This window comes from Vibrio sp. Vb1337, assembly GCF_033338715.1.
Taxonomy (GTDB): Bacteria; Pseudomonadota; Gammaproteobacteria; order Enterobacterales; family Vibrionaceae; genus Vibrio; species Vibrio alginolyticus.
This window is the reverse complement of the sequence record NZ_JAWOTD010000012.1, coordinates 115,344-168,972: the sequence shown is the minus strand read 5'-3', so window position 1 is coordinate 168,972 and position 53,629 is coordinate 115,344. Positions and strand designations below refer to the sequence as shown.

The following is a 53,629-nucleotide window of genomic DNA, read 5'->3' as shown; positions in this document are numbered from 1 at the left end:
TCTATCGCAAGCGTCAAGCTCAATCCTTGCGCAAGCGAAACAAGCGCCTAACTCAGCGCTAAGTCTGCTAGGTTAATCAATTTAACAAAGCAAGAAACCAAAGCCAGGCTCATCCCTGGCTTTTTGCTTATTGGCTATAACGATTCAGATGTGTCCTGACATTATGTTCGATAAGGCATTTATATCGATTAGATGATCTCTTTAAATTCCAATGTTTCTGCGATGGTGGCGCAGAGACACCTGAGTCAAGCAGCTGCGCAAAATGTTGAGTCACAACGCAACCTAACTTCGGGGTTTCGAATCAACTCGGCGAGCGATGATGCGGCAGGTTTACAGATATCGAATACTCTCCATGTACAAACGAGAGGGCTTGATGTCGCCTTAAGAAATGCGCACGACGCTTTTTCTGTTGCTCAAACAGCGGAGGGAGCATTGCACGAAAGCAGTGACATATTGCAACGCTTACGCTCTCTGGGGCTTCAAGCAGCAAACGGCAGTTATGACTTAAGTGATCGGCAAAGTATTCAATATGAGGTCGTAGCGCTGCAAGATGAGCTTGATCGTGTCGCGCTCACGACAACATTTGCGGATAAAAACCTGTTTGATGGATCTTACGGTTCACAAAGTTTCCATATTGGCGCGAACGCTAATTCAATCTCTTTGACGTTACGTAACATGCGTAGCCATATCCCAGAGATGGGAGGGCAGCATTATGTTGGTGATGCGGTCGATAAAGATTGGCGAGTCACTAAAGATAACCAAACCCTAAAAGTCGAATACCAAGACAGTAAAGGGCAAACCCAAACGGAATCCATTGGACTCAAATTGGGTGACCGTATAGAACAGGTCGCCACTTACATCAATGCTCAACAATCGATAGTGAATGCTTCAGTAACGGAAAACAACGAACTGCAATTCTTCGCTTCTACGATGAAGGCGCCAGAGGGTGTGGTTCTCGATGGGAGTTTAGCGGATGAGCTTGATGTGAGCGCTGGTCAATTAGTCACAATGGATGACATCGATATGTCGACGGCAGGTAAGGCGCAGCTTTCAATTGGGGTGATTGATGCAGCGATTAAGTATGTTGATTCTCACCGGAGTGAAATTGGCAGCTTTCAGAACCGTGTAAACGGCTCGATGGATAACTTAAATACTGTGAATCGGAGTGTTACAGAATCCAAGAGTCGAATAAGAGATACAGACTTCGCAAGAGAATCTACGGAAATGGTGCGTTCTCAAGTGCTCCAAGATGCGACAACTGCGTTATTGGCTCAGGCAAAGCAAAGGCCGAGTTCGGCACTTGGATTACTTAGCTGAGCGGGTTTCAGCGATGCCCATCGCTCAGAAAAAAGTCAGATAATAAAAAACGCTGCCATTGGCAGCGTTTTTTTCGTGTTCGATTAAGTAAAAATTACTTAGTTACACGTAGAACTGGAGTTTCACCAACAGTTACAGAACCAGAAAGCTTGTTTAGCTCTTTGATTTCGTCCATGTTAGAGATAACAACTGGAGTTAGCGTTGACTTCGCTTTCTCTTCTAGAAGAGCTAGATCGAATTCAATTACAGTGTCGCCAGCTTTAACAGTTTGACCTTCTTCAGCGATACGCGTGAAGCCTTCGCCTTTTAGTTCAACTGTGTCGATACCGAAGTGAACGAAAAGCTCAACACCGTCGTCAGACTCGATAGAGAACGCATGGTTAGTTTCGAAGATCTTACCGATAGTACCGTTTACAGGAGCTACCATTTTGTTGCCTGCTGGCTTGATAGCAATACCGTCACCAACGATTTTCTCAGCGAAAACAACATCTGGCACGTCTTCGATGTTTACAATCTCACCAGAAAGTGGCGCGATGATTTCGATAGCACCAGCGTCAGCGCTGTCATCAGATACAAGCTTCTTAAGTTTGTCAAACAGACCCATTGTGTCATGCTCCTAAGGTTTGGTTTTATTCTGTCGAATTATAGTATACCAATATAGCTCATTAGACGACTTTTTTCGCCGTCTAATGGCCATTAAGTATTGAATTACTTGGTACTACCGATTACTGAGCTTTCTCAGCAATAAACTTTTCTACCACGGCTTCGATTTCTTCTGCTGTCGGTAGAGAAAGGGCTTCTTCAGCCATTGCTTTCACTTCTGCGAAGTTAGAGTTACGAACTACTTTCTTCACTTTAGGGATTGAAATGCCGCTCATTGAGAACTCGTCCAGACCCATACCTAGAAGTAGAAGTGTTGCACGCTCGTCACCTGCAAGTTCACCACACATACCAGTCCATTTACCTTCTGCGTGAGAAGCGTCGATAACTTGCTTGATCACAGTAAGTACAGCTGGTGATAGTGGGTTGTATAGGTGAGAAATCATCTCGTTACCACGGTCAACCGCTAGCGTGTACTGAGTTAGGTCGTTTGTACCGATAGAGAAGAAAGACACTTCCTTCGCTAAGTGGTGTGCGATCGCAGCAGCAGCAGGAGTTTCAACCATAACACCGATTTCGATGTTTTCGTCGAACACGTGGCCTTCAGCGCGTAGCTCTTCTTTGTACTCTTCGATGGCTTTCTTAAGCTCACGGATTTCTTCGACAGAGATGATCATTGGGAACATGATACGCAGTTTGCCGTGTGCAGAAGCACGTAGAATGCCACGTAGCTGATCACGAAGGATTTCACGACGATCTAGACTGATACGTACAGCGCGCCAGCCTAGGAATGGGTTCATCTCTTTTGGAAGATCCATGTATGGGAGATCTTTATCGCCGCCGATATCCATAGTACGGATGATCACAGCTTGACCGTTCATTGCTTCCGCAACTTCTTTGTACGCTTGGTACTGTTCTTCTTCAGTTGGTAGCGCAGTACGGTCCATAAATAGGAATTCAGTACGGTACAGACCAACACCTTCACCGCCGTTACGAAGGATACCGTCACAGTCTTTCACTGTACCGATGTTACCGCAAACTTCTACACGATGACCGTCAGTCGTTTCTGCGTGTAGGTCTTTCAGTTTCGCTAGCTCTTCTTTTTCAGCTAGGAATGCTGCTTTAACCGCTTTCGCTTCTTCTAGCTCAGCTTCTGATGGGTTGACAACAATCTTGTTGTTCATTGCGTCAAGAATCAGCATGTCGCCATTCTTAACTTTCTTCGTGATGTCGTTAGTACCAACGATAGCTGGAAGCTCAAGTGAGCGAGCCATGATTGAAGTGTGAGATGTACGACCGCCGATATCACAAGCAAAACCAAGCACGTAGTCTAGGTTAATTTGCGCAGTTTCAGATGGCGTTAGGTCGTAAGCAACAAGAATTACTTCTTCGTTGATATCACTAAGCGAAACAATGTTGATGCCTAGTGCGTTCTTAACAAAACGAGAACCGATATCGCGGATGTCAGTTGCACGCTCTTTTAAGTATTCGTCGTCTAGAGACTCAAGAGCACATGCTTGCTCTTCGATCACTGAGTGGATAGCGTGATCAGCAGTCATCTTGTCGTTTTTGATAAGTGCTAGGATTTCCTCTTCTAGCTCTTCGTCTTCAAGAAGCATGATGTGACCTTCAAAGATCGCTTCTTTTTCTTCGCCAAACGTTTCAAGCGCTTTTTGCTTGATAGTTTCTAGCTGAGCTGCAGATTTGTTACGAGCGTCAAAGAAACGCTGAACTTCAGCTTCTACTTGATCGTCAGAAATAGTGTTTGTGTTTAGGACAATTTCATCTTCTTGAAGTAGTAGTGCTTTACCGATTGCAATACCAGGAGATGCTAGGATGCCTGAAATCATAGCCTTACCTTAAGTTTGGTCAACTTTATAAAACGGGAGAATAATGGGTGCGCTAACGAATAGTTTTAGCTTAGTTTTGAGCCTATTTCCAACGAAGCCATTTTGCTTTCACAAAATGGCTTCTGGAGTAGGAGACCGGATTAGTGTAGTTGGTCCATTAGAGCAACTAGGTGGTCAACTGCTTGCTGAGCTTGTGGGCCTTCAGCAGAAATAGTAACTTGAGTACCTTTTACTAGGCCTAGTGTTTGTAGTTTGAACAGGCTCTTAGCGCTAGCGCTTTTACCGTTAGAAGTCACAGTGATGTCTGCGTCGAATGCTTTTGCTTCTTTAACAAACTGTGCAGCTGGACGAGTGTGAAGGCCGTTTTCTGCTGTGATTTCTACTTGCTTCTCGTACATGTGATATACCCCAATAAATGTATTTTTTTGTTAGTTTGTGACCAGATTTTAGCTTAACTGCTTTACATCTTGTGCGCTAGCACGGGAAGAGTTCAAAGCGCGTCAGTTCTGATACTAGTCAAAAGTTTGGTAACTACGCAACTGTTTGCGTGCGTAATCACTTTGAAACCTTTTTGTGTTCTGCTTCTTTATTTTGAAGCTAGAAATAAAACACCCTGATATTACCAAAGGTAGGGCAGGGATCAACAAAAAAGCCCCTAAACGGGGCTTTTTTAAACTAAAAATTGATTTGAACACATATTATTGTTGGTTCTCTTTTTCGGTAAAGATACCTGCAAAGAGTGCTGTACTTAGGTAACGCTCACCGGAACTTGGCAAGACGGTTACAATTGTTTTTCCTTCAAATTCAGGTAGTTCCGCAAGTCGGTTCGCTGCAACAACCGCTGCGCCAGATGAGATACCAGCTAGGATACCTTCCTCTTCCATTAGGCGACGAGCCATCTCAATCGCTTCTTCTGAGGTAACTTGCTCAACACGGTCAATAATGTCTAAATCGAGGTTACCAGGGATGAAACCAGCACCGATACCTTGAATTTTGTGTGGGGCAGGCTGGATTTCTTCGCCAGCAAGTGCTTGTGCAATAACCGGAGACTCTGCTGGCTCAACTGCAACAGAAGTGATGGCTTTGCCTTTTTCACCTTTGATGTAACGGCTAGTACCTGTAATAGTACCGCCCGTACCAACACCAGCAACGAATACGTCGATTTCACCGTCTGTCGCTTCCCAAATCTCAGGGCCCGTAGTCTTTTCGTGGATTTCTGGGTTCGCTGGGTTGTCAAATTGTTGAAGAAGTAGGTACTTCTCAGGGTTGCTTGCTACGATTTCTTCTGCTTTAGCAATCGCCCCTTTCATGCCTTTCGCCGCTTCAGTCAGCTCAAGGTTCGCGCCTAGTGCTTTTAGTAGCTTACGGCGTTCTAGGCTCATTGATTCAGGCATGGTCAATGTTAGCTTGTAACCGCGAGCAGCCGCTACGAATGCTAGAGCAACACCAGTGTTACCACTGGTAGGTTCTACAAGCTCTACACCTGGCTTAAGAAGGCCCGCTTTCTCTGCTTCCCAAATCATGTTTGCACCGATACGGCACTTAACACTGAAGCTAGGGTTACGCGCTTCAATTTTTGCGAGAACTTTGCCTTTACTTACTTTGTTTAGACGAACGAGAGGTGTATTACCAATAGTAAGAGAGTTATCTTCGTAGATTTTGCTCATAGTGATGTTCCTTCATTACACGTTGTGTGAATATGGATAGAAGAATATGCGGTATGAAAAAAAGGGAAAAGGATTAAAAAGTTATATCTTATTAGGTTGGCCCAGAACTTGATAAAAGAAAAGGGAAAAGCTGGCGCTGATCCCTTTCCTTAATCTCTAATCGACTATCGTTGGTGCTTAAACTCCGCGACCCACATAGCGGTTGCACCACATATTGCTACAGGCATGACAATGAGGTTCAAAATTGGGATCGTCGTAAACACAGACACCAATACCCCAAAGCCATAGGCCTTACCTTGCTTTTGTTTCAATTTGTAACGCATGTCGTTAAATGGGATTTTATGGTTATCAAACGGGTAGTCACAATATTGAATCGCGAGCATCCAGGCGGTAAAGATAAACCATAAAAATGGGCCTACTGTTTGTCCAAGGGCAGGGATGAGCAATAATAGGAATAGGCCTATTGCTTTAGGTAAAATGTAAAGGAGCTTTCTCCACTCACGAGCTAAAACGCGAGGAACATCTTTCAGGACGGCAGTGAAACCATCATCATTTACTTTTTGTCCCGTTAAGTACTCTTCCACTTTTTCAGCCAAGAGGCCATTGAATGGCGCGGCGATAAAGTTCGCGAGCGTGCTGAAAAAATAGGAGAAGGTAGCGAGTATCGTCAGAGCGAGTAAAGGCCAAAGAATGTAAGTTAACCAGGATAAAAACTCAGGCAGCTGCCCAATCCAGCCTTCTATCCATATATTAAGGTTTGAAAATAGATAGAAGATGGCACCACCTACAAGCAAGATATTTGCAAGTAGAGGTAAGATGACAAAGCGCCTGATTTTAGGGGCAAGTGCCAATTGTATCCCGTATAGAAAATAACCGAACCCGGTTCTCTGCTGATTGTTTTGCTTCATGTCTATTTTGGCTTCGTGTAAATGAAAACTCATTGTACCTGTGAGGACTTTTCTTTCAATGCCCTGACAAATGACGTCTTGTTAAGTGGAATCGTGGCAAGAATCACAACAAAAAACGGAACTTCTTGCATTAAGTTGTTCTAAATCTACATATAGTTTTGGTAAAGTAAACGTATCATTCAGATTTATTGCACTTGGGTTGCTGCTCAAGGAACTGCGAGTAGTAAAAACAAGTATATTGAGAGTAAATAATGCAGGAATTGCGATTCGTACTCATTGTTGTTGGCGCATTAGCCATCGCGGCATTACTGTTTCATGGTTTATGGAGCAGTAAAAAAGAAGGCAAAGCAAAGTTTGGTAACAAGCCACTTGGTAAGCTGGATGTTGACCAAGAAGACAAAAATGATCTTGTTGAGAAAGAACGAGACTTCGTTCCCGCTCCTGAAGATGACTTTGAGATCATTCGCAAAGATCGCAAAGAACCAGATTTTGGGATGGCGAATTCTTTCGACAACAAGTTTGAATCTGACCCGTTATTCGGTGGTCCATCTGAAGTCAAACAGACGCAGCAGGAGCCGGATGACATCCCTTCATTTGTTGCAGAAAAAGATAAAGAAGAGGACGTTGAGCCTGTTGTTCAAGCAACAGTAGCTGAAGAGCCATTCCAGCCCGCTGTGGAAGAAGACGCTATTCCCGCCGCGTTTGATATTACGGAGAAAGAACAGCAAGTCGAAACGGTTAGTGAGCCTGTCGTTGCAGAGCCTAAGGAAGAGCCAAAGCCAGAACCTGAAATGCAAGTGATTGTATTGAATGTGCACTGTGCTGGTGAAGAGCCATTTGTTGGTACTGCTTTATTTGAAAGTATGCAACAAAACGGTCTAATTTATGGCGAGATGGATATTTTCCACCGTCATGTCGACTTGTCCGGTAACGGCAAAGTGCTGTTTAGCGTCGCTAATATGATGCACCCTGGTACGTTTGAGCATGCTGATCCTGCTGAGTTTACAACGAAGGGTATTTCATTCTTCATGACATTGCCTTGTTATGGCGAGGCTGAACAGAACTTCAACTTAATGCTCCGAACTGCGCAGCAAATTGCTGATGATTTAGGTGGTAACGTACTTGATGACCAGCGCAACTTAATGACGCCAGATCGTTTAGCATCTTATCGACGTCAAATAGTTGAGTTTAATGCCGCTAACGCATAATCTTAACAGCAAATAATAATAGGGCTCCGGATGGAGCCCTTTTTCTTGAATTTCCCAACCTCACCGATTGAAAATACACGGGGCTTTACTATGTCTGAATCAGTACTTCAGCGACTAGAAGAACTAAAAGAGTCGTTGCATTACCACGCTGTGCGTTACTACGTGGAAGATAACCCAGAGATCCCTGATGCCGAGTACGACCGTTTAATGCGAGAGTTACTGGATATTGAAGCTGAGAACCCTGACTTAATAACCGTAGACTCGCCAAGCCAACGTGTCGGTGGACAACCTCTCTCTGCGTTTAGCCAAGTGACACATGAAGTACCGATGCTTTCGCTTGATAACGCGTTTGATGATAGTGAACTTGATAGTTTCCACAAGCGCGCGCAAGAGCGCGTGGGAAGCCAGAGTGTGAAAGAATACTGTTGTGAGCCTAAATTGGATGGACTCGCCGTAAGTTTGTTATATGAGAATGGCGTGTTAGTTCAGGCGGCCACTCGAGGCGATGGTACTACGGGTGAAAACATCACAGAGAATGTGCGTACGATTAAAGCCATTCCTTTAAAACTCAGGGGTAATGACTGGCCAAATCGTCTTGAAGTTCGTGGTGAAGTCTTTATGCCGAAAGCTGGGTTTGAAAAGCTCAATGAATTAGCAAGGAAGAAAGGCGAGAAAATCTTTGTTAATCCACGTAACGCCGCGGCAGGTAGCTTACGACAATTGGATTCACGTATTACGGCTTCTCGTCCGCTTAGCTTCTATGCATACAGTGTAGGCGTGGTGCAAGGCGCAGAATTGGCAGCAAGTCATTACGAACGCTTTTTGCAAATCAAATCTTGGGGGCTGCCAATGTGTCCGGAAACTAAGCGAGTTGAAAGCTTGGCGGATGTAAAAGCTTACTACCAAGATATATTGCAGCGTCGTGATGCCCTCCCTTATGAGATCGATGGTGTCGTTATTAAAATTGACGATATTGCCGTGCAAGAGCGTCTGGGGTTTGTTGCTCGCGCTCCACGTTGGGCGATTGCCTACAAATTCCCAGCTCAGGAAGAAATGACGACACTGAATGAAGTGGAGTTCCAAGTCGGTCGCACTGGTGCGATTACACCTGTTGCTAAACTAGAGCCTGTATTTGTTGGTGGTGTAACGGTAAGTAATGCGACGCTTCATAACGCAGATGAGATAGAACGTCTGCAGGTCAAGATTGGTGATCACGTTGTGATCCGCCGTGCTGGCGATGTTATTCCCCAAGTCGTATCTGTCATCAAAGAGCGTCGACCAGAAACAGCACGAGATATTGTTTTCCCAACTCAGTGTCCTGTTTGTGGTTCGCATGTTGAGCGGATCGAAGGAGAAGCGGTAACACGTTGTATGGGGGGCTTAGTTTGCCAAGCCCAACGCAAACAAGCGCTAAAACACTTTGTTTCTCGTAAAGCGTTAGACGTTGACGGTTTAGGCGATAAAGTGATCGAGCAGCTTGTTGATCGTGAGATGGTGAAAACTCCTGCTGACTTATTTAAGTTATCAGCGGGGATTTTAACCGTACTAGATCGCATGGGGCCAAAGTCTGCGCAGAATATTGTGAATGCGTTAGAAAAATCCAAAGAAACAACTTTACCTCGGTTTTTGTATTCACTGGGGATCCGTGAAGTTGGCGAGGCAACCGCAGCAAACTTAGCAATGCACTTTAAAACGTTGGGAGCGATCCAAAATGCTACCGAAGAGCAGTTGATTGAAGTGCAAGACATCGGTGCTGTGGTTGCTCAACATATTACGACTTTCTTTAGTGAAGAACAGAACCAAGCGGTGGTTAAAGATTTGCTTGAACAAGGAATTCATTGGCCAGAGATTAATACTACTGAGCAGGTGGGGGAATTACCATTAGAAGGTAAAACAGTAGTATTAACGGGAACACTTTCTCAACTGGGGCGTACAGAAGCCAAAGAAGCCCTCCAAGCACTGGGGGCTAAAGTGACGGGTAGTGTTTCTAAGAAAACCGATATTTTGTTTGCTGGTGAAAATGCAGGTTCGAAGCTCGCAAAGGCACAAGAACTGGGTATCGAAATTAAAACAGAACAAGACTTACTCGAACTGATGAATTAAGTCTTCTCAAAAAAGCTAAAAAATAACTAAAAGCCCCGTATGCTAAGCATGCGGGGCTTTTTCTTGTTCATAATTAAGTGTTTTTTTATTGAGTAATTGATGCCTTTGTTCTTTTCAGTGATCAAGATCGAACCTTGGGTTATTGGTTTTTTTGGCTTTTTTAGTCTGCGAGTGACTTCAAGTTGATACTTTTAAGTTCAATTTAAATGTTTGATTTTAAATAATAATTTGTTGTGTTATGTTGATGTTGTTAAAAATAAGATCTGGATCAATAAGTTATATGGAACTTTGGAGTGGCTCATATTTTTTTAGAAAAAAAATAAGTTCCATTTGGATGTTTTTAGCTGCGAAGTTAGTCTTAATCACGTGGATACACGGTGTGTATGCAGGAACTAAAAAAAGCCAAATTAGAAATAATGAGGTTTGATCAGGAATTTACTTCTCTCCTTCGGCGGCCAACTAAAGGTGAGATAGAAAAATACAGCTATATCCATTTTTAGGAGTTTTTCCATGGACAAATTTTTTAAGGTTTCAGCGTTAACCGCAGCAATGTTTGGTGTTGTTGCTGTCGCTCCAGCTACAGCGTCTACTGAAAGTGCAGCAGGTGGCGAGTACGTAGAGAAAGTGAACGAATTTATGCAAGACTCAAGTCTAAATGCATTATTCATAGTTGATACTCGTTCACGAACTCGTACAACAGGTAAGCCCGGCGGTGAAAATGGTGACCGTTGGAGTCGTCTAAACTACTCTTCTTACAACGCAATTTTAGACTTCACTTCTGGCTACCACGATGGTTGGGTGGGCGCAGATGTTGCGGCTTACTACTCTGGCGATCTTTACAACGATAGTCTTTACAATTCAAACGAAGGCTACCTATGTAACGAAATCTCAACTTGTAACAACCTAGACTGGGGTGCAGGTGATGGTCAGCAGCTTAAAGTTTACAAAGCAGCGCTGAAATTCAAAGCAAACGAAAACTTTAATGCTCGTTTCGGTATGTTACAGTCTGGTGGTAACGGTACAATCGGTAACGTTTGGAGCTTTGTACCTGGTACTTACCGTGGTTTCGAACTGAACGCTAAACTTGGTGATTTCAACCTAAGCTACTTTGGCGCAGACCAATTTACAGCACCTTGGCTGCTTCACGAAGATGATTACGCACCAGCGCTTTGGTCTGACACGTCATGGAGCTACCTACACTCTCTAGGCCTAAACGGTAACCTAACTGACAGCTTGTTTATGCAACTTGGTTTGGGTCAAGCTACTGGCGTTAAATATGCAAATGGTGTTGACTGGGGGGCAGGTCAAGTAACTAGCTACCACAACGAAACTGACAACACTTCTTACAAGGCTTACTTGAAGTACACTGTTAGTGACCGTACAACTCTAGCATTTGATTTCTACGGTGTTGACGATGATGTGAAATACGATGGTCTAGGTTTCCACACTGGTCTATCTTTGAATCAATCTTTCGGTAAGCTAGCTTGGATGTCTGAGTTGCGCTACACAGACACAGATAACCGTGCGGACTTCGTTCCTCGTACTATTCATACATATGGTATGAACAATGGTACTTGGTCTCAGTGGTGGGATGCGCTATCTGACTGGAACAAAGCGGGTGAGCTAGCATGGTACAACCGTCTATCTTACAATCAAGGTAACGGCTGGAACTACTACCTAGGCTTTGGTTACGGTACTGGCGCTGACTCTGCAGCAAGCGGAGCATCAGGTGACTGGGATTACGAAAGCGAATACGCAGTTAACGCAACAGTATCTTACTCACTACAAAGTGGCGCGCTTAAAGGTTCTACCATTCGTTTACACGGTACAATCCTAGAACGTGATGAGTACGCAGGTGCTGGCGATGCGGATGAAACAGACTTACGTCTACAAGTTCTTATCCCTTACAGCTTCCACTAATACTTAATGAGATAATAAAAGGAGCCGCTAGGCTCCTTTTCTATTTCACTTCTCGGCCGTCGTATATTTTGCAATATAACGGTGGCAACATATGTACATTACCGTTTGGCAACTCACACTTTATCTCTGGGCCTAACGTACGACCACCGGATGCACCATTAGCATGAGTGGTTAACGGAATTATGGCAAAAGATATTACTAATAGACCAGATAAAAATCTCATAATAATCACCTTAATATAAACTTTAAATATCTACGTACTGATATAAACCGTGACTACGCAGAAAGGCAAGGTTGAATAGGGCTCTTATATCAAACTAAGCTCTTACTTCTTTACTATTCCCATTCTCCACCTCTAAATCGACACATTTCACTTGGAATATTCGTAACGTCGCCACTTGGCATCTTACATTCGACTATAGGTCCCAAATTAGTTGTACCGCCGTTTCCGTTGTTGTGGGCAAAGGAAGAAAAAGAAAAAATACCGCACAACATCAAAAAGAGAAGCTTATTCATAGTACATCCTCTTACTTACCAAATAAAAAGCACTCAACTTAAATGCTTATGCGTTAAGTATGTATCCGGGGATAAAAAGATCAAAAAATAATTCAATAAAGCTTTATTTTTTAAAATAAATTTAGATCGATAATTTACCTAGATATATTTCTATCTTATTGATTGTCGTGTGTTGAATAATTAAATAATAGGAAATGGGAGGTAGGGTATTAATAATATTACTAATACTTATTTTTTTCTCGATTTTAATTAAGGTAATGAAATGAAAGCAGTTGTTTAGATTAAAGTAATGGAGCATGATTTACCCCATTACTTTGGCATAAATTAATTAGAATCAGGCTCAATGATTAAAATAATACCTTCCACATCGGTGATTCTTACGCGGGTACCGGCTGGAAGTGCTTGATCCGATTGTGCGGACCATGTGGTATCGGCTACCTTGATGCGATTGAGTCCGACGGAAAAGTCTTCTTCAAGGATAAGAGTACGCCCAATTAACTGCTTGTACTTTTGGTTCAGATCTCTTTCTTGGTCTTCTTGCTTGTCTTTAGACCATTGTCGTCGCCACCAAAGCCAGGTGGTGATTAAGCTGAAGCTTGCAAAGCAAAGCCATTGCAATTGCCAGCTCATTGGCAAAACGGTCATGATTGCTCCAACGATAAGTGCAGACATCCCGAGCCAGAGAAAATACCCTGCGGTACCAAGTAGCTCAACTGCTAAAAGAGCAAAGCCAAACGCTAGCCAATGCCAGAAAGAGATACCTTCCAACAAACTAAAAAAGTCCATAAATTATTCTTTATCTTGCTGTTTAAACATTTCTGCTATCCCTGCAACCGAGCCCATTAGTCCGGTTGCTTCTAATGGAAGCATAATGATTTTACCATTTTCGGCTTGACCAATGCTCTTGATCGCTTCGGTATAACCCTGTGCAATGAAGTAATTGACGGCTTGCATGTCACCTTTTGCAATGGCTTCGGAAACCATGTAAGTCGCTTTTGCTTCTGCTTGTGCGGCACGCTCACGTGCTTCTGCATGGAGAATAGCAGACTGCTTTTCGCCTTCAGCTTTTAATATCTCTGATTGTTTATGACCTTCGGCCTTTAATATCTCAGCTTGGCGAACCCCTTCTGCTTCAAGAATTTCCGCACGCTTATTACGCTCGGCTTTCATTTGCGCATTCATTGCAGCGGTCAGATCGGCTGGTGGCTGGACATCTTTAATCTCAATTCGTGTGACTTTTACGCCCCAAGGGTTTGTTGCTTGGTCAACAATCGCCAACAGCTTAGAGTTGATCATGTCGCGTTGGCTCAGCATTTCGTCCAGTTCCATTGAACCTAAAACGGTACGAATGTTGGTAAGGGTCAAGTTTCTAATAGCGTGTTCTAAGTCGTTGACTTCATAAGCCGCTTTGGCAGCATCGATCACTTGAACAAATCCGACAGCGTCAATAACCACGTTAGCGTTATCTTTTGAAATGACCTCTTGCGCAGGAATATCGAGAACGCGCTCCATCATATTTACTTTTTGACCAACTTTATCAACGAATGGAATGATCAAGTTTAAACCCGGCTTTAATGTGTGGGTGTAGCGTCCGAAGCGTTCAACTGTCCAGTTGTTTCCTTGCGGAACCGTTTTAATGGCTGAAGATAAGATAACGACAGCAAGAACGACGAAAATACCGATGGTGATCAGTGAATCAATTGGCATGAGTTATTCCCTTAAGTGCATAATGTTCGATCCATTTTTACCTATTTATAGACAATAGACAATTGAAGTTCTGAGACCTTTGAGAGGTTATTGGTTTTTTATATGACAAAGGCCGGAAACACCGGCCTTTGTCATTGCATGGTTTTACTCTCGCTATTTCGCGGGGTATTCAATCCAACTTGAACCATCAAGAGAAACATAATACTTCCCTTGTACTTCAATCACAGTAGAGCCTGAGTTCTGCGCGACAATTCGTGTTTCTGGTAGGTTCTCTGTCAATATTGAAGGGCTAAACGTCTTACTTTGATAAATGTTTTTATCCAGGATATTCGAAACGAGCTGCGACAATGCCAGATAGCTAGATGGCTCGCTTACGTGTTCGGTGTCGCCCTGACGCTGAATTCCTTCTCCGAAGATTTTAATTCCTACCGGTGTATGAATGATTGTCGGTGCAGGAATTTCTCGCATACCTGAAATTTGCATGCGGTCTCCTCGCATACCACCACCATGTTCTGGTACCAAAGCGACAACGATGTTGCGTTTTGAGGACTCTAAGGTTTTAAAGAACGCGTGGAGGTCATCAAGCAAATTCTTAAGGCGCATTTTGTAGCTAGCAATAGATGTGCTTGAGTTCGTATTGATGATCCTGTTGCCATCATGTAGTGAAATTGAGTTGTAGAGTGCCACGACTTTGTCGTCACTACTGTTAAGTCTTTGCTGCCACCAGTTATCCAATACTTGCTTATCGCGGAAGATCGAAGAGCCATCAAAAGATTTTTGGTAAGGAGTTAAGCCTTCTTGAGACATAAGAGCCCCTTGTAAGTCGCCGTCTTTTTTGATCAATTCAAGGAAGCTATCAAAGACACCATTGTGGTTCATCAGTAAATTTTCTGTGAAGCCTAGTTCTTTCAAACTTTCGAACAAGTAGCACTGCTTTGATGGTGCTGGCTGGAACAGTTGACTGTGTTCTTGTTGACCACAATTGGCTCGTAGCAGACGAATGACAGCAGGCCCACTGTATGACGTAGCGGAGCTAAAATTGTCGAACATGATGTCAAACTCTTTGAACAGAGGATGATCAGCCAGTCCTGCAATTTCGATGTCATCCCACGCGACCGAACAAATACTCAAGAACAGCAAATCAAAAGGAGCATCCATTGCGCTGTTGGTATCGAATGTCACATGTCGGGAAGCTTCTTTAGAAAAGAAATCTGCAGTTAACGTGTTGAGACTGGCATCATTAATTTCCGTTATTTGAGGTTGTTTGCTAGCAGTAACCTCGGTTGTTGGCTGTTGTTGGGCTACTTCTGCAGCCACTGTTGTCTGAGGTTCAGTCGTCATAGGAATACTTATATAGACCATCGCAATAACCACAAAGACTGAAACCCTAACAAACTTGCTCAAAATAAAGTACGCACCACACAAAGCGAGCAATCCGAGTATTGCTTGGAATGATAAAAATCGTCCCAAAAGCTCGACCAGATAACTCGATTCAAACTGCATTAACTGTCCCGCTTGAGCCCAAAGACGGTTTAGAGGAGGTAGGTAAGAATCGTAATGCAAGAGCCACGCTGCGGCGACAAATGAAACGATATGGCGCACCGCATTTAGGCTTTTCATCGAGATAGGAAGCAGGATGAAGATCAACAGCGCAAAGTTTTCCATTGGATGGAAATCGATGATTCCTTGAAAATAGAGCGCTGTTTTTGCGATAAAGTAAATGTTCCACCAGCCCAATCCTATAGTGAGGGGGGTAGAGTCATGAGAATGCGATGTCATTACTTAAGCTTCTTGGTGTTAGTGGCTGATGTATCTAGCTCAAAATAGCGCGAGCGTTTTAAGTGTTTGTGGTAAAAGCGTCGGGTAGCGTTTACTAGGTCACGTAGAAAGTATCCTAGGAGTAGGCCAATACCTGAACTGATACACACGGTCAGTAAAAAATCGTTAATATTCATGAACGTTCCTTGAGCTCAATGGTTTTTTTCACAGCAAACAAAGGAGGAACATCAACCATAGAATTAATGGTGTTATGGAATATTTTCCTCTCTGTCGCCAGAGCTGAAACGTCGTCGGATATGACGGCTTCATCTTGAACGATGAATTTTAACTCTGTTTCGATATCTAATTGAGTATCAAACGTGTGAGTTGAGTGAAATAAGTCTCTCACTGGGAACTCAAATATATTGTTGAGTGCAATGTCAATATCGCTATGTCGAATAGCACTGAACAAGACATACAGAGCTTTGTTGCAGGCTGTCACAACGTCGCCATCTCTTCGAATATGGCAAAGACGTAAACATTCCTCTGCCGTCATGCCTGGTAATAAGTTCAGCTTGATAAGCGCAAAGTTCACATTTGAGTGTGTTGAGTGGGAAATGACGTCAATACAGTATTGGCTAAAGTCCTGGTTTTGTAAGTAGCCTTTGCTACCAAACTTAAGGTCATACTTTAAGAGCGCCTCTAAACTGTCAGGAATTGGACGCGTAAGCATCTGGCCTTGAATTGCTTCAACCTGAGTCATAAAGCGCATTGGGGGGATTTGCGCGTGAGAAATGAAGTTTGCCCCCGAGCGAAGTAAGAACTTTTCATCTGCATATCTCAGACATTGTTGGGTCTCCCTGACAATAATCTTTAGCTGACGGCCATACGCGGACCTTAAACGGTAGCAATCTAACGCGATCTGTTGAACTTCGCTTTGGTTATCACAGCTGAAAACAATAGTTGAAGAGCGAGGGTTGTTTAACATCGCTATGAGCTCTTGATTACTCTCAGCCATACTCATCCCTTTTGGGGCTTTCTCGCTTTCTCTGAAGGCTCCTCTGCTGATATATATTCTATCACTATCCGATTTGTCTTCCTGTATGGCACGAGGCTGATGCGTTTCGTAAGACGTTGCTTTTAGCTTCTTATCTTTAGTGTTAGAGAGAAGGTATTCGTCTTGGGAAATTACACCGTGTTTATTGGACCAAAAATCCACAAGATAGCAGTAGCGAGCATCATCTAATGATGTCATGGTCGCCAAACCGGCGATGTATCTATTATGAGAAATAAGAATGGGTTTTAATATTGAAGTCGTCAGATGCCCATATATACAAACACTAATAGTGAGTTTTTTATTATTTGCTAGTTCATTTAAGTTTCGTAGGAAAATACTTACAAAATAATCATCACTTGATGATAGTAGTGAATCTGGAACTACTAATATATATGTGGAGAGTTTCTTTATATTTGTTTGGCGAATGTCTTTCACAAGATTTATAGCGTTCGGCGCTTTATTTGTGAATTTGTTGCTAAGAAAGAAACACTGTTCAATATGGAGTGTGGATAACTCATTGAATTTGCATAAGGCTTCATCATTCAATGCAGACAAAAAAGTTTCCTTGTCTGTAAAGCTTGTAAGTGAAGTGTTGTTATTTTCTGGTAGCGTACTGAACAAATAATCAATGACCATTTGCTTATGTGTAAACAAGTTTACATAAACAGAACTTATCTCTTTTTCAGAAGTAATAGCGGATAACCCGGAGATTGCTGACATCAAAAGGCCTTATATTCAATAGTTTACTGTCATTGTGCGTTGTGGCTTACAATCCGCTGTATGCTAATCGTTACAATGTTAACTTTTCTTGGCGACAAGAAAATGACGCCAAGATATTAAACGAAATTGATCAAAAATTAAAATAGTTATAGCATTGCTTCATATGATGTTTATAAGTTTAAATTCAATAATTTTCAAGCCTATGATTTTGCTGTAAATTATTTATTTCACTTATATGTCGTAAATGGATAATTACAATTCACCTTCATAACCCCTGTTTCTGAAGTCAAACATCATTTAGGGATTTATTAATTATGTGAACTAATAAACAGCCCTGTTCACATTCATTAGCATTCTGTAAATATGAGACGCATAGTTCGATGCGTCAATTTTTTAACAATGGAATTTATACTGCAAAGAGTAATTGGCGGGATTGCCATTACCGCAGTTTAAACACCGTTATATTGTGAAAAAAATGTTGTGACTGAGTCTGCAAAAGATATTAATTCGATCTACTCTTCTTATAACTTAACTCAACATAAGTATATTGAAACAACAGAAAACGAGTCTTACGTGCAAGCTAAAAATAAGTGGTTGGTCTTTCAAGCCAACGGTGCTCGTAATGCTCTGTTTCAAGTGCGTATTAAGCAGACAGGTTTAGAGACTGAAGCGATATGAAACGCCTTCTTTTTGTTAGTTTAAAAGGTGGTTGTGGCTCAACGACCGTCGCTGCGAACTTGGCACAAGCATTAGTTAAGATAAACAAACAGGTACTGGCCATTGAGGTGGTGCCTAACAGTTTACTGCAAACTCATCTTGGCTTGCCGCAGGAAGAGAAAGATGGCTGGGCGAAACAACTTCTTTCAGATAAACCTTGGACCCAGGCTGGTTATGAAAGCCCACAAGGTGCACTTTTTTTACCGTTTGGCCATCTGAATTCTGAGCAGTTAAAAGCGTTTTTTAACGAGCGTTCTCACTACCTGTCAATGCTAGGTGAAATGACGTTGCAAGTGAGCGAAAACCGTGGTGAGCAGTGGCTGCTTTTTCACGCCGACTTAGCAGAGCTTACTGATCCTGAAGTGCGATCTTTTGTCGACTCAATGGATATGATTGTGGTGGTGGTAACGGCAGACGCCCTGAGTTATCTCACTCTTCAATCTTGGCTACAACATGAAGAGCTATCGAGATTGCTTCGCTCTGACAAATTACGTTTTTTGGTGAATAAGTATCAGCCAGAAACCGAAATTGGTCGTGATTTCATGTTGGTGCTGAAAAAGGAACTTAGCGAATCCTTGATTCCTGTTTCGATTCATCGAGATACGGCATTGCTTGAATGTGTGGCAAACCTGACGACCGTTCAACACTATTCGCCATCGAGCCAAGCCGCAAAAGATTTTCAGTCTTTTGCTTTTTGGTGTGTATCAGCGTTATCAAGCGCTCAGGACCAAAGCTAATTTATGCGAAGTCTTAATCTGATTTTCCAACGTTGGGTAGTGGACCAATTCAGACTGCAGAAGAACGCTTACGAGCAAGCCTGGAATTGCAAAACAAACTGGGTTGGTGAGTGTGCTTTGTCTTTTTGGTTTTCATTGAGTTTTGTATTTTTAAAGCCGGCTATTTCGGGTGTTCCCTCATGGAAACTGCCTTTGGTTTACTATCCAAACGTTAATTTTGCTGCGCCAAGATGGTTTGATCCTGTACGTTTTATTATCCAAAGCGTGTGGTTGCTTTGCTTCAAGCAAAACGTAAATACAGCATGGTCCAAAAAAACCAGCAGCTTAGCGATGACTTTAGCCGAACAAATTCGCAATGCGTTCTACTTGCCATTTGAATTGGTTGCAAAAAGCGTCCGCTGGTTAGAACAGACAGCGAACAACATCAAAGATCCACAAGTTCGAGAGCGTATTAAAGCAAGTAAGTCAGCGATGGCGTTGAACTACACCTTGCTGTTTTTCGTGGTGTTAATCGCTTTGCTGTGTTTTACGGTGCCATTTGGTTATCAGGCTCAGACTGTCTTTGTGTTGTTACTCTGGGCATTAGCGATGATGGTTCGTCGCATGCCGGGTCGTTTTCCTACCATGCTTTTGATCATCTTGTCGGTTACGGCCTCATGTCGATACTTGTGGTGGCGTTATTCGTCTACCCTGAACTGGGACGATCCTGTTGCTTTGTTTCTAGGGGGCGTTTTACTTCTAGCTGAGACGTATTCTTGGATTGTGCTGATGCTTGGCTATTTCCAAAATATCTGGCCATTGAATCGCAAACCAGTATCGATGCCACCGGATCAGTCAACTTGGCCAACTATTGACTTGATGATCCCTACTTACAACGAAGATCTTGATGTCGTGAAAGCGACGGTTTATGCCTCGTTAGGTGTCGATTGGCCGAAAGACAAACTCAACATCCACATTCTGGATGACGGCAAGCGTGATAGCTTCCGAGATTTCGCCAAAAGTGTAGGGGTGAACTACATCCGCCGCCCAACGAATGAACATGCGAAAGCCGGTAACATTAACTATGCGTTGAAGCAGACCAGCGGTGAGTTTGTTGCGATTTTTGACTGTGACCATATTCCTACACGAGCATTTTTTCAGCTCACAATGGGGATGTTCCTGAAAGATCCAAAGTTGGCGCTTATTCAGACGCCGCACCATTTTTTCTCACCGGATCCTTTTGAGCGTAACTTATCGAACTTTCGTAACGTGCCAAACGAAGGCAACTTGTTTTACGGCCTGATTCAAGATGGTAACGACTTATGGGATGCGACTTTCTTCTGTGGCTCGTGCGCTATTTTACGTCGAGAGCCTTTAGAGGAAGTCGGTGGTATTGCAGTCGAAACCGTGACGGAAGATGCGCACACGTCTCTGCGCATGCACCGTTTAGGCTATCGTTCTGCATATCTTAAGCAGCCGATTTCTGCTGGTTTGGCGACAGAAACATTGTCTGCACATGTTGGGCAACGCATTCGTTGGGCTCGCGGGATGGCGCAGATATTTAGGGTAGATAATCCATTGACTGGAAAGGGGCTTAAGCTCTCTCAACGGCTTTGTTACGTCAATGCCATGCTGCACTTTCTATCTGGTATCCCAAGGATTGTATTCCTGATCGCACCATTGGCTTATTTGTTGCTGCATTCCTACGTGATTTATGCGCCAGCGCTGGCGATCATTTTGTACGTATTGCCCCATATGATCCACGCGAGCATGACCAACTCTCGTATGCAGGGTGACTACCGTTATTCGTTCTGGGGTGAGGTATACGAAACCGTGCTTGCTTGGTATATCGCAAGGCCAACAACGGTGGCTTTGTTTGCACCCCATAAAGGGACATTCAACGTAACGGCAAAAGGCGGTTTGGTTGAAAAATCTCACTACGATTGGGTGATCTCCCGACCATATTTGGTTTTGGTTGCACTCAACATTCTGGGCTTTGCTGTAGGGATTTACCGAATGGGGTGGGGGCCTCAAGACGAAATCGGTACAGTTATCGTGAACCTCGTTTGGACGATGTACAACTTGTTGATTTTAGGTGCTGCTGTCGCCGTTGCGGTAGAAGCCAAACAAGTGCGAAAAGATCACCGAGTAGAGGTAGCGACTCCTGTCGCGGTAAGGCTTCACTCAGGACACTTGATTCAAGCGCAGATGAAGGATTTCTCTTTGGGTGGCGTGCGCATTGAAATAGACGGAGTCGATGAACCAACCTGTGCGTACCTACTTGGCCAAACCTTAGAAGTGATCCTCAATCGCGGTGGTCAAGAATTCGTGTTCCCGATGACGGTTGCCTATGCTCATAAGGGGATATTTGGTTTACAACTCAACGAATTGTCTCATCAACAACAAATCCAATACGTCCAATGTACATTTGCACGTGCAGATACGTGGGCGAAATGGCAACAAGGTTATCAATCAGATAAGCCTCTATCGAGTATGCAGGCTGTACTGCAAGTCGGCTTTAATGGATACAAACGCTTGCTGCAACATTGTCCTAAGTTTGTTCAGGCCAGTGTGGATGCACTTTTATTTTGTATCGAATTTATTTGGTCACTAAGACCTCGTTATGTCCCAATCAGGACCTCAAGTCATGCTAAATAATAAAAAACTAACGGCGTTGACGACGGCTATCACTCTCATGTGTATGTCGGGCAGTCTCGCGGCACAAGAAGTAAGTCAGCAACAACCAACGCCTTTGGCACAGCAAGATGCTGAAAATTCGACCGTATTTAAGCGTGTCATTCCATTTAGTCAATTGGGTTACAGTGGTTCAATTGCTATTCAAGGTAGTGAGGCCAGTGCTTATATTGGTTTCGGTTCGCGACTCGATGAGGTGGTGTCTAAAGCCACGTTGTACTTTGACATCACACCTTCACCAGCGTTGCTCTCTTTGGTTTCTCACGTCAAAGTGTATTTGAACAATGAGCTTATGGGAGTGGCGTCAATCGTCGATGGTCAGCAAGGTAAAAAATTGAGCTTATCGATGCCGCTGGATACTCGTTACTTCAGTAACTACAACCAAATTCGCTTTGAGTTGATTGGGAATACTCAGAAAGAGTGTGCCAATCCAAATGACTCGAGCATTTGGGCTGAGATCAGCCAAAGCAGTCGAATTGAAATGTTCGCCCAAAAGACAATGCTGGAAAGTGACTTGAGCTTGTTGCCAGCGCCGTTTTTTGATGTCCGTGATTTCAGCCAGTTAAATCTGCCTGTCGTTATGGGCGGCAAATACGATCTGGATGATGTCAAAGCTGCCGGTGTCTTGAGCTCTTACTTTGGTGCTCTTGCGGGTTGGCGTGGCGCTCAATTCCCTTTTAGTGTCGACACGTTACCTAAGCGCAACGCCATTGTCTTTGTTACTAATGACAACAAACCTGAGTTTCTGAGAGATTTTCCAGACACGGATGGGCCTCGTCTTCAAGTCATCACTCACCCAACTGACCCGTACGTGAAGCTTCTTCTAGTGATAGGCCGTGACAGTAAGGATCTTAACGTTGCGGTGCAAGGTTTGGCGTTGGGAAACCAACTTCTTACTGGGCCAATCGCGAAGATTAATGAAGTCAAACAAATCAAACCACGAGTCCCGTACGATGCGCCAAACTGGGTGAGTACGGCTCGTCCCGTTGCATTATCTGAATTAGTCGAACAAAAAAGCATGTTGCAAGTGGAAGGTCGAACGCCTCCTCCAATCAATGTGAGTTTGCGCTTACCACCCGATCTCTTTACCTGGCAGAGCCGTGGTATACCGATGGATCTTAACTATAGGTATTCGCCACCAGCTGCGGATCATTCTGGTTCTCGCCTGACTTTGAGCATCAATGACCAGTTCATTGAGGCGTTTAACTTAACCACAAAAGGCCAAGGTGGTGAGTCTAACCGTGTGCGTGTTCCTCTGTTAGATGACAGTATTCTGAGTGGTGATGCGCTTGTTCGTATTCCGGCCTTTAAAGTTGGCAGTAAAAACCAAATCGAGTTTGAGTTTGGCTTTGCGTCGGTGACTGATGGGCAATGTCAGGTGACGCAACCAAGTAAGCAATACGCGGTCATTGATGGTGACTCTACGGTTGATTTTAGTGGTTTCCCTCACTACATCGAAATGCCAAATATGCGCGCTTTTGCTACTTCTGGCTTCCCTTACACGCGCATGGCCGATTTGTCAGAAACTGCGATTGTTGTTCCAGAGAGAGCACCAAAAGAAGTGTTGCAGACCTTCTTAAACGTCATGGGGTCGTTAGGAAGTGATTCTGGGTACCCAGGTATTCAGGTGCTTTTGACAGACAAATGGAATGCTGAGCAACTAAAAGATAAAGACATCCTGACGATCGGTGTTGTGGATGCACTAGAAGAAGCCGCTAATAACCCTGACCAAGTTAACTTAGTGGTTAAAGAAGGTCAGAGACAAATTCGCCTGCCAAGCAAAAATGAAAAGCAGCTCGGAATGAACTGGATGAGTCCAAGTGATGCTCGTCAAGTCGCCGCAGATTATGTTTCTGTCGAGGCGGAAGGCTCTTTTGCTGCTATTTATGGTGCAGAATCGCCATTTACGAAAAAACGCAGTGTCATTTCTATTATGGCGGCTCACCCGTCAGATTTTGCGTCGGTTGATCGCGCGTTGGCTGACTCCGGTAAAGTGGAGCACATGTTTGGCTCGGTAGTGACGTTGAGAAATAACGAAGTAGCTAGCTACAACGTGGGTTCGCACTACTATGTTGGTAAGCTTCCTGTGTGGCAGCTCGTTTGGTATCACTTCTCTAATCACCCAGTCATCGTTGCGTGCTTTGCCGCCTTGCTAGTGGTGATTGTAACCATTGTGCTTTGGCGCGTATTACGTCAAGTCGCGTCTAGACGTTTAGAAAAAACTGAGGAAGAGGAATAATGAAAAAACTCATCTCATTCCTTATGTTGTTCGTGTCTCCTTACTTGTGGGCTAACACCTGCGAGTGGCCACAATGGGAAACATTTAAGTCGGTATACATGGAGCAAGGCCGAGTCGTTGATGGCAGTGACGAGCGTATGATTACAACCTCGGAAGGCCAATCTTACGCATTGTTTTTTGCCTTGGTTGCCAATGACCCTAAAACCTTCGATCAGGTTTTAAAATGGACTCAATCACATTTAGCTGGTGGGGACTTGACGGCAAGGCTTCCCGCTTGGTTGTGGGGAAGAAAAGAAAATGGTCAGTTCGGAGTGTTGGATTCTAACCCAGCGTCAGATTCTGATTTGTGGATAGCTTACTCCCTTGTTGAGGCGGGGAGATTATGGAATAACTACTACTATCAGACCCTTGGACATCTGATCGCGAGTCGTATTTTACGTGAAGAAACCGTCAACATAGCGGGAGTTGGAACGGTATTGTTGCCAGCTCCAACGGGCTTTGATGCCGACGGCCAGTACCGTGTGAATCCGAGTTATGTTCCGTTACAACTGATTGCTCGTATGCAGTCGCTGTACCCGCAATACAACTGGGACTCAATGTATAAGGCAAGTGTTCACATGCTAGAGAAAACGATGCCAGCAGGCTTTAGCCCAGACTGGGCAGTATTGAGAAATGGTCGTTATAGCTCAGATGTGGTTACAGGGCCGATGGGCAGTTACAACGCCATCCGCACTTATCTTTGGGCGGGTATGCTAAATGACCAAGTTTCAGAAAAAGCAGTATTAGTACAAAAAATGCAGCCGTTTGTCGCGGCAACCAAAGCCCTTGGTGCGCCAGCGAGAGAAGTAAATACTGAAACGGGTAAATATACCCAAGCAGGAAGCGCAGGTTTTTCTGCTTCGGCTCTTCCGTTACTCGCGGCTTCTGGTGAATCTACGCTGTTGGAGACGCAGTTTCGTCGTGCTCAAAATGAACTTGTGGTGGACAAAAACGATCATTATTACGACAACGTATTAAGTCTATTTGGGCTTGGTTGGCATGAAGAACGTTACCGTTTTGGTGTGCAAGGTGAATTGCTTCCTGTATGGAGCGAGAGATGTCAGTAACAGGACGCGTGTTATGGTGGATTCCACTGGTTGCTTTGGCGGCTGGTGGCGTCGGCACTGTGCATGCAGAAAGCTTTAGCTCAAAACCTCTGACAAAGTCGCAGCTCGCACAGGTCTACAAGTCTATCGAGCTGGTTCAATTTTCCACATCATTAGCACGAGTTGACTCGGTTGAGTGGTTGGTTGAGCAGCTAAAACTGGCGGATGCGATTGGCCGAGATGATATTGTCGAGAGTACTCTGGAGAGGCTGTTCGCGATTGAAGAAAGCAATCCAACGGGGCTTTTCTATCAAGCGAATATGTATCTGAAACGTAAGCAGCCAGAATTAGCAAAACCGGTATTTGAGCGCTTAATCAGACAGGCGCCTCATTCGACTCAAGCGAAAAACTTGTCATCGATTATGGCTATTCAGGGAGAGAAAAGAGCGGATTATCAGCGCGCTCAGTTGCTTGCAAAATCTGGTCGTTACGATGAAGCGATTCAAGCTTACAAAGCCCTTTTCCCAAATGGAATGCCATCACCAGCGTTACAACTGGAATTCCTACAGTTGCAAAGTAATTTGCCAGGCAGTTGGAGCTCGGTAAAACAGGGACTGGAACGTTTAAATGCAAATTATCCTAGTGTTCCGTCTTTTCAACTCGCGTTAGCCAACCACATTCGCAAAGAGAATCCTGCCGATCCATGGATTCTCGATACCTATAAAAAGTTAGCGCTTGCTCCTTCGGTTGGAACAAATGCGGCAACGTCGTGGTTGCGTGCATTGGATCAATTGCCTATTTCAGATCAAGTTGTTCAGCAATATGCCATCTTAGCTAGCTACTACCCGTCTGACATGGAGATACAAAGAGCGAATCAAAGCGCGAAAGATCGCTGGAAAAAGGAAAAGGAACTACGCAAAGACCCCACTTATCTCGCCAAGCTCAAAGGGTTAGCGTTGCTCGAGGAAGATAAAACCGACCAAGCAGAAGCTCAGCTGCGTTATGCGTTGACGACTCGTCCGCAAGATCCTGAATTGCTTGGTGCTATGGGTAAGGTTTATCTACGTAGAGGGCAGCAACAAAAAGCGCTCGGATACTTTAAACAGGCTCAGCACTTAGATCATAATCCTGACTCGGCCTCAAAATGGGCAGCGCTAATCGAGACTTCTCAATATTGGGCGTATCTTGATCAAGGTGATGCCTTGGTCGAAAAAGGCCAGTTTAAGCAAGCAGAAAGTGCTTATCAAAAAGCGATTCAAGTAGATAAATCCCAACCTTATGCTTATTCATCATTAGGCTCTTTGTATCTGGTACAAGAAAATTATGCCGCGGCAGAGAAGGTTTTCAAACAAGCTTTGCAACTGGATAGCAGCAATAGCTCTGCATTGCGTGGTCGCTTAGATGTTCGTATTCAGCAGCAAGATTGGTCTGGCGCGGAAGCACTCGCGCGCAGTTACTCAGCCCCACAGCAGAAAGTGGTCGCTGAAAAAATAGCGAGCATCAAGTCGGAAGTTATTTTGACTCGTCTGCGGATCGCAATCGCTCAAAATGATCAGGCAACGATGAAAGCGTCCGTAGAGGAATTGATTGCGCTACAGCCAACCTCCCCATGGTTAAGGCTTGATATTGCTGACGTGGTTCATTCAATGGGCGACAAAGTACGCGCGGATACGCTGATGTCCGATTGGGCTACATCTAGTAATGACCCTGAAATGAAATTTGCTTACGCGCTTTATCTCGCGCAGGACTTCAAAGTGAATGAGGCCATCGCTGAGCTAGAGAGCATCGCACAACATGACATGACAGACGCAATGCAGCGCAATTTAACTCGCTTGAAGCTTGATGCTCAGTTGAGAGAGATTCGAACGCGTTACTTAGCTTCTCCTGAATCAGTAACGGCGACATTACGTGCGCTAGAGTCGGATTATCAAGGTCAAATTCAACCGCTCGCTCGTCTAGTGAGTGCGTGGTTAGACATTGATGAAGTTAAGGAAGCTGAGAGGATTTTCCAAAGCATTTCGTTTGCAGAAGATTGGTCAACCGATGACAAACTGGCTTACGGCAGCATGATGGTAAGCTTGAATCACTTTGAAGATTTTGATAGTTGGTATGCGAGCTTAGCATTAAATTCCGCAACACAAGATTTAAGTGCTTCGGAAGCATTACAGCTTGATGAACTCAAAACCCGTCGACTGTTGAGTCAAGCGGATCTGATGCTGGTTAATCAACAGCCTAAGCTTGCGTTGGATTTGTATGAACAAGTTTCTTTAAAGCCTGAGCCATTTAAAACTCAAGCAGAAATTGGCATGTTGCAAGCTAGTGCTTTGACTGGATATGAAGCGACGTATCACGACATGTACCTCATTTTGAATAAAAAGCGCGATAGCTTAACTGCGGCACAGTTGATGACAGTGGCCGCGGTGTTTAATCAACAAGGCTATCGAAATGACGCTAATGCGCTAAATCAGTTGTTGGATGCGATGCCTGATGCTGACGCATTAGCATTTCGCAATAGCATGTCTATAGCAATGGAAAATCAACAGTGGGCGTTAGCTGAAACACGCGCCTATCAAGCCTTAAATCGTGACCGAATGGATAAAAATCGTGAACCTGAAGAGGCGAAAAAAGAACCCCTAAGCTTACGCGAGCTATATGATACTGCTGACGACTACTGGTTGACTCGTAACGTCAAATCGGACATCGATAAACTGCATGATCGGAGTGATGGGCATGTCATGATTGGCTGGGATTACAGTGCACGAGATGGCCGTAATACTTCGAATCAAGTGCCCATAGAAGCCCGAATCCCGATAGAGAGCTGGGATGGGCACCTGTTGCTAAAAGCCGATTATGTTTCTATCGATTCAGGTCAGTTGGACTATTATGAAAAAACCACCGATTCTGACAGCACTTCGTTCCAAAATGACGCATCAGGTATGGCATTTGGAGTGGGCTGGCAGGCTGAAGATTGGTTGGTCGATATCGGCACGACACCAATTGGTTTCGACCATACCACATGGGTTGGTGGTGTGCGCATCAATGGGGACCTGGGTGAGTTTGGTTGGACGGCAGAAGCTTCGCGTCGCCCAGAGACCAGTAGCACGCTTTCTTATGCTGGAATGTCTGTCCCTAGCGGCACGACTGACCCTCAAGGGACTAAATGGGGCGGAGTTGCTCGTACTGGTGTGAAGTTGAGCTCAAGTTGGGACATTGGTGGCCCTTACGGTTTTTGGAGTAGCTTGCAGTATCATGTTTTGACTGGTGAAAAGGTTGAGGACAACACTCGTTTAGGCGTGCTAGGTGGAGCGTACTACAAGTTAATTGCAACGGATGACCAGCGTTTAAGTATAGGTACGAACTTAATGTACCTTGATTACGACAAAAATCTGGGTGAGTACACGCTAGGTCACGGTGGCTACTACAGCCCGCAAAGTTACTTCTCGGTGTCTTTACCTATCAACCTTTATGGCCGATACAACAGTTCTTGGTCATATCAATTGAGTGCATCCGTCTCTAACTCTTGGACTAAGGAAGACGCGCCATACTTATCGACAGTAGCGGAGTCAGACAAAGGTGGTGGTTTTGGTACGTCGTTGCAAGCGGCGGTGGAAAAGCGAGTCAGCAAACGTTGGTATCTTGGTGCGTTAGTCGATGTACAACGTTCTGAGTTTTATACACCAAACCATTTCATGCTTTATGCCAAGTACACCTTTAATGATCGTTGGCAACCAATAGAGTATCCGCCAGCAGCACCAACGTTGTATAGCGACTTCTAACAAAAAACAAAGGCCGGAAATCCCGGCCTTTGTTGTCTTATTCCTAGAAGAATGCGGCGCTTAGTACAAAATTGAGTAAAGCTGGCGACGATATTTGCTTGCTAATGCGTTACCTTGACCTAGCGCACTGAGAATATCCATAAAAGTCTTCTTCACGTCACCGTCTTGGGCGCCCAAGTCTTTTTTAAGAATATTCCACAGCAGTTCCAACGCTTCTTCATCCCGACCAACTTGGTTGTATTGTACCGCCAATTCACAAGCGAGTTCGAAGTTTGCCATGTCTGCTGCGTATGCTTGTTCTAGTCGCTGTAACTCAGGGCTATCTGCAGCCTGCAAATGCAGCTCGAGCTTGGCTATTAGGCTCTTGTAGTAGTTATCTTGATACTCGAGAGGGATAGCGTTCAGTAGTTCTTGGGCAATATCAAATTGTTTGGTTTCTAGCAAACAATCAGCCATCGCGAGTTTCACATCACCACGCTCTTGCAGCTCTGGCGGCAAAGTGTGGATGATGCTCAAAGCCTGAGCATGCTCACCTTGCTGAAGAAGTTCACTGACTTGTTTTAATAGTTGTTCATCTGGGCTTGGCAAATGCTTTTGTAGCATGGTAGCAATGGCATCAATTGGCTGGGGGCCTCCCAGACCATCGACGGCTTGACCATTTATAAACAGCGCGATAGTTGGCAATACTTGCACGCCAAATTGAGACGCTAAAGCGGGCTGATCTTCACAATTTAGTAGAGCAAGCGTAAATGCACCGTTGTACTGTTGAGCAAGAGATTGCAACTCAGGGAGTATCTGTGCGCTTTCTGGCTGAGCGTTGGCCCAAAAGTGGATCAAAACGGGCGTGTTCATTGATCCTTCAAGCGTTTCGCGAAAGTTCTGTTCTGTTATCTCAACGATAAATGGGGATTGCATCAGAGTATCCTTGCCTTGTGTCTTGTCGTTGATATTAGATATGGAGTTGATTTAGGTGAAATTCAAGCGACATTCACCATCAATAATGAATCATTCTATTTTGAGAAAACGTGAGGTAATAGAGTGAGGTTATTGCTGCTCAGGTGTTAGATAAAAAGAAAACGCTGCCGAAGCAGCGCAATTCTAATGCTATTTGTTAGTGCGGTATCAAAATAGGATGAACATGGTCAACACTACACCCACACTAAGCCAGTTAAGCTGATTTAATGTCATTGTTGCCTCGCAGTAGTATAAACATTGCTACAAAACGTAATGGGTGGCGATACCAAATCTAAGCAACTCAATCACTTTGGGCGAAAGAATCCCCGCTGAATTGCGTAGAAATTGATTCGTTTAGTTGAGGTTTTTTTAACCTACATGTTCATAATGACATCACATTGTTACGGTGAAATTACATTTCGACAAAACTTTTTTATGCAGCCTGTCGCAAAATTTTATCAAGTACATGGGTTGGTAATAGTCTTTTCAAGACTGCGAATAATTTAGTCGGTGTAGTAATTCGATAACGAATTTTCGGTGAAACGCTAGTTAATGCATGAAGAACTGGTGCGATGCAAGACTCTGCAGGCAAAACAAATCGATTATTAGACTTGTCGTTGTTGAGTCGCTCTCTTTGTCCTTCATAAGCATGACGATGGGGGCTAGATTCAATATCAACCCACTTCTCAAAGGCTCGTAATGCATTGTTTCTAAATTGAGTTTCGATCGGTCCTGGTTCTATCAATGCCACTTTGATATTCGTATCCGCAAGCTCTAGCCTGAGCGTATCTGTCCAGCCTTCTAAGGCAAATTTTGATGCATTATAGGCACCACGGTATTTCATTGCGGCAAAACCAAGAACAGAGCTGTTTTGTATGATGCGTCCTTCGCCTTGCAGGCGCATATGAGGAAGCACTTCTCTGACCAACTGGTGCCAACCAAAAAAGTTGGTCTGAAATTGATCTTGAAGAGCCTCGGTGGGTAAGTCTTCCAGTGCTCCGGGCTGACCATAGGCACCATTATTGAACACTGCGTAAAGCTTACCTTCTGCTAACTCTAGCGCTTGCTTCACGCCCGAAGAAATGCTTTCTGGGCTATTTAGGTCTAGATTGATGCAGGTTAGCCCTTCATTAATTAGGCGCTGGACATCTTGTTCTTTCCTACAAGATGCAATGACATTAAATCCCTTGTTTTGTAGGGCGTGAGCGCACACGTAACCGATGCCGGTTGAACAACCCGTAATAAGAATCGACTTTTTCATAATTTAATTTAAGACTCAGAAACCTTGATTAGAGCCATCATTCATCAGCTCCGGTCATGAAGCAAGTGCTTGAGTGCTGGCTCTATTCTGGAGTAGCTAAATTTAAAGCCCAGTTCGGTGAGTTTTTTGGGTTTGGCTCTCATGCTATCAAACAATAAGCAGGAAGATTCTCCCATTAGGAGTTCCATCGCCCATTTAGGCGTGAACAAGATATGCGGACGTTTTAGCGTTTTAGCTAGTGTGCCGCTGAATATACGATTAGTCACAGGATGGGGGGCGCACATATTGAATGCACCGTGGGCATGTGGTGTTTCAAGCAAGTACATGATGGCGCGGACCATATCTAGGATGTGAATCCAAGGCATGTACTGATTACCGTTCCCAAGTGGGCCGCCTACGCCAAGCTTGTAAGGTAATAGCATTTTTGCCAACGCACCACCATTAAGGCCGAGTACCACGCCAGTTCTCAGTAGACAAACCCGTGTTTGTTCCGACTCTGCGCGCTTGGCTATTTGCTCCCACTTTGCACAAACCTCGTGAGGAAAGTCGTCGCTATTAACATGTAAGCACTCATCAAACGGATGGTCTTGTTGATCACCATAGTAGCCAACTGCCGAGCCACTAATAAAAACAGAGGGAGGTTCGGTACTTGCGTGGATCAGCTCAACAATTTGCTCGGTAATTTTCCAACGACTTTTGCAGATTTTTTCTTTTTGCTCGCTGGTCCACCTTTTATCCGCAATAGGCTCACCTGCAAGATTAATGACGGCATCAACGTGATTGAGATCGGCGAACGACTCGAGCGAGTCAAGGTATTCGATATTACCCAGATCAGCATGCTGTAGGCGTTGTTTTGCTCGCTCTGGAGAGCGTGTAAGTAGCATAACCTGGTGAGTTGATAGCAGCTTGAGCAACTCCGAGCCAATAAACCCAGTGCCACCTGTGAGTAATATCTTCATGTTATCTCTTTGAATGTACACGTATTAGAACATTATAGTCGTTTTGTGCTTAGCTTGATCATCTCAACACCATTATTTCTGGGATAGTGACAAGCTGACAGAGAGGCTATTAACTTCACATATTAGAAAATATGTAACTAAATGTTATAGATGGCGCTAGTGCATTCACGGTAGAAGAGTGAAATCTATGCCAGACTAAAAGTTATCGCTCATTGGAACGAGCGTAATCAGTTTGCATAATCAAGGAGGATAGGCATGGAAGCATTTGTTGCGCTTTTTCGAGCGCTCCTCAATAGTGCTCGTGACTTATTACCCATCATCATTGTTATCACTTTTTTCCAATTAGTCGTTTTGCAAGAGCCGCTGCCCAACCTGGTCTCCATTCTTTTTGGCTTGTTGCTTGTCGTTTTAGGATTAACCTTTTTTATCTTTGGCCTAGAACTTGGTCTTTTTCCTATCGGAGAGAGTATGGCTCAAGCCTTTGCAAAAAAAGGCAGCGTGTTTTGGTTATTAGTCTTTGCGTTTTGTTTGGGGTTTGGCACCACGATAGCTGAACCTGCATTGACCGCGGTAGCGGAAGAAGCCTCAGAAGTTGCGGCAGAGGGCGGAATGATCGCTAACTCAGAGCAATCCATGCAGGATTATGGACAAGGACTTCGAGTAACAGTAGCTCTCTCTGTGGGGATAGCCATCGTTATCGGCGTTTTGCGTATCTTAAAAGGGTGGCCGATTCATTACATGATCATTGGTGGCTATGTAGGCGTTGTAATACTGACGTGGTTTGCACCTGAAGCCATTATTGGCGTCGCTTACGATTCCGGAGGTGTAACCACGTCCACCATAACAGTACCTTTGGTCACTGCACTGGGCGTCGGTTTAGCGTCTTCTATTAAAGGGCGCAACCCTATGGTGGATGGCTTTGGTTTAATCGCTTTTGCCTCGCTGTTACCGATGATGTTTGTGATGGTTTACGGAATGGTCGTAACATGATTTCAATTGATCATTTCCTAGACACTTTATTATCGACCGTTCGAGACGTCGTTCCCATCGCCAGCATTATTTTTGGTTTTCAGTTAGCGGTTTTAAGGCGTCCTGTTAGCAACCTTAAGAAAGTTTTGCTTGGGTTCGTTTATGTGATTCTCGGGCTAGCTCTTTTTTTACTTGGATTAGAAATGGCATTGTTTCCACTTGGGGAGACGATGGCTGTGCAATTAACGGCGCCGGAGTTTTTACAAGAGTTCAAAGTATCGGTAGGGAAAGCCTTAATGTGGGTCGACTATTATTGGGTTTACACCTTCGCCTTTTTTATAGGCTTTAGTACCACGATTGCAGAGCCTTCTTTAATCGCTGTAGCGATAAAAGCAAACCAAGTCTCTGGAGGCAGTATCAGTATTAACGGCTTGCGCGTAGCCGTTGCGTTTGGGGTGGCAATTGGTATTGCATTAGGTAGTTACCGGATTGTCGTGGGCGATCCCATTCATTATTACATCATCGCGGGTTACATCGTCGTTGTGATTCAAACGTTTTACGCTCCTAAGCTTATTGTTCCACTCGCCTACGATTCTGGAGGCGTAACAACTTCTACCGTCACTGTCCCACTTGTAACTGCATTAGGGTTAGGGCTTGCTTCGACCGTCCCTGGAAGAAACCCAATGATTGATGGCTTTGGCTTGATCGCGTTTGCCAGTCTATTTCCTATGATCTCTGTGATGGGCTATGCGCAAATAACCCAGTGGCTGAATAAAAACGTCTCGGAGGAAGAAGAAAATGCGCTTTAAATTGATACTTGCGTTTGTTGAAGACAGCAAAACAGACAAGGTGTTGGACGCTGCACGCGATGCTGGTGCGACCGGTGCAACAGTGATTAACAATGCTCGCGGGCAAGGTTTAAATCAAAAGCGAACGTTTTTTGGTTTAACGCTAGAAGTGCAAAAAGATGTGCTGCTGTTTGTGGTCGAGGAACATCTCTCTCGACACATATTAGAGACCATTAATGAGGTTGGTGAATTTGACAGAGAGTCGGGACAGGGGATTGCTATTCAGATCGATATTGAAGATGCAGTCGGTGTCGCGCATCAAGTCGAGACATTGACCAAAGTAGTCGAGGATGAATTATGAGTGATCAAACGATAATTAGAGTTCGAGATGTTATGGCGGCAACGTATGTAATGGTTGATGGACTGATGACCGTATACGAAGGCATAACGCTAGCGAAAAAATACCAAGTCAAAGCGCTGGTGGTGAAAAAGCGAGATGATAATGATGAATATGGCATCGTGTTGATGAATGATATCGCCAAAAAGGTGCTGGCGAATAATCGTTCTCCTCAGCGCACAAATATTTATGAAATCATGACCAAGCCCGCTTTGTGTGTCGAACCAGATATGAACGTAAAATATTGTGCACGTTTGTTTGAGCGATTTGGCATAAGCAGAGCGCCGGTCATTGAAAGTGGCGAGGTCATTGGGATGGTGAGTTATAACAATATTGTCATCAACGGTATGGTGCGAGAAGAAGTGTAATAGGTTGATATAAATGAAAAATCAACGAATTTCTTCTCAAGTCAGCGACTGTTACAAAGAACTAAAATATTTAATATATGTTAGGTTGCATATGTGTTAATTCACCATTATTCTTTGCGCCCTAAGCCTAATGTCGAGGAATCTGTATCATGCCTTTAGTCTCTTGCCCCGTGTGTGAGAAACAAATCTCAAAACGCGCTCATGCATGTCCAGGATGCGGAGAGCCCGATCCGCTGCACCATCTAGCCAAATCAAAATTTATGTCGATGGTGTTTTGGATACTGGTGTTGGTTGGAACAGCGTATGCAGCATGGTTCTATGTTTTGCCTATGGTCATTGAATCATTGCGCTATCAGTAGTATTCAAACCGTCGTAGGTTGAGCTGCTAAAAAAATGCCGTAGAATGACCTCATACTTTTTGAGGAGACAATGTCGTGAAACTATTTTTTGCCTCAGACCTGCATGGCTCTTTGCCAGCAACTAAAGAAACCATTGAGCTATTTCTGGCCTCTGGTGCGCACCACATGATTTTGCTAGGAGATACGCTAAACCATGGGCCACGAAACCCTATTCCGGAAGGCTACAACCCTCCACAGGTAGCAGACTTATTGAACCAATACAGTGATCAAATTATTTCTGTACGTGGCAACTGTGATAGTGAAGTGGACCAAATGCTATTGAAGTTTCCAATGATGATGGATTACTCATGGGTGCTACTTGAATCTGGCAAGAGAATCTTTTTGACTCATGGTCACTTGTACAACTCTGAAAAACGGCCGCCACTGCGCGAAGGTGATATCATCGCCCACGGGCATACACATGTTCCCGTCGCAGAGATGCAAGATGGAGCCATTATATTCAACCCAGGCTCGATGACATTCCCACGTAATGGCTTACCGAGAAGCTTTGGTACTCTAGAAGACAATAAGCTAACGGTAAAAACGCCAGAAGGCGAAGTATTAGCACAAACCATGATTTAACGGTTTTACTAAGTAAAAAATAGGGAGCGAATTACTCCCTATTTTGTGTCTGAATGTCCTAAATCGCGTTCTGGGTCGATAATGTCTCTAACGCGCTGTTTTAGCACCTTGGCTTCAGGAAAGCCGCTGTCTTTTTTCCGTTCCCAAATTTGCTGGCCATTACAGAAAATTTCGAAGCGACCACCTGTGTCTGGGTGTAAGCTGATTGTTTCTATTTCTTCACTAAAAGTATGCAGTAATTCTTGCGATAGCCAAGTTGAACGCAACATCCAGTTGCACTGGCGGCAGTAATAAATATCAATGATTGCTTTATCCATGAAACTTTCCTTTTAATCTTTTTAAACCAGCAACTTGATGCCCACCGCAAACGTGAGAATTTCGAATGCAACTTTAATCACTCTGTTGCTGTATCGAGTCGCGGCCCATGCGCCTAAACTGCCGCCTAGAAAAGAGCTTAACAATAAAACAGGTAACCAAGCCCAGTGAATAGGCGCCCCTGCCTGTACGACGGCAATGCCTCCAATGCCATTCCAAAACAGGCCGACACAAATCATGGTGTAAGCAACGGCTTGTTTGTAGTCGTAACCAAACCAGCGCACCAAAAATAGTGTCACGAGCAAACCAGAACCTGCGGTAAGAGATCCGTTAATGATGCCGATAAACAGTAAGCCAATTCCACCAATAACCCAACCGATAGGATGACGGTTACGTATTACTTCAGCTTGGCCTAGCGATGTCTTAAATCGCGAGTAGATACCTAGCGCTAGGATCATCGTGCCGAGCATCTTTTCCGCGATACCATCAGGGATCTGTACAATTAAGTTAGCCCCTAAAATCACGCCAATACTACCGGACAAGATAAGGTAGAGCGCGATTTTCCATTTAATAGTGCCTGATCTTAAATGCGTGCTTGCTGCGCCTAAGCCTAAAGCGACCGAAGCCACTTTATGTGTGCCTAGCGCAACGGAGAACGGTAAGCCGAGAAAGATGAGTAAAGGGAATTGAAGCAAGCCTGCTCCGCCACCGGAAAGTGAAGCCAGCGTGTTGGCGGTTAGTGAACCGAAAAAAAGGGTAAGGGTATCTAGCCAATCCATAAGCAAAACAAAGGGGGCGTCTTGCCCCCTTATCATCCAATCAAAATTAGTTTTTAAACAGTACCGAAGAACCGTGGTTCAAGCTAGTGAGCAATAGTGTTTTTTCGTTCACGACGTCAATACGACGACTTTGCTCCGCATCTAGCTTAAAAATTTGAGTAATCAAACGTAGCTGTGCTTCGGAAAAGTCTTTTGATTGAGAAGATGAAATATCTTTAAACTCCGAAGGCGAGACCAACAAATAGTTGTCACTTACTTCCCAGCGGCCTTTTTCCGAGATATTTATCGTTGATTCTGCGGTTGAACCTTGAGCGAATAGTTTGATATTTGCTACGCGAATATAGTCACCATTAGGGAGATATTTCACGTTTGATTCAACATTAACTCGGCGTAGTGGGCCGACAGTATCGTCAGGCAAGCTGTCTGTAATGACTGTCACCATGGTCGACTGCCATTCGTTTGCTGTGAGGAGCTGCTCCACTTTTAGGTCACTTCCCCAATACAACCAACTACTGAAAAGAACGGATACGGCCAAAACCGCAGATGCTAATTTAATCTTCATATTGGCCTCCTTTATTTGCAGATGTCTGTTGGATCGTTTTGACCTGCGAAAATACGCAGTGTTACGTTCTCGTAAGAGTGGTTACTGTCATGAATGTAGTTCAGAATCAGCTGGTTATTTTGTCCACCAGTGGCAATCACTTCCACTGGCAACGAGTCTTCTGCATGGTGCTTCACGTAGCGCTCAATGCATTGCTCTATTGAAGGCAACCAGTTGTTGATTTGAGGGTGATTTACAGGTGTCATCACTGGTACATTTTGATACTCACCAATTTGACGGAATTGGGATTCCGCAGGGTTCGTGAATAACAATACGCAAACAGGAAGCAGCAGAGACAAAAAGATAATGACACGCGGTAGCCAGTTAATCGTGTTAGATGCTGGCTTCGGCTGAGTTTTAGTCGGCTCTACTTGAGGCTCAATATCAGCAGTAGTATCGGTCACTACCTCTGTCGGTGGCATATCGCTCGCTTCTAACTCCACTGCTGGCGCTTCTTGTTCAGAAGCGGTTTCTTCAACGTCAGTGTTAGAGTCAGTAGAAAATGGGCTCAAGCGTTCCACTGAACAAATGAGTTGGTAGCCACGTTTAGGTACCGTTTTAACAAACTCTGGAGATTTTGTTGAATCCTTCAACATCTTACGCAGAGTAGAAATCGCTTGAGTCAGGCTTGAGTCATCCACCTCAAAACCTTGCTCACGCCAAACAAACTCGTGAAGCTCGTTACGGGTTAAAACTTCGTTTGGTCTCTCTGCCAACATCAGAAGTATACGGCTTTCGTTGCTTCCTAATCGTACAACGTCGTTGCCGTTTTGTTGGTCAGCGAGCGAATTACTATTTGGATCAAAGGTGAACCTTTGAGCAAGTAGAAATTTGGTGCCAATGTTAGTCATTTAGTTCTTCTTAGATGGATGATGTTGTAATTATGGTGATTTATGTCACAAAATTACCGGGGCGCTTGGAGTGCGCACGACATTTTAGATGCTTTTAGACGGGTAGGATAATTAAAATTTTCTAAAAAAACACCGTTTTTAGCAATATTGACCTTGAATTTACATTTGTCAGCCACATGTTAAATGACATCTCGGTAAGGTGATTTCAAGGGGAAAGTCACAAACTTGTCCCTATGAAAAAGCCAATTAGTTTAGATGTTATGGAGCACACATGAGCGAAACCGTATCTCAAAATAAAGAAACTCGTGGTTTTCAATCAGAAGTAAAACAACTACTGCATTTAATGATCCATTCTCTTTATTCAAATAAAGAGATCTTTTTGCGCGAGCTGATCTCTAACGCATCAGATGCATCAGACAAACTGCGCTTTCAGGCGTTATCTAACCCAGATCTATACGAAGGTAATGCAGACCTTTGCGTGAAACTGTCGTTTGATGAAAGCGCAAATACCTTAACCATTTCTGATAACGGTATCGGTATGAGCCGTGATGATGTGATTGAGCACTTAGGAACAATCGCAAAATCTGGAACAGCCGAGTTTTTCTCAAAGCTATCTGAAGAGCAGAGCAAAGACTCTCAGCTTATTGGTCAGTTTGGTGTTGGTTTCTACTCGGCATTTATCGTTGCTGACGCCGTTACCGTGCGCACTCGCGCTGCGGGTCTAGCCGCTGATGAAGCGGTACAATGGCACTCAGCGGGTGAAGGTGAGTACACCATCGAAAACATTACCAAAGAGTCACGTGGTACCGACATCATTCTTCATATGCGTGAAGAGGGTAAAGAGTTTTTGAATGAGTGGCGTCTACGTGACGTTATCAGTAAGTACTCTGATCACATCGGCATTCCTGTTTCAATCCAAACTGTTGTTCGTGATGACGAAGGCAAGGAAACGGATGAGAAGAAGTGGGAGCAAATCAACAAAGCCCAAGCACTGTGGACGCGTAACAAATCTGACATTTCAGAAGAAGAGTATCAAGAGTTCTACAAGCACGTATCACATGACTTTGCCGATCCATTGGTCTGGAGTCATAACCGTGTAGAAGGTAAAAACGACTACACGAGCTTACTATACATCCCATCGAAAGCACCTTGGGATATGATGAACCGCGACCACAAATCAGGCTTGAAACTTTACGTACAGCGCGTATTCATTATGGACGATGCAGAGCAATTTATGCCGTCATACTTACGCTTCGTACGTGGTTTAATAGACTCAAACGATTTACCGCTAAACGTATCGCGTGAGATCTTACAAGACAATAAAGTGACTCAGTCTCTACGTAATGCTTGTACTAAGCGCGTGCTAACGATGCTCGAGCGTATGGCCAAGAATGACGAAGAGAAATACCAATCATTCTGGAAAGAGTTTGGTCTTGTGATGAAAGAGGGCCCTGCGGAGGACTTTGCAAACAAAGAGAAAGTTGCAGGTTTATTGCGCTTTGCTTCAACTGAAGTGGACTCTTCTGAGCAAACTGTGGGCTTGGCGTCTTACGTTGAGCGCATGAAAGAAGGTCAAGATAAGATCTACTACTTGACGGCAGACAGCTATGCAGCTGCGAAAAACAGCCCTCACTTAGAACAGTTCAAAGCGAAAGGCATTGAAGTTATCTTGATGTACGACCGCATTGATGAGTGGCTGATGAACTACTTAACTGAGTTTGATGGTAAACAGTTCCAGTCAATCACTAAAGCTGGGCTTGATCTAAGTCAGTTTGAAGATGAAGCAGAAAAAGAGAAGCAAAAAGAAACCGAAGAAGAGTTCAAGTCGGTTGTAGAGCGCACGAAGTCTTACCTAGGCGATCGTGTGAAAGAAGTTCGTACGACCTTCAAACTCGCATCTACGCCTGCTGTTGTGGTAACGGACGATTACGAAATGGGCACTCAAATGGCGAAGCTTCTTGCGGCAGCTGGTCAAGCTGTGCCGGAAGTGAAATACATCTTTGAGCTAAACCCTGAGCACGAATTGGTTAAGCGTATGGCTGACGAAGCCGATGAAGAAGCGTTTGGTCGCTGGGTTGAAGTTCTGCTTGGTCAGGCAATGCTAGCGGAGCGAGGCTCTATTGAGGATCCAACAGAGTTCTTAGGAGCCGTTAATCAACTTTTGACTAAGGTGTAATAACCTCTGCAAATCAAAAAGCTCGCATTTCGCGAGCTTTTTGTTTGTTGTCGCAAAATTTTGCATCTCAAGTGCTGAGTTAATAATCAATAGGGCGTGAAAGAGGGTACTGTTAACATTCTTTAGTCTTAATACACTCTTTGCTCAGAGAACCTGTGATAGAATCTGCGACTTGAATGTGAGTAATAAGGCGTGTATTTTTGCTCGCCTATATACGTTATACCGAAACTTATCGTTGCAGGTGCTTCTCAGGTTTGATGTCTAAGAGGTCAGCTATTGTGAGCTTCGGTATAAATCTTAAATATTAAAGAGGATAAATCATGCGCATCATTCTTCTAGGTGCTCCAGGTGCAGGTAAAGGCACACAAGCAAACTTCATCATGGAAAAATACGGTATTCCACAAATCTCTACTGGTGATATGCTTCGTGCTGCTATCAAAGCAGGTACAGAGCTTGGTAAACAAGCTAAAGCTGTTATTGACGCTGGTCAGCTAGTTTCTGATGAAATCATCCTTGGTCTTATCAAAGAGCGTATCGCTCAAGAAGACTGTGCAAACGGTTTCCTACTAGATGGTTTCCCACGTACTATCCCTCAAGCTGACGGCCTAAAAGAAATGGGCGTAGACGTAGACTACGTTATCGAATTTGACGTTGCAGACGATGTGATTGTTGAGCGTATGGCTGGTCGTCGTGCTCACCTTCCTTCTGGTCGTACTTACCACGTGGTTTACAACCCGCCTAAAGTGGAAGGTAAAGATGATGTAACTGGTGAAGATCTTGTTGTTCGTGATGACGACAAAGAAGAAACAGTACGTGCTCGTCTAGGTGTTTACCACGAGCAAACTGCGCCGCTAATCAACTACTACGGCAAAGAAGCTGAAGCAGGCAAGACTAAGTACCTTAAGTTTGATGGTACTAAGCAAGTAGCTGAAGTTAGTGCGGATATCGAGAAAGCACTATCTTAATTTGCTGAAGTCAAAAATTTAATATTTTGATATATTGAAAGCGGCCCAAGTGGTCGCTTTTTTTAGTTTACTCGTAAACATATATCTAATTAACTTCAGCTCGGCTATTCGTTACTTCGAGGTTACTTAAATATATGAACCAAGCCGTTTACCATGAATAGGATGTTATGAAAGAGAATAATAAACAGGGTGTACTCCTAGTTAACCTGGGAACTCCTGACGCACCAACCGCTCCTGCCGTAAAGCGCTTTTTAAGTCAGTTTCTTCATGATCACCGAGTGGTAGACATGACTCGATGGCTTTGGTGTCCACTATTGCACGGCGTTATCCTTCCTATCCGAGCTCCTAAAGTTGCCAAACTCTATCAATCAGTATGGATGGAAGAGGGCTCGCCGTTGATGGTGTACTCTAAACGCCAAACGGAAAAGTTAGCACAAAAGCTTGATATACCTGTAGAGCTTGGTATGACGTATGGTAACCCAAGTTTGCAATCAGGCTTTGAAGCCCTATTGGCGCAAGGCGTTGATGAAGTCATTGTTTTACCTTTGTATCCGCAATACTCGGGCACAACAACGGCAGCGGTTTCTGACGGAATCACTAAAGCATTTAAAAACCTGCCGGTGATGCCAGGCTTTAGCTTTATTCGTGATTATTACAATCACCCGAAATATATTGAAGCGTTAGCGCATTCAGTTCGTGAACATTGGCAAAAGAATGGTCAGGGAGATTACCTGCTGTGTTCTTATCATGGTATTCCAAAACGCTATGCTGACAATGGTGATGTTTACCCACAGCATTGTGAAGAGACGACTCGCTTGCTTGGGGAAGCGTTAGGTTTAAGCGACCAACAAATTGGCATGACGTATCAGTCCCGATTTGGGAGAGAAGAGTGGCTTCAACCTTATACCGATAAGACCCTAGAGGCACTTCCTGCAAAGGGTGTGAAAAATATTAATGTTGTGACCCCCGCATTTTCGTCAGATTGTTTAGAGACGTTGGAAGAGATCTCGGAAGAGTGTAAAGAGATTTTCCTTGAAGCAGGTGGTGAAAACTTTACCTACATCCCTTGTTTGAACGATAGTGAACTTCATATCGAGATGATGGTTGAGTTAGTTCAATCTAAACTTTAGATACAAAAAAGGGTCGCAATAGCGACCCTTTCTACGTTTAGTTGAGCGATCAAGCGACTTGTACTTGCTGCTCTTCTACTTGCTCTGCCGTGCTGTGCGTATTTTCAGCGCCATGCATCCAGCGAACGAGTGTATTAGAGAATAGGAGCAAAATTACGCCACTTACGGTTGCGCTGACCGCAATACCACTAAAGATAGCCATAGCGCCTAACTCGCCTACGTGAGAACCCACATAGCCCGCAACATAGTTAGCAATCGCATTACAGCCAAACCATGCACCCATCATAAGTGAAGCTAAGCGAAGCGGTGCTAATTTAGTCACCAATGAAAGACCAATTGGAGATAAACACAGCTCGCCTAATGTGTGGAAGAAGAAAGCGCCGACCAACCATAACATCGATGTTTTTACTGTTGTATCTCCACCTTGTTCTAGCACTGCGCCAACCATACAAAGGAAACCAATCGCCAAGAAAAATAGTGCCATCGCAAATTTCACTGGCGAAGTAGGTTCACGTTTACCCAATTTTACCCAAAGGACAGCCAGAACTGGCGCTAGAGTAATAATGAAAAATGGGTTTAGTGATTGGAACCATGCAGCAGGAACTTCGAAACCACCAATCATGCGATCAGTATATTGTTGAGTGTAGATGTTCATCAGACCACCAGCTTGTTCAAAGCCTGCCCAGAAGACAATAGTGAATAAGCTCATGACCAGAATTACTTTTAGTCGATTCACTTCTTCTTTGGTGAGTGGCTGCTTCGTGGTGGCGTTTTTGTTGTTTAGATCTCGTTTCGCCGCTGGTTCGCGACCAATATCACCAAGCCATGATTGAGCCAGTACCATTTGCATCACTAGGCTAACCAGCATACCCACACCAGCGGCAACAAAGCCAGCTTTCCAACCGTAAGAGGTTGTCACAGAGCCAGAAACGACGCCGGCAAGTAATGCACCTAAGTTGATACCCATATAAAAGATAGTGAATGCGCCGTCACGACGGTTGTCACCTTCTTGATAAAGGTCGCCAACCATGGTTGAGATATTTGGCTTAAAGAGACCGTTACCAGTGATAAGTAGGCCAAGACCTAAATAGAAACTGTGTAGCGAACCAATACCTAAAGCATCAGCAGGAAGTGCAAGAGTAAACTGGCCGATGGCCATTAACGCGCCACCAAGCAAAATTGAGCGACGTTGACCTAAATAGTTATCTGCTAGGTAACCACCGATAAGAGGCGTGATATACACAAGCCCTGTGTATATGCCGTATAGGTCTAATGCGTCTTTGGTTGACCAGCCAAGGCCGCCATTCATTGTTGTATCAGTAAGGTAAAGCACGAGAATGGCACGCATTGCGTAGTAAGAAAAGCGTTCCCACAGTTCTGTACCGAACAATAAGAACAGGCCACGTGGATGACCAAAATATTGATGTTGGTTTGACATAAGCTCTTCTAATAATAGTTATTACATTTTTTAACGACTTCTACGTATACAATGCAATTCAACGAGTGACAAATAATAAAATTTTGCCATTCAACTATTTTTGTTTGTTAACTGGCTGTTTTTGATTGGATTTGCAGATTATATGATGGTGTATTGGTTGTGTTACAAACTTAATTTCCATTTTTGCCTATGGACTTCTTTATCGTAAGTTGCTGAAAAATGTCGTTAATGCGAGCGATGTATAATCATACTTTTATAGATAAACTGAATATCAATGACTCAACTTTGGCTTAATGCTAGGATAAAAACAAAATAGAATTGGCTAGTAAAAAGATGAAACGTTGGTATCTACTTTATTGTAAACGTGGGGAGCAGGTTAGGGCGAAACAACACCTTGAAAATCAAGGTGTAGAGTGCTTTTATCCAACTGTAGAAGTTGAGAAGATTTTGCGCGGTAAAAGACAAAAAGTCGAGGAACCGCTGTTTCCTTGTTACGTATTCGCTTACTTTGATTATGAGCAAGGGCCAAACTTCACCTCAGTCCGCTCTACTCGAGGTGTTGTTGACTTTGTGCGTTTTGGTGCTCAACCGAAAGAAGTTCAAGGTGACTTGGTCTTCGAATTGATGCAGCTAGAAAAGTGTTGTAATGACAATACCGTTTCTGAATGTATGCCAAAACCAGGCGATCAAATTAGAGTTAAAAGCGGTCAATTTGCGGGCATAGATGCCATCTTCCAAGAACAAGATGGTGAGAAACGCTCAATTATGCTAGTTCAGATGATCACCAAGCGTGTGCCTGTCAGCATAGACAATAGTGATTTAGATTTAAAATAGCCTAATTCCATCAAACATAAAAAGAGGTGCAAAAGCACCTCTTTTTGATCGTATCTAATTTTTTGTCTGTTTTAAAAGGGTTGGACGAACCGACCCTTATCTTTATCGTAGAGAATTAGTATGAGTCGTTGTGAACGGTCTGTACTGCACGACCTGATGGGTCAACACAGTTTTGGAACGATTCATCCCATTCAATCGCTTTCGCTGAAGAACACGCTACTGAAGGGCCTCCTGGTACACACTCTGCTGCTGATGGAAGTGGGAATAACTCTTCAAAGATTTCACGGTACACGTAGCCTTCTTTTGTCGTTGGCGTGTTGTATGGGAATCGATATTGAGCTGTTTCCATCTGCTGGTCTGTCACTTTCTGTTCTGCTACTTCTTTCAGCGTATCGATCCAGCTGTAGCCAACGCCATCAGAGAATTGCTCTTTTTGACGCCATGCGATCGATTCTGGCAGGTAGTGCTCGAAGCACTCACGAAGGATGTGTTTCTCCATTTTACCGTTGCCACACATCTTGTCTGCTGGGTTCAAGCGCATTGCTACATCTATGAACTCTTTATCTAGGAAAGGTACGCGTCCTTCAACTCCCCATGCTGCCAGCGACTTGTTAGCACGAGCACAGTCGAACATGTTCAGAGCAAGCAGTTTACGCACTGTCTCCTCGTGGAACTCTTTCGCGTTTGGCGCCTTGTGGAAGTAAAGGTAGCCACCAAAGATTTCGTCAGCGCCCTCACCAGACAATACCATCTTGATACCCATCGCTTTGATCTTACGACCCATTAAGAACATAGGTGTTGATGCGCGGATAGTCGTCACGTCATACGTTTCAATGTGGTAAATCACGTCACGAATCGCGTCCAAACCTTCTTGAATCGTGTACGTCATTTCGTGGTGAACGGTACCAATTTGGTCGGCAACTTCGCGAGCGGCTTTCAGGTCAGGCGCGCCTTCTAGGCCAACAGCAAAAGAGTGCAGTTGAGGCCACCAAGCTTCAGACTTTTCATCATCTTCAATACGCATCGCTGCAAAGCGTTTTGCTACCGCAGATGTAATAGAAGAATCTAGACCGCCTGAAAGAAGTACACCGTAAGGCACGTCAGTCATTAGTTGGCGTTTAACAGCCGCTTCTAGCGCTTCCGTCAATTCTTCTTTGCTAGTGCTGTTACCTTGTACTGCTGCGTACTCGTTCCAGTCACGAACATAGTAACGTGTTGGCTGAGTATCTTTAGAGCTGTAGTAGCTACCAGGAGGGAATTCACTTACTGTTTTACATACTGGAACAAGAGCCTTCATCTCTGATGCCACATAGTAGTTACCATGCTCATCGTGACCTTGATAAAGAGGGATAATACCAATATGGTCACGGCCGACTAAATACTCATCTTTTTCTTCGTCGTAGAGCACAAAAGCGAAAATACCGTTTAGTTCTTCAAGGAGATCTGCGCCCATATCTTGGTAAAGTGCAAGAATGACTTCACAGTCTGAATCGGTTTGAAATTCGTACTTTCCTTCGTAACGAGCACGAATTTCTTTATGGTTGTAGATTTCACCATTGACGGCAAGGATGAGCTTCTTATCAGGGCTGTATAGCGGCTGTGCACCACTATTTAGACCAACAATCGCCAAGCGCTCGTGCGCTAAAATAGCACGCTCTGAAGAGTAAATCCCAGACCAGTCTGGGCCACGGTGACGAAGTTTTTTCGACATCTCTAATGCGATAGGGCGCAATGCGGCTGCATCGCTTTTAATGTCTAAAATGCCAAATACTGAACACATACTACATCCTTACTAAACTAAACAATTTCTAATCGGTATGGTTTAAATTTGCCATTACTAATAAAAAAAGCAACGTTTTGTGATTAAAAAAATGATAAAAGGCCTTGTTGTATGGAAAATATTTAACTCAACCGTTGTTTTGGTGAATGAGATCAAGGTTTGGTATAAAAACTATACAAAAAAGGCTTTCTATCAATAGAAAGCCTTCCGAAAAATATCAGTGCTGTTGCTTATTTAATTGGTGTGAATTTAGGTTGAAGTTGTTTACAGACGTGTCGAGCAAAACCGCTACCAGCTTCACTATAAATATTGAATGCTGCGTCAACGCCATTTTCAAGTAAGCCTTCCAATTGATCTGGGTATTCGGCGATAGCGGCAATTTGCCCCTTATATTTTCTGCGTTTAAGCTGCTCAAGTGCTGTTTGGTTACCTTGATGATGTGGCATTGCAAGCAGAACCAGTTTTACATGACCTGTATCTAAAATTCGCTCCCAGAAATCCGGGTCGGTGGCATCACCAGAAATCACATTTCTTCCTTCTGAACGATGATGATGTGCAGCGTCTTCACGAATTTCTATACCCAATGAAATTTTGCCATAGCGTGAACGTAGCTCATCATAAGCGCCCGTTCCAATACGCCCCATACCTAAGATCAATACTTGGGCATGACCTGGGTTGATGAGTTGGTCGCGTTGATTGAGCTTTTCTACCGCTGTCTCTTGCAGCCACTTACCTGAATGTTGATAAATTTTATGGCTAAGGCGGTTAAGTGGCGCGGAAATTACAAAGGATACCGACACCGCAACCGCAATCGCAGCAAGCATATCACTTGGCATCCAGCCCATTTTATAGGCCAACCCAGCAACAATAAGACCAAACTCACTGTAGTTAAATAGTGATAAAGAGGCGAGCAAAGAGGTACGTACTCGAAACTTAAAATGATTAATAGTGACGAAGTACAAGAGTCCTTTGATTGGTAGCAGTAAGATAAATAGCAGGGCGAGAACGACGCCATTCACGCTCAATGAGGCGGATAAACCAATGTTCAAAAAGAAGCAGACTAAAAAGAGCTCCTTCATATTGAATAATGACTTGGATAGTTCTGAGGCTTTTGGGTGACCTGCGAGTAGCATGCCTAAAATTAGCGCGCCCAAGTCTGGTTTCATCCCGACCAACTCGAATAGCCCAGCACCGACAACAAGCGCGAAGAAAATACCGAATAGCACCAGCATTTCGCCGTGGCCAACTTTATCGAGCAGCTTATAGAATAGGGGACGAAGGAAAGGCAGTGCGAACAAACCGATGGCATACCATTCTGGGACTTTTCCGGTTGAAGCAGTCAGGAATACTACGGCAAAAATATCTTGCATAACCAAGATACCGATCGCGAGTGTGCCGTAGGTCGCGTTCATTTCGCCTTTTTCTTGCAATGCTTTTACGGCAAAAACGGTACTAGAGAACGATAGTGCAAAAGCTAAAAGCAGGATTTGGCTGCCGTCCATACTGGCTAGCGAAGTCAAGCCCAGTAGTTTTAAGCCGGATAACGCTAGGGCAAAAAAAGCGGTAGAGAGTATGTTGTGGGCGGTTGCCCCTCCCCATATTTCTTTGGACAGCAGGGTTTTTACATCGAGTTTGAGTCCAATAGTAAACAGAAGAAGAGTAACACCAAGATCTGCGAGAGTGACAATAACGTCATTGCTTTGGTAACCAAATGCATGCAAGCCAAATCCAGCTAGTAGAAAACCAACGAGGGGAGGGAGGCTGCATTTAAGCGCAATAAAACCAGCTAAAAAAGCGGCTGTAATTAGAATAATTTCCATACTGTTGAGCTGTATTCCTGATATACAAAAACGGGCTGTGAAAACACAGCCCGAGATTGTAACTCAATTGGTTGTATAAACTTAGTCTTCCAGTAACTTTTGTAACAAAACTCCGTTTAGCATAGCGCGTTTAATCATCGCAAATGCGCCCATCGTTGGCTGCTTATCAATGTGAGAAGCCACGATAGGGAGGTCGTTATGGAAAGTTTTAAGAGATTGATTCTCTACGTTGCGTTGAATTGCAGGGAAAACAATATCTTGTGCTGCAGTAATATCGCCAGCAATTACAATTTTCTGTGGATTAAATAAGTTAACCGTAATCGCAATCGCTTTACCTAGCTGGTTGCCCACTCGCACTAAACTCTGTTTCGCAAGTTCATCACCATTCATTGCGTGCTGACATACCGCTTCAATTGTGATGTTTTCAAGGTCGGTTAAGCTTGATTCGTATCCTTGAGTAATCAGTTGCTTCACTCGTTGAATAATCGCTGGGTTTGCAGCTACGGTTTCTAAACAGCCAAAGTTTCCACATTGGCATTGCTCACCAAGCGGGTCAATTTGGATATGACCAATTTCACCGACGTTGCGGTTAAAACCAAGAAAAACCTGGCCGTTAACGATAATACCTGCGCCAGTACCGCGGTGGACGCTAACCAAAATAGAATCCTGGCAGTCTTGGCTTGCTCCAAAGTAGTGCTCAGCCAACGCCATGCCACGTACGTCGTTGCCAACAAAGCATGCTGTATTAAACTTCTCTCCAACAATTTCACCGAGAGCAAGATTATCGATATCGGTATTAGGCATGTATTCGACCACGCCAGTTGTTGGGTTAACAAGGCCCGGTAAAGTGATGCCGATAGCGATGAGTTGATCAATTTTGTCTTCGCATCGGCTTACGAAATCTTTTAATAAATCGATAAGTCCTGCGATTAAGTCTGCTTGGTTAGTGTAGTGCAGTTCATGCTGATCTTCTGCCAGCGCGGTACCACCTAAATCGTATAAACTGAACTGTACGTAATCTCGACCTAAGCGAACGGCAATCGAATGAAAAGGTTTGACTTCAGTAGTCAAAGAGATCGCACGACGACCACCAGTTGAAGCTTGTTGGGCGACCTCCTTAATAAGGCCGCGCTCTAAAAGTTGGCGGGTTATTTTGGTAACACTAGCAGGCGCGAGCTGACTCACGTCCGCGACTTGAATACGGGAGATAGGACCTTGCTGATCAATCAGCCTATATACCGCAGCGCTGTTAAGCTGTTTTACTAAATCTACATTACCAATCTGTCCGCCATTCATGCTTAATTTTGCTCGTATTGTCCGTTAACAACCGTCGCTTTTACTTTAAAGTCACGATCGAAAATAGTCAGGTTTGCAACCATCCCTTTTCGAACTCGGCCAAGGCGATCCTCAACACCAATTGCTGTTGCTGGGTATAACGTGGCCATTCGTAGAGCTTCGTCTAAAGCGATCCCCGCGTGCTCAACTGAATTCTGAACTGCTTCAATCATTGTCAAAGCTGAGCCGCCTAGCGTGCCATTTTCATCAACACACTTACCATCTCGGTAATATACTTTCTTACCGACAAAAATAAAGTGATCAATGTTAGCACCTGCTGGAGCTGTGGCATCCGTCACCAAAACAAGCTTTTCACCTTTGATTTTATGAGCAATTCGGATGTTTGCGTAGTCGACGTGAAAACCATCAGCAATAATGCCAGCATAAACGTCAGGAGTATCGTAAATTGCACCAACAACTCCTGGTTCACGACCAACCATTGGTGTCATTGCATTAAAGAGGTGTGTAGCAAAAGTAATGCCTGCTTCAAAGCTTTTACGTGCTTCGGCGTAGGTTGCATTTGTGTGGCCAATTGAAACCACGATGCCAGCAGCCTTTAATCGCGCAATATGCTCTGGGTCGTTATGCTCAGGTGCTAGTGTTACTTTCGCTACGATATCGGCGTTTGCGCAGATAAGGTCGATCATGCTTTCGTCTGATGGGCGAATAAAATCGACGTTATGGATGCCTTTTTTCGCGACGTTAAGGTAAGGACCTTCGAGGTGTAAACCAAGCGATTGATTTTGATATTTGTTGTGGTACTCACGAGCTGCGGCAATTGCAGTTCGCATATCTTCATCAGATGATGTAATGAGTGTTGGCAGGAAGCTAGTACAGCCAGATTTGAGGTTTGCCTGGTGCATGATTTGCATGGTTTCAGGGGTAATTGCATCGTTTAGCATTACACCGCCACAACCGTTCAACTGCAGATCGATAAAGCCTGGACTTAGATTAGCGCCTGCAAGGTCTTTTACTTCGATGCTTTGAGGTAGCTCAGAAACCGGCACAATAGATTGAATAAGATCGTTTTCGATGATGACCGCATGATCGGTAAGAACATCACTACCGGTATAAATTTTACAGTTACTTAGCGCGTACATAGTCAGCTAGTCCTTATAGATGAGAATTCAATTTCTATATCGTTATCTAAGTAGAGACTGCTTCAGTCATATGGGTACTTAGTTTGTATCACTGAATTAGATAACGAGTCACATACAGCAAGTCGCGTTTTATCGATGTTATTGTCATAGTAACTAACTGAAAAGTAATAATTGTATGGTTTTTTATGATTCTTTTTCAGAGCAAAGTTACAGTGATTTACCCGCCTAGATACCAAAATAACACTGATTCTGCCTTGCATAAAGTGCGAGAATATTATCTTTAAAACGCCATTTTTTCGTATAATAAAATAAGTTTTATGATCTCGCTAGCAAAAACCTTCCGAAAGGGCAAATTGTGGTGATTATGATCACAAACGGTGAGCTTTTAATTTGCGGAGCAAAATTAATATCATAAACTTAGGATGACTAAATTGGACGGCTGAAATAAGTCATTCAACATAACATCTAATCCTATAGGGGGAACTTAAGGTGAACATTCTCGGATACTTCCAGAAGGTGGGTAAGGCGCTTATGGTGCCGGTTGCCACACTTCCTGCAGCAGCAATACTCATGGGTATTGGCTACTGGATCGACCCAAATGGCTGGGGCGCAAACAGTGCACTTGCTGCATTTCTTATTAAAGCTGGTGCAGCGATCATTGACAACATGTCAGTATTGTTCGCTGTTGGTGTTGCTTATGGAATGTCTAAAGACAAAGATGGCGCCGCTGCACTTTCAGGCTTCGTGGGCTTCTTAGTTGTCACAACGCTTTTGGCCCCTGGTGCAGTATCACAAATTCAAGGCATTGACCCAAGTGAAGTACCTGCTGCATTTGGTAAAATCAATAACCAGTTCGTCGGTATCTTGGTTGGTATTGTTTCTGCTGAGTTGTACAACCGTTTTTCTCACGTAGAGCTGCACAAAGCACTGGCGTTTTTCTCTGGCAAGCGTCTTGTACCTATCCTAACGTCTTTTGCTGGTATCGTTATTGCGTTCATCCTGATGTACGTTTGGCCATCAGTTTACGGCGGTCTGGTAAGTTTTGGTGAAAGCATTCAAGGTATGGGTGAAGCAGGTGCAGGTGTTTACGCATTCTTCAACCGTCTTCTAATTCCTGTTGGTCTGCACCATGCACTAAACTCAGTGTTCTGGTTTGATGTCGCTGGTATTAATGACATTCCAAACTTCCTTGGCGGTGCGAAATCATTAGCTGAAGGCACGGCAACGGTAGGTGTTACGGGGATGTACCAAGCGGGCTTCTTCCCAATCATGATGTTTGGTTTACCAGGCGCTGCTCTAGCGATGTACCATACTGCGAAATCAAAGAATAAAGAGAAAGTGGCATCTATCATGATTGCAGCTGCGTTTGCTTCATTCTTTACAGGTGTAACAGAACCACTTGAATTTGCATTCATGTTCCTTGCTCCAGGACTGTACGTTCTTCACGCAGCGCTGACTGGTCTATCAGTTTATATCGCGGCATCAATGCAGTGGATTGCAGGTTTCGGTTTCTCTGCTGGTTTAGTCGACTTAGTATTGTCGACTCGTAACCCGCTAGCGGTAAACTGGTACATGCTCATTGTACAAGGTCTTGGTTTCTTTGCGGTTTACTACTTCGTGTTCCGTACCGTGATTGTTAAGTTTGGCCTTAAAACACCGGGACGTGAAGATGATGAAGAAGCTTCATCTAACGTGGCTGGATCAAGCAATTCTTCAGAGCTTGCTCGTCAGTACTTGAAAGCACTTGGCGGTCATGACAACCTAAGTTCTATCGATGCCTGTATTACTCGTTTGCGCCTTTCTGTGAAAGATATGAGCGTTATCAATGAGAAAACTCTGAAAGATCTTGGAGCTATGGGAGTTGTGAAGCTAGGTACAAACAACCTACAAGTTATTCTTGGTCCACTAGCAGAGATTGTTGCTGGTGAGATGAAGAATGTATCTAAAGATGAAGACTTAAGTGGTGTTCAGCTACCAGCTTAACTGTTTAATAGTGGTGTGATTGTTTGTTATTGGTATTGCAAACAATTGATACTACAACATCGCAAAAGGCCTCCGCAGGAGGCCTTTTTTCGTTTAGGCCCTTTGAATCTGCTTTGCTTTCACGCTAACTCGATAAATATTGTCGTTTTAGAGCGAGTTCTTGTTGTCTAATTGCTTAGAATTGTGGATCATTAGGAACAATGTACTCTGTGAAACCATACTTGGATACAGGGTTCCGTTTTCTCTGACAATACTAATATTTTTGAGGTGCTATAGATGAGTGAAGCTGATGCTCGTCCATCAAACTTTATTCGCCAGATCATTGATAAAGATCTAGCGGATGGTAAACACACTAGCGTGCATACTCGATTCCCGCCGGAGCCAAATGGCTACCTGCATATCGGTCATGCTAAGTCTATCTGTTTGAACTTCGGTATTGCTCAGGACTACCAGGGTCAATGTAATCTGCGTTTCGACGATACAAACCCTGAAAAAGAAGACATCGAATACGTTGAGTCTATCAAGAAAGATGTAAACTGGTTGGGCTTTGAGTGGAGTGGTGAAGTATGTTACTCATCAAACTACTTCGATAAGCTTTACGAATATGCAATTGAATTGATTAACAAAGGCTTAGCGTACGTAGATGAGCTAAGTCCAGAGCAAATTCGTGAATACCGCGGCACACTAAAGGCGCCAGGTAAACCAAGTCCATACCGTGACCGTTCTGTTGAAGAGAACTTGGCGTTGTTTGAAAAAATGCGCGCTGGTGAATTTGAAGAAGGTAAAGCGTGTCTTCGTGCTAAAATCGACATGGGTTCTTCATTCATGGTCATGCGCGATCCAGTTTTATACCGAGTGCGTTTTGCTACGCACCACCAAACTGGTGATAAGTGGTGCATTTACCCAATGTACGACTTTACGCACTGTATTTCTGATGCATTAGAAGGCATTACGCACTCTATTTGTACGCTTGAATTCATGGATAACCGTCGTCTGTACGATTGGGTTCTAGACAACATCACGATCGAAAGCCGTCCACATCAATACGAGTTCAGTCGTTTAAACCTTGAATACACAGTGATGTCTAAGCGTAAGCTTAACCAGCTAGTTACTGAAAAACTGGTTAATGGTTGGGATGATCCACGTATGCCGACTGTCTCAGGTCTGCGTCGTCGTGGCTTCACACCTGCATCTATTCGTGAGTTTTGTAAGCGTATTGGTGTAACGAAGCAAGAAAATATGATCGAGTTTAGTTCATTAGAATCTTGTATTCGTGATGACCTAAACG

At 44.0% G+C, this 53,629-nt stretch carries 44 protein-coding genes (1 of these 44 running past the window's edge); 21 read left to right on the top strand and 23 right to left on the bottom strand.

Going from position 1 to position 53,629, the window contains the following annotated elements:
• The first annotated feature begins 192 nt into the window (after window positions 1–192).
• Window positions 193–1,317 (top strand): flagellin, encoded by a 1,125-nt coding sequence (locus tag R7E42_RS15360; protein ID WP_318072797.1) that lies wholly within the window; start codon window positions 193–195, stop codon window positions 1,315–1,317.
• A gap of 94 nt (window positions 1,318–1,411) precedes the next feature.
• Here R7E42_RS15360 and crr read toward each other — a convergent pair whose 3' ends face one another.
• The 5 genes from crr to cysZ form a co-directional block, all read right to left on the bottom strand.
• On the bottom strand, window positions 1,412–1,921 hold the full coding sequence (crr, locus tag R7E42_RS15355) for a PTS glucose transporter subunit IIA (RefSeq protein ID WP_005382041.1): 510 nt from the start codon (window positions 1,919–1,921) through the stop codon (window positions 1,412–1,414).
• A gap of 121 nt (window positions 1,922–2,042) precedes the next feature.
• Window positions 2,043–3,767: a phosphoenolpyruvate-protein phosphotransferase PtsI gene (ptsI, locus tag R7E42_RS15350; protein ID WP_005382042.1), complete on the bottom strand. Its 1,725-nt coding sequence runs from the start codon at window positions 3,765–3,767 to the stop codon at window positions 2,043–2,045.
• A 140-nt stretch (window positions 3,768–3,907) separates the two neighbouring features.
• Entirely contained in the window at window positions 3,908–4,165 is a 258-nt protein-coding gene (locus R7E42_RS15345; RefSeq protein ID WP_005382043.1) for an HPr family phosphocarrier protein, read from the bottom strand.
• A gap of 300 nt (window positions 4,166–4,465) precedes the next feature.
• Window positions 4,466–5,434 carry a cysteine synthase A gene (gene cysK, locus R7E42_RS15340; protein WP_005382045.1) on the bottom strand — a complete coding sequence of 323 codons (969 nt, stop codon included), beginning with the start codon at window positions 5,432–5,434 and terminating at the stop codon, window positions 4,466–4,468.
• 164 nt (window positions 5,435–5,598) lie between these two features.
• Entirely contained in the window at window positions 5,599–6,342 is a 744-nt protein-coding gene (cysZ, locus tag R7E42_RS15335; RefSeq protein ID WP_025998633.1) for a sulfate transporter CysZ, read from the bottom strand.
• A 251-nt stretch (window positions 6,343–6,593) separates the two neighbouring features.
• Here cysZ and zipA point away from each other — a divergent pair, with 251 nt between their 5' ends.
• The 3 genes from zipA (at window position 6,594) to R7E42_RS15320 (ending at window position 11,573) form a co-directional block, all read left to right on the top strand.
• A complete protein-coding gene (gene zipA / locus R7E42_RS15330) occupies window positions 6,594–7,550 on the top strand; it encodes a cell division protein ZipA (protein WP_318072796.1) in 957 nt (318 codons plus the stop codon).
• A 90-nt stretch (window positions 7,551–7,640) separates the two neighbouring features.
• A complete protein-coding gene (ligA, locus tag R7E42_RS15325; protein ID WP_017819968.1) occupies window positions 7,641–9,653 on the top strand; it encodes an NAD-dependent DNA ligase LigA in 2,013 nt (670 codons plus the stop codon).
• 510 nt (window positions 9,654–10,163) lie between these two features.
• Window positions 10,164–11,573, top strand: coding sequence for a porin (locus R7E42_RS15320; protein WP_104975948.1), 1,410 nt, complete (start codon window positions 10,164–10,166; stop codon window positions 11,571–11,573).
• 40 nt (window positions 11,574–11,613) lie between these two features.
• Here R7E42_RS15320 and R7E42_RS15315 read toward each other — a convergent pair whose 3' ends face one another.
• The 6 genes from R7E42_RS15315 to bcsE form a co-directional block, all read right to left on the bottom strand.
• Window positions 11,614–11,796 carry a hypothetical protein gene (locus tag R7E42_RS15315; protein ID WP_021707681.1) on the bottom strand — a complete coding sequence of 61 codons (183 nt, stop codon included), beginning with the start codon at window positions 11,794–11,796 and terminating at the stop codon, window positions 11,614–11,616.
• A gap of 617 nt (window positions 11,797–12,413) precedes the next feature.
• Window positions 12,414–12,875, bottom strand: coding sequence for an NfeD family protein (locus R7E42_RS15310; RefSeq protein WP_005382058.1), 462 nt, complete (start codon window positions 12,873–12,875; stop codon window positions 12,414–12,416).
• Between the two features lie 3 nt (window positions 12,876–12,878).
• Window positions 12,879–13,796 (bottom strand): SPFH domain-containing protein, encoded by a 918-nt coding sequence (locus R7E42_RS15305; protein WP_005382060.1) that lies wholly within the window; start codon window positions 13,794–13,796, stop codon window positions 12,879–12,881.
• A 153-nt stretch (window positions 13,797–13,949) separates the two neighbouring features.
• The gene (gene bcsG, locus R7E42_RS15300) at window positions 13,950–15,575 is read right to left on the bottom strand and encodes a cellulose biosynthesis protein BcsG (RefSeq protein ID WP_213893628.1); all 1,626 of its coding nucleotides are present in this window, start codon (window positions 15,573–15,575) and stop codon (window positions 13,950–13,952) included.
• Window positions 15,575–15,751 carry a hypothetical protein gene (locus tag R7E42_RS15295; protein ID WP_172797322.1) on the bottom strand — a complete coding sequence of 59 codons (177 nt, stop codon included), beginning with the start codon at window positions 15,749–15,751 and terminating at the stop codon, window positions 15,575–15,577. The genes bcsG and R7E42_RS15295 overlap by 1 nt, the downstream gene beginning before the upstream one ends.
• Entirely contained in the window at window positions 15,748–17,331 is a 1,584-nt protein-coding gene (gene bcsE, locus R7E42_RS15290) for a cellulose biosynthesis protein BcsE (RefSeq protein WP_238843489.1), read from the bottom strand. Before bcsE ends, R7E42_RS15295 begins: the two co-directional genes overlap by 4 nt.
• A 674-nt stretch (window positions 17,332–18,005) precedes the next feature.
• Here bcsE and bcsQ point away from each other — a divergent pair.
• The 5 genes from bcsQ to R7E42_RS15265 are packed head-to-tail and all read left to right on the top strand — an operon-like array spanning window position 18,006 to window position 28,558.
• On the top strand, window positions 18,006–18,785 hold the full coding sequence (gene bcsQ / locus R7E42_RS15285; RefSeq protein ID WP_021484815.1) for a cellulose biosynthesis protein BcsQ: 780 nt from the start codon (window positions 18,006–18,008) through the stop codon (window positions 18,783–18,785).
• Between the two features lie 3 nt (window positions 18,786–18,788).
• Window positions 18,789–21,422 carry a UDP-forming cellulose synthase catalytic subunit gene (gene bcsA / locus R7E42_RS15280; RefSeq protein ID WP_262602015.1) on the top strand — a complete coding sequence of 878 codons (2,634 nt, stop codon included), beginning with the start codon at window positions 18,789–18,791 and terminating at the stop codon, window positions 21,420–21,422.
• On the top strand, window positions 21,412–23,697 hold the full coding sequence (gene bcsB / locus R7E42_RS15275; RefSeq protein WP_318072795.1) for a cellulose biosynthesis cyclic di-GMP-binding regulatory protein BcsB: 2,286 nt from the start codon (window positions 21,412–21,414) through the stop codon (window positions 23,695–23,697). The genes bcsA and bcsB overlap by 11 nt, the downstream gene beginning before the upstream one ends.
• Window positions 23,697–24,803 carry a cellulose synthase complex periplasmic endoglucanase BcsZ gene (gene bcsZ, locus R7E42_RS15270; RefSeq protein ID WP_318072794.1) on the top strand — a complete coding sequence of 369 codons (1,107 nt, stop codon included), beginning with the start codon at window positions 23,697–23,699 and terminating at the stop codon, window positions 24,801–24,803. The genes bcsB and bcsZ overlap by 1 nt, the downstream gene beginning before the upstream one ends.
• Window positions 24,794–28,558, top strand: a complete 3,765-nt coding sequence (locus tag R7E42_RS15265) for a cellulose synthase subunit BcsC-related outer membrane protein (RefSeq protein ID WP_318072793.1) — start codon at window positions 24,794–24,796, stop codon at window positions 28,556–28,558. Before bcsZ ends, R7E42_RS15265 begins: the two co-directional genes overlap by 10 nt.
• Before the next feature lie 60 nt (window positions 28,559–28,618).
• Here the strand turns inward: R7E42_RS15265 and R7E42_RS15260 are convergent, their stop codons facing one another.
• The 3 genes from R7E42_RS15260 to R7E42_RS15250 form a co-directional block, all read right to left on the bottom strand.
• On the bottom strand, window positions 28,619–29,473 hold the full coding sequence (locus tag R7E42_RS15260; RefSeq protein WP_005388628.1) for a co-chaperone YbbN: 855 nt from the start codon (window positions 29,471–29,473) through the stop codon (window positions 28,619–28,621).
• Between the two features lie 472 nt (window positions 29,474–29,945).
• Window positions 29,946–30,773 carry an SDR family oxidoreductase gene (locus R7E42_RS15255; protein WP_213912466.1) on the bottom strand — a complete coding sequence of 276 codons (828 nt, stop codon included), beginning with the start codon at window positions 30,771–30,773 and terminating at the stop codon, window positions 29,946–29,948.
• Window positions 30,774–30,817: 44 nt separating this feature from the next.
• The gene (locus R7E42_RS15250) at window positions 30,818–31,732 is read right to left on the bottom strand and encodes a TIGR01777 family oxidoreductase (protein WP_005382076.1); all 915 of its coding nucleotides are present in this window, start codon (window positions 31,730–31,732) and stop codon (window positions 30,818–30,820) included.
• Between the two features lie 255 nt (window positions 31,733–31,987).
• On the opposite strand from R7E42_RS15250, the gene R7E42_RS15245 reads away from it, so the two are divergent.
• The 6 genes from R7E42_RS15245 to yfcE all read left to right on the top strand — a co-directional run bounded on the left by R7E42_RS15245 (window position 31,988) and on the right by yfcE (window position 35,234).
• Window positions 31,988–32,722, top strand: coding sequence for a DUF1538 domain-containing protein (locus tag R7E42_RS15245; RefSeq protein ID WP_213876700.1), 735 nt, complete (start codon window positions 31,988–31,990; stop codon window positions 32,720–32,722).
• On the top strand, window positions 32,719–33,510 hold the full coding sequence (locus R7E42_RS15240) for a DUF1538 domain-containing protein (RefSeq protein WP_205390755.1): 792 nt from the start codon (window positions 32,719–32,721) through the stop codon (window positions 33,508–33,510). The genes R7E42_RS15245 and R7E42_RS15240 overlap by 4 nt, the downstream gene beginning before the upstream one ends.
• On the top strand, window positions 33,500–33,850 hold the full coding sequence (locus R7E42_RS15235) for a P-II family nitrogen regulator (protein ID WP_005382084.1): 351 nt from the start codon (window positions 33,500–33,502) through the stop codon (window positions 33,848–33,850). The genes R7E42_RS15240 and R7E42_RS15235 overlap by 11 nt, the downstream gene beginning before the upstream one ends.
• Window positions 33,847–34,254, top strand: coding sequence for a CBS domain-containing protein (locus R7E42_RS15230; protein WP_005382085.1), 408 nt, complete (start codon window positions 33,847–33,849; stop codon window positions 34,252–34,254). Before R7E42_RS15235 ends, R7E42_RS15230 begins: the two co-directional genes overlap by 4 nt.
• Before the next feature lie 149 nt (window positions 34,255–34,403).
• A complete protein-coding gene (locus R7E42_RS15225; RefSeq protein WP_005382086.1) occupies window positions 34,404–34,613 on the top strand; it encodes a hypothetical protein in 210 nt (69 codons plus the stop codon).
• Window positions 34,614–34,688: 75 nt separating this feature from the next.
• Window positions 34,689–35,234, top strand: a complete 546-nt coding sequence (gene yfcE / locus R7E42_RS15220) for a phosphodiesterase (RefSeq protein WP_138939153.1) — start codon at window positions 34,689–34,691, stop codon at window positions 35,232–35,234.
• A 38-nt stretch (window positions 35,235–35,272) separates the two neighbouring features.
• Here yfcE and R7E42_RS15215 read toward each other — a convergent pair whose 3' ends face one another.
• The 4 genes from R7E42_RS15215 to R7E42_RS15200 are packed head-to-tail and all read right to left on the bottom strand — an operon-like array spanning window position 35,273 to window position 37,780.
• On the bottom strand, window positions 35,273–35,551 hold the full coding sequence (locus R7E42_RS15215; RefSeq protein ID WP_005382088.1) for a SelT/SelW/SelH family protein: 279 nt from the start codon (window positions 35,549–35,551) through the stop codon (window positions 35,273–35,275).
• 21 nt (window positions 35,552–35,572) lie between these two features.
• Window positions 35,573–36,328: a sulfite exporter TauE/SafE family protein gene (locus R7E42_RS15210; RefSeq protein WP_318072792.1), complete on the bottom strand. Its 756-nt coding sequence runs from the start codon at window positions 36,326–36,328 to the stop codon at window positions 35,573–35,575.
• Between the two features lie 46 nt (window positions 36,329–36,374).
• Window positions 36,375–36,890 carry a transmembrane regulator ToxS gene (toxS, locus tag R7E42_RS15205; protein WP_005382091.1) on the bottom strand — a complete coding sequence of 172 codons (516 nt, stop codon included), beginning with the start codon at window positions 36,888–36,890 and terminating at the stop codon, window positions 36,375–36,377.
• 11 nt (window positions 36,891–36,901) lie between these two features.
• Window positions 36,902–37,780, bottom strand: coding sequence for a transcriptional regulator (locus R7E42_RS15200; protein WP_318072791.1), 879 nt, complete (start codon window positions 37,778–37,780; stop codon window positions 36,902–36,904).
• 271 nt (window positions 37,781–38,051) lie between these two features.
• Between R7E42_RS15200 and htpG the strand changes: the two genes are divergently transcribed.
• The 3 genes from htpG (at window position 38,052) to hemH (ending at window position 42,051) form a co-directional block, all read left to right on the top strand.
• Complete coding sequence (gene htpG / locus R7E42_RS15195; protein WP_017819957.1) at window positions 38,052–39,956, top strand: molecular chaperone HtpG; 1,905 nt, start codon at window positions 38,052–38,054, stop codon at window positions 39,954–39,956.
• A 320-nt stretch (window positions 39,957–40,276) separates the two neighbouring features.
• Window positions 40,277–40,921: an adenylate kinase gene (adk, locus tag R7E42_RS15190; RefSeq protein WP_005382094.1), complete on the top strand. Its 645-nt coding sequence runs from the start codon at window positions 40,277–40,279 to the stop codon at window positions 40,919–40,921.
• A gap of 167 nt (window positions 40,922–41,088) precedes the next feature.
• Complete coding sequence (gene hemH / locus R7E42_RS15185) at window positions 41,089–42,051, top strand: ferrochelatase (protein ID WP_053303297.1); 963 nt, start codon at window positions 41,089–41,091, stop codon at window positions 42,049–42,051.
• Between the two features lie 49 nt (window positions 42,052–42,100).
• On the opposite strand, the gene R7E42_RS15180 is transcribed toward hemH, so the two are convergent.
• A complete protein-coding gene (locus tag R7E42_RS15180) occupies window positions 42,101–43,489 on the bottom strand; it encodes a peptide MFS transporter (protein WP_005382097.1) in 1,389 nt (462 codons plus the stop codon).
• Window positions 43,490–43,822: 333 nt separating this feature from the next.
• On the opposite strand from R7E42_RS15180, the gene rfaH reads away from it, so the two are divergent.
• Window positions 43,823–44,323 (top strand): transcription/translation regulatory transformer protein RfaH, encoded by a 501-nt coding sequence (gene rfaH / locus R7E42_RS15175; protein ID WP_005382098.1) that lies wholly within the window; start codon window positions 43,823–43,825, stop codon window positions 44,321–44,323.
• Window positions 44,324–44,438: 115 nt separating this feature from the next.
• On the opposite strand, the gene asnB is transcribed toward rfaH, so the two are convergent.
• The 4 genes from asnB to nagA all read right to left on the bottom strand — a co-directional run bounded on the left by asnB (window position 44,439) and on the right by nagA (window position 50,358).
• Window positions 44,439–46,103 carry an asparagine synthase B gene (asnB, locus tag R7E42_RS15170; RefSeq protein WP_005382100.1) on the bottom strand — a complete coding sequence of 555 codons (1,665 nt, stop codon included), beginning with the start codon at window positions 46,101–46,103 and terminating at the stop codon, window positions 44,439–44,441.
• 230 nt (window positions 46,104–46,333) lie between these two features.
• Complete coding sequence (locus R7E42_RS15165; RefSeq protein ID WP_005384981.1) at window positions 46,334–47,923, bottom strand: cation:proton antiporter family protein; 1,590 nt, start codon at window positions 47,921–47,923, stop codon at window positions 46,334–46,336.
• Window positions 47,924–48,004: 81 nt separating this feature from the next.
• A complete protein-coding gene (gene nagC / locus R7E42_RS15160) occupies window positions 48,005–49,219 on the bottom strand; it encodes a DNA-binding transcriptional regulator NagC (RefSeq protein WP_005382105.1) in 1,215 nt (404 codons plus the stop codon).
• A 2-nt stretch (window positions 49,220–49,221) separates the two neighbouring features.
• The gene (gene nagA / locus R7E42_RS15155; protein WP_005384983.1) at window positions 49,222–50,358 is read right to left on the bottom strand and encodes an N-acetylglucosamine-6-phosphate deacetylase; all 1,137 of its coding nucleotides are present in this window, start codon (window positions 50,356–50,358) and stop codon (window positions 49,222–49,224) included.
• A 489-nt stretch (window positions 50,359–50,847) separates the two neighbouring features.
• On the opposite strand from nagA, the gene nagE reads away from it, so the two are divergent.
• Both nagE and glnS read left to right on the top strand, forming a co-directional pair.
• Window positions 50,848–52,341 carry an N-acetylglucosamine-specific PTS transporter subunit IIBC gene (nagE, locus tag R7E42_RS15150; RefSeq protein WP_005384985.1) on the top strand — a complete coding sequence of 498 codons (1,494 nt, stop codon included), beginning with the start codon at window positions 50,848–50,850 and terminating at the stop codon, window positions 52,339–52,341.
• Window positions 52,342–52,617: 276 nt separating this feature from the next.
• Window positions 52,618–53,629 carry the 5' portion of a glutamine--tRNA ligase gene (glnS, locus tag R7E42_RS15145; protein ID WP_171343128.1) on the top strand. The gene runs 659 nt beyond the window's last position, so 1,012 of the gene's 1,671 nt are visible here — the first part of the coding sequence; its start codon is at window positions 52,618–52,620; its stop codon lies off the right edge, out of view.

Coding starts and splice junctions, on each gene's coding strand:
- R7E42_RS15360 (WP_318072797.1), top strand. CDS start 193: ATGATCTCTTTAAATTCCAATGTTTCTGCGATGGTGGCGCAGAGACAC.
- crr (WP_005382041.1), bottom strand. CDS start 1,921: ATGGGTCTGTTTGACAAACTTAAGAAGCTTGTATCTGATGACAGCGCT.
- ptsI (WP_005382042.1), bottom strand. CDS start 3,767: ATGATTTCAGGCATCCTAGCATCTCCTGGTATTGCAATCGGTAAAGCA.
- R7E42_RS15345 (WP_005382043.1), bottom strand. CDS start 4,165: ATGTACGAGAAGCAAGTAGAAATCACAGCAGAAAACGGCCTTCACACT.
- cysK (WP_005382045.1), bottom strand. CDS start 5,434: ATGAGCAAAATCTACGAAGATAACTCTCTTACTATTGGTAATACACCT.
- cysZ (WP_025998633.1), bottom strand. CDS start 6,342: ATGAAGCAAAACAATCAGCAGAGAACCGGGTTCGGTTATTTTCTATAC.
- zipA (WP_318072796.1), top strand. CDS start 6,594: ATGCAGGAATTGCGATTCGTACTCATTGTTGTTGGCGCATTAGCCATC.
- ligA (WP_017819968.1), top strand. CDS start 7,641: ATGTCTGAATCAGTACTTCAGCGACTAGAAGAACTAAAAGAGTCGTTG.
- R7E42_RS15320 (WP_104975948.1), top strand. CDS start 10,164: ATGGACAAATTTTTTAAGGTTTCAGCGTTAACCGCAGCAATGTTTGGT.
- R7E42_RS15315 (WP_021707681.1), bottom strand. CDS start 11,796: ATGAGATTTTTATCTGGTCTATTAGTAATATCTTTTGCCATAATTCCG.
- R7E42_RS15310 (WP_005382058.1), bottom strand. CDS start 12,875: ATGGACTTTTTTAGTTTGTTGGAAGGTATCTCTTTCTGGCATTGGCTA.
- R7E42_RS15305 (WP_005382060.1), bottom strand. CDS start 13,796: ATGCCAATTGATTCACTGATCACCATCGGTATTTTCGTCGTTCTTGCT.
- bcsG (WP_213893628.1), bottom strand. CDS start 15,575: ATGACATCGCATTCTCATGACTCTACCCCCCTCACTATAGGATTGGGC.
- R7E42_RS15295 (WP_172797322.1), bottom strand. CDS start 15,751: ATGAATATTAACGATTTTTTACTGACCGTGTGTATCAGTTCAGGTATT.
- bcsE (WP_238843489.1), bottom strand. CDS start 17,331: ATGTCAGCAATCTCCGGGTTATCCGCTATTACTTCTGAAAAAGAGATA.
- bcsQ (WP_021484815.1), top strand. CDS start 18,006: ATGAAACGCCTTCTTTTTGTTAGTTTAAAAGGTGGTTGTGGCTCAACG.
- bcsA (WP_262602015.1), top strand. CDS start 18,789: ATGCGAAGTCTTAATCTGATTTTCCAACGTTGGGTAGTGGACCAATTC.
- bcsB (WP_318072795.1), top strand. CDS start 21,412: ATGCTAAATAATAAAAAACTAACGGCGTTGACGACGGCTATCACTCTC.
- bcsZ (WP_318072794.1), top strand. CDS start 23,697: ATGAAAAAACTCATCTCATTCCTTATGTTGTTCGTGTCTCCTTACTTG.
- R7E42_RS15265 (WP_318072793.1), top strand. CDS start 24,794: ATGTCAGTAACAGGACGCGTGTTATGGTGGATTCCACTGGTTGCTTTG.
- R7E42_RS15260 (WP_005388628.1), bottom strand. CDS start 29,473: ATGCAATCCCCATTTATCGTTGAGATAACAGAACAGAACTTTCGCGAA.
- R7E42_RS15255 (WP_213912466.1), bottom strand. CDS start 30,773: ATGAAAAAGTCGATTCTTATTACGGGTTGTTCAACCGGCATCGGTTAC.
- R7E42_RS15250 (WP_005382076.1), bottom strand. CDS start 31,732: ATGAAGATATTACTCACAGGTGGCACTGGGTTTATTGGCTCGGAGTTG.
- R7E42_RS15245 (WP_213876700.1), top strand. CDS start 31,988: ATGGAAGCATTTGTTGCGCTTTTTCGAGCGCTCCTCAATAGTGCTCGT.
- R7E42_RS15240 (WP_205390755.1), top strand. CDS start 32,719: ATGATTTCAATTGATCATTTCCTAGACACTTTATTATCGACCGTTCGA.
- R7E42_RS15235 (WP_005382084.1), top strand. CDS start 33,500: ATGCGCTTTAAATTGATACTTGCGTTTGTTGAAGACAGCAAAACAGAC.
- R7E42_RS15230 (WP_005382085.1), top strand. CDS start 33,847: ATGAGTGATCAAACGATAATTAGAGTTCGAGATGTTATGGCGGCAACG.
- R7E42_RS15225 (WP_005382086.1), top strand. CDS start 34,404: ATGCCTTTAGTCTCTTGCCCCGTGTGTGAGAAACAAATCTCAAAACGC.
- R7E42_RS15215 (WP_005382088.1), bottom strand. CDS start 35,551: ATGGATAAAGCAATCATTGATATTTATTACTGCCGCCAGTGCAACTGG.
- R7E42_RS15210 (WP_318072792.1), bottom strand. CDS start 36,328: ATGGATTGGCTAGATACCCTTACCCTTTTTTTCGGTTCACTAACCGCC.
- toxS (WP_005382091.1), bottom strand. CDS start 36,890: ATGAAGATTAAATTAGCATCTGCGGTTTTGGCCGTATCCGTTCTTTTC.
- R7E42_RS15200 (WP_318072791.1), bottom strand. CDS start 37,780: ATGACTAACATTGGCACCAAATTTCTACTTGCTCAAAGGTTCACCTTT.
- htpG (WP_017819957.1), top strand. CDS start 38,052: ATGAGCGAAACCGTATCTCAAAATAAAGAAACTCGTGGTTTTCAATCA.
- adk (WP_005382094.1), top strand. CDS start 40,277: ATGCGCATCATTCTTCTAGGTGCTCCAGGTGCAGGTAAAGGCACACAA.
- hemH (WP_053303297.1), top strand. CDS start 41,089: ATGAAAGAGAATAATAAACAGGGTGTACTCCTAGTTAACCTGGGAACT.
- R7E42_RS15180 (WP_005382097.1), bottom strand. CDS start 43,489: ATGTCAAACCAACATCAATATTTTGGTCATCCACGTGGCCTGTTCTTA.
- rfaH (WP_005382098.1), top strand. CDS start 43,823: ATGAAACGTTGGTATCTACTTTATTGTAAACGTGGGGAGCAGGTTAGG.
- asnB (WP_005382100.1), bottom strand. CDS start 46,103: ATGTGTTCAGTATTTGGCATTTTAGACATTAAAAGCGATGCAGCCGCA.
- R7E42_RS15165 (WP_005384981.1), bottom strand. CDS start 47,923: ATGGAAATTATTCTAATTACAGCCGCTTTTTTAGCTGGTTTTATTGCG.
- nagC (WP_005382105.1), bottom strand. CDS start 49,219: ATGAATGGCGGACAGATTGGTAATGTAGATTTAGTAAAACAGCTTAAC.
- nagA (WP_005384983.1), bottom strand. CDS start 50,358: ATGTACGCGCTAAGTAACTGTAAAATTTATACCGGTAGTGATGTTCTT.